Origin of the sequence: Plantibacter sp. MCCC 1A11337 (assembly GCF_013349365.1) — a bacterium.
GTDB classification, from domain to species: Bacteria; Actinomycetota; Actinomycetes; order Actinomycetales; family Microbacteriaceae; genus Plantibacter; species Plantibacter flavus_A.
In genome coordinates this window covers 513,001-570,671 of sequence record NZ_JABJWX010000003.1, presented here as the reverse complement: position 1 = coordinate 570,671, position 57,671 = coordinate 513,001, and the positions used below count along the sequence as shown (strand labels likewise).

Here is a 57,671-nt window from a genome sequence, read left to right as displayed (position 1 = left end):
TCGCTGCTCGGGCCGGCGTGTCCGGGTTCATGGCGGCGTACAACGACATCGACGGTGTCCCGTGCAGTGCCAACGCGGACCTCCTCACCGGGGTCCTCCGCGAGGACTGGGGATGGGAGGGCATCGTCATGGCCGACGGCACGGCGGTGGACCGGTTGCGCGACAGTACGCCCGATCCGGCGAGCGCCGCGGCACTCGCCATCACAGCGGGGGTCGATCTGAGCCTGTGGGACGAGGCCTTCACGCACGTGGAGGAGGCGATCGAACGCGGACTCCTCGATCAGGCGCTCGTGACCCGCGCCGCCGACCGGGTCCTCGCGCTGAAGCGGCGTGTCGGCCTGCTCGAGGAAGCGCAGCCGGAACACGCCGTCGCAGGTCCGGCCGAAGGTCGCCCTCCGAGGGAGTTCCTCGATCTCGCGCACCGCGCGGCGGCGCAGTCCTGCGTCCTCGTGCAGGACGATGGCGTCCTCCCGCTCTCCGCATCCGCGGTCGTCGCCGTGATCGGCCCGAACGCCGACGATCTCGAAGCCCAGCTCGGTGACTACACGCCGCCGCGGCCGGACGACGACCCGCAGGCCTCCACCGTGCGATCCGCACTCGAGGCACGGCACGGTACGGGCCACGTGCGATACGCGCAGGGCGCCTCGCACCGTTCCCGCCTTCCCGGTGACGCCGCGGAACAGGTGGACGCGGCGCTGTCCGGGGCGGACGCCGCGGTCGTCGTGTTGGGTGGGACGAGTCGACGACGCTACGACGACGAGTTCGCCGACAACGGCGCCGTCGACGGCCCCGCTCCCGACACCACCAACGGCGAGGGTGTCGACCTCGCGCGCCTCGCCCTACCCGAGTCGCAACTCGACCTCCTCCGAGCCGCTCGGGCAGCCGTCCCCGTCGTGATCGCCGTGCTGATCGACGGCCGCCCGCGCCCGCTCGAGCCACTCGTCGCGCTGGCCGACGCACTGATCGTCGCCCCGTTCCCCGGCCCGAACGGTGGTGCGGCGATCGTCGACGTCCTCGCGACCGGGGTCGGTGGCGGGTTGCTCCCGGCGACCTTCCCCTCGGCCGACGGCGTGTGGCCCGTCGCGCACGACGAGCGTCGAGAGACGGCCCGCGGCTACGTCGACGCCCGCCATCCCGTGGGCGGACTGTTCGGCAGTGGCGCCTGCGCCGTGTCGGTCCGGCTGCGTCCCGTCGAAGCGACGCTCACCGCGGAGGCGCTGCGCGAGGGAGGCACGGTCACGCTGACCGCCGACCTCGTCAACGACACCGATCGGACGGTCTCCCTGCCGGTGCCGCTCTACGGCCGCCGCCATGAGCTCGGCCTCCGTCCGCGCCGGCGCAGTGTGCTCGCGGTCGAACGGGTCGAGGTCGCTGCCCGGTCGACGGCCGCGGTCGCGTTCACCCTCGGTCTCGATGGACTCGGCTCCTGGGCGGATGGTCGTCCGGTACCCGCTCCCGCGGAGGTGGTCGCCTGGACGGCCCCGAGCCACGACCCTCCGTCCGACGCCCTCGTCGTGCGGATCACCGATGAGGAAGGAGACACCGGATGGGGACACTGACCCCCTTCACCCCGGACGCCCGCACCCGTGAGCTCCTCGCTGACGCCGCCGAGGAGGTGGGACGGGTCACCGACGGCCGCATCGGCGACCTGGTCGGCCGGGCGCTGCTCGCCACGCTCACCGAGACCGTCGGCGTCGATCCGGCGGGACGGGTGTTCGTCATCACGGGCGACATCCCGGCGATGTGGCTCCGCGACTCGACGACCCAGCTCACCCCGTATCTGCGGTTCGTCGAGCAGAGCGGGCAATTGGCCGACCTCGTGGAGCAGGTGATCCGACGGCAGTTCGGGTTCATCGCCCACGACCCGTACGCGAACGCGTTCAACGACGGACCGACCGGCGCCCACTACGACCCCGAGGACGTGTGCGAGGATCCGGCGGTCTGGGAGCAGAAGTACGAGGTCGACAGTCTCGCCTACCCGGTCACCCTCGCTCACGCGCTGTGGCGCAAGACGGGACGGACCGGATTCCTCCTCGACGCCCCGGCACCCGAGGTCCTGCGGACGGTCGTCGATCAGCTTCGCGCCGAGCAGCAGCACGACACCTCCCCGTACCGGTTCGAGCGGACGACCACCATCCCCACGGAGACGCTGTCCCGTGGTGGCCGCGGTTCCCCCGTCGCGGAGACCGGCATGACCTGGAGTGCCTTCCGCCCGTCCGACGACGCCTGCACCTACGGGTACAACATCCCGGCCAACCTGTTCGCCGCGGAAGCACTGCTCGCGCTCGCCGAGATCGCGGCCGAGGTGCTCGACGATGCCACCCTGGCCGACGACGCCCGCGCCCTCTCCGCCGAGCTCGTCGCGGGCGTCCACGCGCACGGGGTCGTGCCCGGTCCGGGTGGCGTCCCGATCTACGCGTACGAGGTCGACGGGCTCGGGGGCAGCCTCATCATGGACGACGCGAACACGCCGTCGTTGCTCTCGCTCCCCCTGATCGCACCGACCGTCCTCGATCCGGCCGTCTGGGCGGCCACGCGCGACGTCGTACTGAGTCCGGCGAACCCGTACTGGTTCGAGGGCTCGGTGTTGCGCGGCGTCGGCAGTCCGCACACCCGTGATCGGCGGGTCTGGCCCATCGCACTCGCCGTCGAAGGACTGGTGGGCACCCCGGCCGACCGTCGCCGTCTGCTGCGAATGATCGCCGACACGGATGCCGGAACGGGCCGCGTGCACGAGAGCATCGACGTCGATGATCCCGCCGTCTTCTCACGCCCCTGGTTCTCCTGGGCCGAGTCGATGTTCTGCGAACTCGCCCTCACCGTCGTGGACGACGAGCGATCGCGCCCGACGCGGTTCGACCGACGCGGTTCGCCTGACGACTCGGCGGCGCTCCGGGTCGGTGATTAAGAGCGGGTTGTCCGTTGCAAGACGCTCCAGCACCTCGTCCGTCGTCGACCGCTTCGCTTCCTCGACATCGGTGTCGGTCAGCGCGACGGCCTGCCAGAAGGCGACCCGGCCGTTCGGCGTCTCGATGGGTTCGACCACCGGGTCGAGTCTGACGGCGAGCGTCGTGAGGGCGCCGTCGGGGTCGTCGGTCACGCCGTTCGCGAGTCGGATGCGATCCCCCAACCACAGCTCCTGCGGTCCGCTGCGCACGTACTGCGCCAGCACGACGAGCGCACGGTACGGCCATTCAGGCGGGGTCTCGTCGGTCGGTGACCGGCGCACGCGCATCGTGAGCTCGTAGCCGAAGCCACTGGTCGTCGGATCGTCGGAGTCCTTGCCCCACAGCTCCGTGAGCCCGTAGGTGACGTAGAACCAGTGGTCTGGCCCGGGGAGTGCCGAACACCCTTGCAGGGCGGACCCGAAGTGCAGGCCGGGCGAGTAGGCGACGTGGAACTCACGGGCCCCGGGGTAGTGCTGCGAGACCGCCTGCGTGACGGCGTCCCATCCCCGCTCGTCGAGGTCGTCGAGATCGGCTGGGACGGCCGCCGCGGGATCGGGCGCGGCGGGCGGCGTCGGTGGCTGCTGGCGTTTGCGTCGGAAGAAGCCCATGCGGACGAGTGTAGGCGGGTGTGCGTCTAGCGACCGGAGTCGGGCCGCACGATGAGGCAGGTGCTCGACGCGGTCGCGAGGACCCGTCCGTCGGCGTCACGGAGGTCGGCCTCCACGAAGGCGGCGTTGCGACCGCCCTTCGTCACCCAGCCGTGCGCCGTCACGGTGCCGGTCTCGGCCGTCACCGGTCGCAGGAAGGACACCTTCAACTCCAGCGTCGTGTAGCCGACGCCCGCTGGGAGCGTGGAGTGCACCGCACAACCGCAGACGGAGTCGAGGACGGTGGCGAAGAAGCCGCCGTGCACTGAGCCGATGGGGTTGTAGTGCGACTCGTCCGGCTCCGCCGTCATGACGACGTCGCCCTCCTCGACGCTCGCCACCCGGAGTCCGACATGACTGCTGATCGGCGGGTCGGCGGCCTCCCCCGCTGCCATGGCCCGCAGCTGCTCGATCCCGGAGCGCGAGAACACCGCCTTCGCGTCCCGTTCGGGCGCGCGGTACTCGAGTGTCTTCGAGCGGACCTCGGACACCGGTCCGGTTGTACGTTCAGTCATCGTGGCTCCCTCGACGCGATCGGTGAGCTGATCGTATCGCTCCGGCACCGCGGCACAGCCGTTCCAGGACCGCCCGATCGGAGGTGGCTGGACATGTCGGCCTCGGTCGAACCCCTCGCACGAACCCGTGTCATCGTCCTCATCGACGGCCTGCACATCCGCGTCGTCCACCGCCGCTCGGATGAGATGGATCGAGGGCGCCGCCCATCGGTCGCGACGGCGATACAGTGAATTGGCCCGACACCGGGCGGAACACCTGGGAGGCCCGATGCCACGTTGGATCGAAGGCACGGAGCGCCACCCGCGGCTCGGCCTGCTGAGCCGGAGTCAGGGGCCGCTGGCGCTGGGGGTCGGGATCGTCACGGCGATCGTCGGCATCACCAGTCCAACCGTCCTCCGGATCACCGAGCTCCAACTGGCCTGGGCCGTCATGGGACTCGCGCTCGTCGCGACGCTCATCCTTCCGTGGGAACGGATCGCGCGCCCGTGGGCGCTCACCCTGGTCAGCGCAGACCTCGCCGTCGTCGGACTCGTGAACCACGCGGTGTCCCCCGTCCTCGGCGCCTCGATCGTACTGCTCGCCTTCCCCGTGCTCTGGCTGTCCTACAGCTTCGGACGCCTCGGCGTCGTCCTCGCTCTCGTCGGGAGCGTGCTCGTCATCTGGCTGCCCAGCCTGCTGTACGGCGAGGGGCCCGTGAGCACGCAGGACCTGAGCGAGCTCATCGCGCTCACCACGTTGCTGGTGCTGGTCATCCTCGCCGTCGGCCTGCAGTCGCAACGGTTCGAACGCGCTCAGGCGAGCGTGCGGGCCGAGGGCCAGGCGAAAGTCGAAGCCCTGGAGCAGCAGAACCGGCTGGCCGTGATGCTCCGCTCCGTGGCCGACGAGGTCAACGTCGGACTGGTCTTCTTCGACGAACACGGCGACGAGATCCTCAACAACCGACTCGCGGTGGAACTCGCGACGCTGTCCGGCTACGACGCGTCGACCGGAGGCGCCCGTCTCATCTGGGCGGCGGACGGTGTCACCCCATTGGCGGTGGAGGCCCAACCGGTCCTGCGCGTCCTCGATGGACAGGACGTCCGAGACTTCCTCTACTGGGTGGGGCCTCCCGGCAAGCAACGAGCCCTCGTCGCGAACGGTCGAACGGTCAGCGACGCGGACGGCAGGCCGAACGGGACGCTCCTGGTCGCGCAGGACGTGACCGAGCTCACCGAGGCCGTCCGGATGCGCACCGAGTCACTGACGAGCCTGAGCCACGAACTCCGGACACCGCTCACGAGCATCCTCGGGTACCTCGACATGCTCGACGACGACGCGGACGTCGCACCCCGGGTGCAGGCCCAGCTCGCCGTCATCCGCCGGAGCGCCGATCATCTCGGGCGTCTGGCTGAACAGTTCCTCGCAGCGAGCGCACCCCACCTGGAGATCACCGACGAACCCGTCGACCTCAGCGCGATCGTGCTGGAGGCGGCCGACGAGCGACGACGGCTCGGCCTGCCCGACGGCGTGGAGCTGCGCACCGCTGCCGTGCCGACGCTGCAGTTCGTCGGCGATCGAGCACGTCTCCGGGAGTTGCTCGCGATCATGCTCGACAACGCGGTGACCTACACCCGCGCCGGCGAGATCTTCCTGAGCGTGCGCTCGGACGGCGTGGATGCGATCATCCGCGTCACCGACACGGGGATCGGCATCCCGGCGGACGAACTCACCCGGGTCTTCGAACGGTTCCACCGAGCCGGCAACGTGCGCGAGGAGACGATCCGCGGCTCGGGCCTCGGGCTCACCATCGCCAGATCCATCGCGCACGCGCACCGCGGCACGATCGAGGCCTTCGCCACCGGAGACCCCGGAACGACCTTCATCGTCCGCCTCCCGCTGGCCCGCCGGAACCGCTCGGCCGGCTGACACCGCCGACGAGGTGTCTCAATCGACCAGACGGGATCAGTCGAGGTAACCATCAGTGCCGGGCATGCGGCCGGGATCGATGCCCAGGCGTTCCTCGCTCCGCTCCACGTCGGCGAACCGCTGCCCCTCGACGACGAGCAGCACCTTCTTGGGAACCGTCTTCAGCCAGATCCTGCCGCCGTTCGCCAGTTCCCAGTACGGGTCGCCGGCCTGGGCGCCGGAGGACTGACCGAGGTGCGCGCTCAGCGCCGACTGCAACTCCTGAGCGGCACTCCGCAGCGCGCCGGGGTCGTCGCTCTTGTCGGAGACCGCGATCACGACCTGGGCAATCGCTTCATCTGCGACGAGCGAGCGAACGGTCGGCAGGTTGACGGGGTACCCGGAACGGTGCTGCACACCGCTCGACGTCTCCAGTTTGAGCTGCCACCCGAGACGCTCCGCGAGCGCCTTGAAATCGTCGCGACCCAGCGGCCATGACACCAACGCGAAGGCTTCGCTGACGGCATCGATCTGTGCGTTCGTGGCTCTGGCGAGTGCACCCATCAGCTCATCCTACGGCTGTCTCCGCACCGGATTCGGCGGCGGACGAGGAGCCTCCCGAAAACCAGAACAGCCGCTGACCTGGGGTATCCAGGGCAACGGCCGGGTGATGCTGATGGAGCCGCCCAAGGGAATCGAACCCTTGACCTTCTCATTACGAGTGAGGGCGATGGGGTCCGTGGCGATCCGCGGTAGCCCGCCGATCAGGGAATTTTCATACCTGAGTTCGCTGAACTCTGTCAGGTTGCCCCCGCGTTGCTGTCACCTTCTACTTGGGAAGCTCGCCATCGTGGCCAACACCCGCCGTCGCAACCGCAGCGCCGCAAAAGCTACTGCGCTCGTCGGGAGAGCGCTGCGGATATAGGCGGGCTCGTGGTGATTCGAAGTAGTTCTACGCCTGGATCGGATAGAGGTTTGCAGCCGGGAGCCATGTCACAGTTCGGCATTAGTGTGTGGGCATGGAACACGCGGAAGTCTGGCGACCTTGGGACGCCAGTGACGAGGAATACGCAACACGTTTGACAGCGCGCGAAATGCTGCCTGATCATGTTCGACCTGCGATCCAAAGTTGGCTCGAAACCCAACTGAATACTGGGTATCAACAGACTTCTAGCCCACTTCGCAGCTACATCGAGACGTCGCTGCAGGCAAGGTTCTCGTTCGAACCGGGCTCAGTTCATACCGAGCTCCTCGTGAACGCCATCTTCGAGCGAGGCGACCGCTTCGTCGTTCAAGTGATCGATCTTCTAGTGAGCGACCACGAGCGAGACACGATGTACCGTGCGCCAGCGCAGATCGCGCAGGTAGCCGATTACCTCGATCTGGCAGCATCGAGTGTTGCAGTCGTGAATGATGAGCGCTCATTCCGCATTGGTCGTCGACTTCCCGACGGGGTAGAGGAGATCGCATCCGAAGCGGCCGCAAGCGCCGGGGAGACCGCAGGTCATCACCTGACCGCCGCTTGGGCGACAGCGACCGCACTCGATCCCGATCCAAGTAAGGCTATGACGGAGGCCATTCGGGCCGTCGAGGCCGCCGCAGGTGCCGTTGTAACTCCGAAGGACCGCCGCCCGCGTCTCAGTAAGATCGTCAGCGCCATCAAGGACGCCTCGTCGTGGACGTTGGTTTTCGAGACTCGCGATGACGGGCACCCTGACCATCGGCTCGTTCTGATTGGCATGCTTGAGACCCTGGTGTTCGCGCAACGCGACCGACACGGCGGCCCTGCCCCCGATCCCGCAGTGGCCTTGGGGCACGTCCAACTCGCTTCAACGCTCGTCAGCTGGTTCGCTACGGGAATTGTTCAGCGCGCAACGGACTGACCCGCCAAAGCGCTGATCGTTGTGTCACTGCGGCGTCAGGGACGCTCAGCGTTGGTCCACATCGTCGCCTCGCTGGTGATTTTGTCCGCACGGGGCCCAAACTTCGCGATCGACTCGCGCCTCACGGCCTTAAAGATCCCATCGCCTGAGACCTCATCGCTACGACCTGGAAACGTCGTGGTCAATTGGCGGACCATCGGGGCGACAGATCCTTCGTACGCCGTGAGCTGAGATACGAGTTCGCGGTCGACCTCGTCGAACTGTCACTCTTCGTCATCACCAGGCCGCGCGGCAGGTGGAACGCGCTGTGTCTTCTACTGCGCCAAGAAGATCCAACCCGGCGAGCCATCTCTGCCTCACCAGACCGCAGCCCTCGCGAGCAGCCGGCTAAGAGCGACGGCCGTCGGCTCCATGTAGCTGAACACCGCATCACCGACTGCGAGCTCGTCGAGCGCACTGAAAGACCGCTCGACCCCGCCAGCCGCGTTCGCCTGCGGCGCCCCCACCACACCGAGTTCACGCTCCGCCGCGAAGAACGCGCCTTGATTCGCCCGACAATACGCCACACCGTGCCCTCCCCGTTGTACCCCTTTCAGATCGGCTGCTCGATCTTGCGCTCACACACCGGGCGCCAGGAGGCGACCGCTCTGATCAAGGAGATAGATCAGCAAGTTGGCCATGCGCCCCATCACGTAATCCTGAGCGCTGGGCGGGATCGGTGACTTCCCAGTTTCGTGGTGGCGAATCTGGAAACTGTTGCCGAGCTTCGTGAGGTCCTGCATCTCCGCCTCAATGACTGCTCGGAACGGTAGGTCAACTATATGAGCAAGTAGCACTTGCACACTGGTCTTCTTGTCGCCTGGGACGTCGATCGTTTTCAGACGCTCGAACCCGTCCCACAGCTTCTCGATCGCTGTCGCGCGGTCGGCAGAATGGCGGGACAGATATTTCGTCCGGCCCTCCTCAATCAGCGAGTCGAGGGTGGTGTCGCCGGTATTTGGTCTCAGTGCTCGCAGCGCTGTGTGCGTTTCCGGTGACCCCACCCGCTGCACGATCATTTGCGAGGTCAGCTCAAACACTGTGCCACCTCGAGAAAGGAGCAGGTTGATGGCGGATCGATACTCCGCTTGGCCAGCTTTTTTGTCAAAGCTGAGCTCGAAGTGTTTCATGTATTCGTGCCAACCGCCCTCGATGGGTTTAGAAACGCGTCGGCCAACGTACTCGATGACATCGAACAGAGTGTCCTCGCTAGGGGTCTCCTGCCAGAGCGGCCATTCAACCCCCGCGAAGAGTCCCGCCAGTTCCGCTGCAAGGGCATATTGGTTCGTGTCCACGACAGCGTTACCGTCGGGACAGTGCGACGGGAACTCCTGCGCAAGCCAATTGGACTGCAGCCGCTGACGAACGAGCGATTGGAGCGCGTTCGATGTCGCCTCCGGTAGCTCCTTGTGCGATCTGGCCCTGGGCCCGTTTTTGCGATCGCTATAGAAGCGCTCAGTTGGTGTCATCAGGAAACTCCATTCATGGGGGGGGTGTTGTCTTGCCAGGTCTCCCTGGGCAAGTGTCGACGCGTAGGACCGCAGGACGCAAGCATGTTCGGGCGTCAGCGAGGACGAAAAGGTATGGCCACGAGAGTTGGATGTAGCTGGTATCCCAGGTGTTCCAACGCCCGTTCGAGCCCAAACAGCGCAGTGGTGGAGTCCGTATCGCCTGGGCCGAGTTTCACGGCGTTGATGAAAGACATCTCCTCAAGAGAATCGCGACGCTCCCGTGAAACCGCCTCCACCGTCACGTAGGGGGTGATTCCATACTTTCCAGGACGGAGGGCTACGACTCTGCTACCGATCGGCACACTGGCGAGAACCCTGACTTCGTGCTCGCTTTCGAATGCAGGGTGCTTCAGGAAGGCAGCACACGCGACGAACTGAGTTGCAGCGATCATTCGCGCTGCATCCGCCAGCGAGCTCCTCCTGCCGAATTCCTGTTCGCGTTCCAAATCCGAACAGGTTGCAGCGACGACCGAATCGATGACCCTGTCGATCAACTCTCGCGCTTTAATATCGCCATAGACGACCGGCCGCCATTCTGAAACAAAAACGCCTCGGGTGAAATATGGGTCTGGTCTCGTCCGATCGTGGTCGACGTTCTGCTCTGGGACACAGAGCTGCAGCTTTACCTCAGCGTTGATTCCGAGAATGTACTCACCGTAGCCGCGGATCTGGCTGAGAGATTCAGGCTCGATCGAGGCACAGCCGACGTAGAGGTGCTGCACATAGCCGTTTCGAGCGAAACGGTAGATGGACTCGACTTCGGCTTCAACGGCAGGACACCGGGCAACGATCTCCGGTTTGCGTTGCTGAAGGCGGTTACCGAGCAAGGTGAGACCGTAGTCGAGTTCGCCTTCGTCGTTCATCATTTGCACCGGGCCAAGTCGCAACGAGCGGTGCTCGAGGATTCCGAGGGCACCTCTGGCTGCCGTGTAGTGCCACAGCTGCCCGTTGACTAACTTGTCCGGCAGTGCATCGTTGAACGGTGGTGAGGATCTCAACGGCATTTCACTGGCAGAGATCCCAGGTAACGCTGCAGCATTCAGACCACCGGGGCTGCCGCCATCGTCCGAGTGGATCACGTCGTCCTCCGAAGATCCGCTCCGCGACGCCCACGGGTATATCTGGCATCGAGCGCCGGCCCGACGCTCCCCCTCGGCGTCCTGCGCCGACGCAATTGAATCACCACGAGCTAATACCAGTGGTTCCGTACATGCTGAAGGAGTGCAGCATCGCAGTCGCGTGGCCAGCGGCGAGAAGCGGTGAACAGCAATGGGTTCAACCAAGCGTTGGCCCGGAGGGGTTGCGCCAGGGCCAATGAAGGGTTTCTCGATCCCGTTGAACTGATGTGCGGTCGTGTCGATCGAGAAGACAGAGTCACCGTCTTCCGCCCGGCATTCGAGCCAGACATGCAAACGCTCCCCGTCGTCTTGGGTGTCAACCCACCAATCACCCTAACCCTCCTCCATGAACATAGCGCGCCGGTGGCGTAGGCCATCGAATCGCATGACCCGCTGGGGAAGCTGCGTAAGAAAACGAGCATCGATCGGTGAGGCGCCCTGGGATCGATAGTGCCAAGTCGAGCACGCGGCGAGCAACGTCGGTTGCAGCCTCGAAGTCGATCATGTGTCGAAGCCTATGGCAGGAATCTACTCGTCCGGTTCCTCATTTAGTTCCTCTCCGTCGAGCTCCTGCGCAGCCGCAAGGCCCAGACGCAGTCGCTCAGGTGGCACGGACGAGCCGGCAGATGCTGCACATGCTCCTGTCCCTGGATGAGTACCACCGCGAGCCCGCTCCCTGAAGCCAGAGTTTGAGGAGCGAGGTGGCCGCAAGCGCATCGTCGGGCATACTGAACAGGCGCACTTTCACGCGAGGATCCAGGGGGATGGTATGACGCGGATCATTCTTGATGAACAGGGCAAGCCGTGGTTTGCAGTAGAGGTCGAGCCCAGCGAGGCCAGCCCGCTGCGTGGAGTCACAGATACGGCGGAGAACGTTGCACGCAGCCTCGCCGATGTCGGTGGCGTCATAGCTAAGGCGAGCCGGGATGTGCTCGAGTCGATGCAAGCTGGTCTCGGCGCCCTGGCCCCTGATGAAGTCGAGTTGGAGTTCGGCGTGTCATTGTCCGGCGAGGTGGGCCTCCCGATGGTCACTAAGGCTTCGGGTGAGGCCACGTTCACCGTCCGCGTGTGCTGGAAGCCCGCTGGTCAGGCTGGTAACTAATCCTCCCATCTTGGCAGCTGCGTTACCAAGCCACGCAGGCGGCCTGGATTTTCGCCCTACTCGCCTGGTAACCTCCGAGCGTGAAAGATCGACAACTGGGTGAGATCGAACAGGCGCTCGTCGACGTGGTCCGTGTCGCGCTAACCGGCGATACCGATGGGGTGCGTCAGCTGAGTCGCCGGTTGGCGCGTCGTCCCCCGATTGATGCCGCGCACTCGGACGCATTGAAGGAGGAGCTGTTCGCATTGATGGCGACCGCTCCTCCCGGGGAGGCCTCGCTATTGAGGGGCCAGCTAGTGACGGACGAGGCGAGCTGGGTGCAGTATCCGGCGGGGGTAGCGGCACCCATTCTCGACCCCGCAGTGCAAGGCGCGGTGAATCTTGTTGTGGCGGAGCATTCGTTACCGGAACGTCTCCACGAGTTCGGACTAGCGCCAACACGGGCGGTACTGTTCACGGGTCCACCCGGTGTAGGCAAGACACTGACGGCGAGCTATATCGCGGCCGAGTTGTCGTTGCCGCTAATCACTTTGAATCTGGCCTCGCTGATGTCAAGCCTTATGGGGCAGACGGGTAAGAACCTGCAAGAAGTACTAGCGCGTGCGGCAGAGGAACCATGCGTTTTATTCTTGGACGAGTTCGACGCGCTGGCGAAGAGCCGTGTCGATGTGTCAGACGTTGGCGAGGTGAAGCGACTGCTGAACGTTGTCCTGCAGCAACTCGACCAGTGGCCACTTGGTGGGTTGCTTGTGGCTGCGACGAATCATCCGCAACTTCTGGACCCGGCGGTGCATCGACGATTCGACACGACGATTGAGTTCGCGCTGCCCGCATTCGAGGAACGGCTGCGATTCCTGCGCACCAGCAGTATCGCCCCGCTGCGGGAAAGTGACAACGCCGCACAGAGGATTGTGGCGTTGATCAGTGATGGTTGGTCATTGGCGGACTTGGAGAGCTGGGCGAACCGCGCGGCACGGGGGGCAGTGATGGCGACTGACGGGGGCCCGGTCGATATTGTCGAGGCGATTCTGCAGGCAGCGCAGAAGCGGGCGCGGTCGTGGGCTTCACAATCGGTGCAGACGCGTGCGGAACTCTCGCGGTTGGCCGCGGATAATCTAGGGTGGACGCACCGTAAGATCGCCGATTGGTTGGGCGTGAGTCATGTCACTATCGGGAAGGACATGAAGCGTTCCGGAGGGGGAATTGATGCCTGACAACGATGCGGGTGGACGGATACTGGTAAACGGAGAGGCGCTCTCTCAGAAAGCGGTGCGCGCAGGAGGCGGCGGAGAAAAGCACCACCCACAGACGCTCGCGCAGGCTCAGCAGCACCTAGCGCCACAGTTGTCGGTCGTGCGCGATGTGCTCGCTGCGATTCCAGAGAGATTGCGTGCGGAACGGGTAGTGATCGAAGCGGAGGTGTGGGCGAACTACCTCGCGAACTCCTACTTCCCCGAGGATCTCGTCAAGCAGTTGAAACTGCGCCCCCTGGGCTCGAAGATTGTCGAGCGCGGGATTCAGCATCTTCCGAGCACGGGGGAAACGGAAGCGGTCTCGAAGTCATTCCTGTTGTCAGCCGATGCAACCGCCGTGCAGGGGATGCAGGCGATTCTGGCTGGCGCTGGCGGCACGAAAGGTGCCGCGGATGACTTGCGTCAGTTCACGAAGATCTCGGTGTCGACTGCACACCGTTCGACGATCGAGGCGGATGCGAGAGAGTTGGTGTCCTTCGAAGCGGTCCTGCACCCCGACCCCGATGACTCTTCTGTCAATGAACGGGCGGCAGCATCCGCTCCCACGCTGACGAAGTTTGTTGCCTTGGTGGAATCCGTCGGTGGACGAGTGCACCTCGAGGACAACGATGTCGTGGATGGGTTGACGTTCGTTGCAGTGGAGCTCCCACCTGCCAAAGTGGATGAGGTTGCCTCGTTCAACCCTTTGCGGTCACTTACGCCGGCGCCCCGCGTGGTGCTCATGGAGGATGATCTCGTCGACGACAGTGACGAGGACCTCATCGCGGCACCGGCGGCAGTGCCGGGTGCGCCGGAGGTTCTCGTGTTCGATGGTGGCGTCGATGACACAGGAACGATGTTTGCGGGACACGTGACGAGCGTCGATCTGACTACCAACGGACATAACCCGCGGTCTGCGCTGCACGGCAGCGCCGTAACCGCCGCAATCCTCTACGGGGATATTGCGAATACCGGTGTGGTGCCGCAGCCAGCTGCGCGCGTCACTCACTACCAGATCACGCCGGGCCCGAAAGAGGACGCCTCGGAGTTCCCGTGGGTGCTGCGTCAGATTCGTCAGGTAGTGGAAACCACTGAAGCGCGCATCGTCAACCTCAGTGTCGGGCCGCAGGCGCCGGTCGAGGATCGTGAGCCGCACCGCTGGACGGCGGTTCTGGACAAAATTGCATATAACCGGCAGATCCTTTTCGTGACCGCCGCCGGAAACAATGGCGAATCGGATGCGGCCACCGGTCTGAACCGAGTACAGTCCCCGGCGGATATGGTGAATGGACTGTGCGTTGGCGCGTCTGACACGCCTGCGTCGGAGACCGATTGGAACGCAGCGACTTACTCGGGACGCGGCCCAGGGCGTCCTGGCGCCCGCACACAGCCTGCGGTGATGGCGTTTGGTGGGACGAAGACACGCAGGTTCGGCCGAGTGCGACCGAACGGTCAGGTCGTTCACGACCACGAAGGCACCAGTTACGCGGCGCCGTTGGTCACCAACGTGCTGTCCAAGATCGCCGCGCAGCTCGCGGGGCGATCGGATGCGAATACTCTGCGTGCGTTGGCGGTGCACTTCGCCGAAAATACGGAGGGGCACCCCGTGTTCGAAGTGGGGCACGGTCGGCTTGCGCATGACGTGGATGGGCTCTTGACCTGCCCACCGCATGAGGTCACGGTCATCTATCAGGGCGTGCTCAAACGAGACGAGGTGCGGGCATATCCGCTGCCAGTGCCAAGCACCCTCACGAAGGGGATGGTGGACGTGCGGTGGAGCCTCGCGCTGAGCACCGCCACAGACAGTGCGGAAGCCGGGGAGTACTCGAAAGCGGGTCTCGAGGTGAAGTTCCGCCCGCATGACCAGGTCTACTCGATGCGCCGGACGAAACCAGGCACGAATAAGGATGAGACGAAGATCGTACGCATCACCGACGCGGCTCATGTCGCGCAGATGCTCGCTACGGGATGGAAGATCAGTCAGAATCCCGTCACCCGCCAGCCGAAGCGCAGTTCCCGCAGTGAGGCGGCGAAACGCGAGCAGGGCAAATGGGAGTCCCTGTGGCGGGCGGACTCGTCCATGAGGGCATCGAGTCTGCGCCAGCCGCGGATCGACATCAACCATCTCACTCGCGAGGGCGGTCGTATCACCACGGGGACGGATGACGTAGAGTTCAGCCTTGTTGTAACGATCTCGTCAAGAGCCGGCGTCCCCATATATGCAGACGTTCAAAATGAGTTCTCCGTCCTCACAGCGCTTCCAGTCCTAGCACCCGTAAGAGTGAACGTCGCGGACGTCGACACCAATATCACCGTGTAGGCCGCGTCGCTAGCAGACACCACAGAGCGGGATTCCGGCGATGCGTCGGTGGCTGCGTTGGACTTGGCCACACCGCGTGCATCTGGATGGGGCTCGAAAGACTGCTTTCCGGACGTCAAGAACCCCGCACATGACCTCCGAGTGTTAGCCGTCCTGCTGTCGTGACTGCGACGACGCCCCGAACCGCCACCGCGCAGATGGCCAGGGCACCGACAAACGCTCCGATGACCGCTAGGTTCATCATCCGTCCTCAAGCTCAGCGAGCGCTGCCATGCACGACTGCGCTGCCTCAACCGTCGATTGCTCGTCTGTCGTGAGGATCGCGTTGGCGTCCTTCGCGAGCAGCACGTCCTCGATCTCGATGAGTTGGCGATGCAGCAGCATCTCGGGGTCGTCGTGGTCGAATCCTTCACGCTCACGTGTTTCGGCAGGGACGACTCTTCTCCAGATCGCGTCTACATCGCGGGCCAACCCGCCAATCTGAGCTGAACGCCGACGAGCTGCGAGGCGTCGAGCGATGGGGAGCAGCATAAATCCCGCGCAGAGTAGAAGCACGGCTGCCGCCAGGAGCAGGTCGTATAGGCGACTTCCCGCGTACATGGCCTGAAGGGCGTCGAGGATATGCGCCACGTCCATGAAGATTGCCGTTAGTCCAAAACCCACGGCACTGCAGGCGCCAAGCAGCAGACAGAACAGGCTCGCCCGAAACCAGCGGTCGCCGATCACCAGCAGGGCGCGAGCGAGGTGCCAGCCGGATATGCCGGTGACGACAGCAATGAACCCCATTTGCACAGCGTTGAAGACGGCAGCGGCCGGTTGGTCGCCGTAGGTGATCATGAACGAACCGCTTGCTGCGGGTGCCTTGATGAATGCGAAAGACACGATCATGACTGCTCCCGCTACGGCCGAGCCCCCATACATCCAGACACGCGTTCTCCGCGGCGGCACGCCCGTGGACGCGATGATCGCCGTCACGAGAACGGCGACGCCGACGACTCGAACAAGATCCCCGAGGAGCATCGCGAGGTTCGCGACCGGCAGCAACGCGTCGACGGCAAGGTAGACCGCATCGATGTTGATCGTCTGCGCGACAGCCATGAGCACTGTCGCGACGAGTACTCTTTGGCTGGTGCGCCAGCGTGCGGTGATCGCGAGTACGAGCACGAGCGTCCACATGGTGCCGGTGATGATGAGGGCTGTCATCCGAAGTACTCCTCGAGGCCGGTTTGTTGGTGTGGTCTCCGGCGGATGCCGGCTGCCAGGAGATCGGCGAGGAGCTCGGCGTCGACTTCATCCCGATCGAGCAAGTTGTCCCGGCCGAAGATGCGGTCGCCGGCTTCGAGCTCAATACCCGGCAGAAACCGTTCGAGGCGATGCGCTGACCGTCCGTGTCGGTCGTGCTCAAGGAGCAGGTGACCGAGCTCATGGAGAATGCACTGCAGACGATGCAGGGGCGAGGAAGCCACCGCGTGGAAGATGACACACCTCGAAGCTCCGACGAGCAGCAGCCCGCACACCGACGTCCGGTCCAGCACTTTGAGCGGCTGGGTGTCGATGCTCACGCCGCGGACGCGCTCGACGTGGTCGATCGCCGATGCGAGCGAACGCACCGTCGCGCATTCCTGCTCTAGAAACACAAGCTGCGCACGTTGGCGCGCCCCCACATTTGTTCTTGCTTCCCTCACGAAATCCCCGTCGTGTCAGATGAGCTGGGCTACGGCGACCGCTCACGGCCGAGTTGGGCTGCGATCGCTCGCAGCGTTGATGGAGCCACATCGGCGACCGTCCGAGCAGCAAGAGACTCAAACCCCGCCGCGTGCGACGCGCGCGTGAACTCGAGCTGGGCATCAATAGCATCGACCCGCGGGTCAGACGAGGGCTCAGTCAGATAGATGCGATCAACGCCGAGCACATCCGCTATCTCCGTGAGCGCAGGGCTCGGCAGCGTCTCGGCCTCGCCATCGAGGAGACGAACCCAATGCCTCGGGCTCAGTAGAACTCCTTTGCGTTTCAGGGCCGGCGAGATCTCGTCATAGCCGCGACTCGATGACCTCCCCCTCGACTGAGCGTCAACAAGCAAGGTCAGCCGCCGACCGACCTCGGCTGCGTCCAGTCGAGGCCCCGGCTCGTTGTCGCTCGGGAGCTCCGCTGGTTGCGCAGGGTGCGACGCTTCGGCCTGAGACAGGATCTCGTGGGGAGCGACGTCTAGCGCCCTCGCGAGGCTGAAAAGCGCCGGAACCGGAATCTCGCGGCCTCCGTTGAGGTAGCGCAGCACGGTCCGTCGGACCATGCCGGCGCGGCTACTGAGCTCGTCGAACGTGAGTCCTCGATCAGTCCGTGCCTGCCGCAACGCAGCGGCCACGGCAGCGTTGAAGTCAGATCCGGTGTCCACATAGTCACCGTAACAAAAGATATCCACAGACCAAAATATTAGATTTGACATGGTGACCATGTGGTTCCTAGGGTGACCGAATGGACACCACTCCCCTCACAGAACGGATCGCTGCGGCGGTCCGACAGGCCCTGACCGATCACGAACGGTCCGAGTCCGAGACAGCGCACTCGACGTCGATGCACCCCGAAACCCTGCGCGCCAAGCTCGCAGGCGAACTCGACTTCACCATCGGAGAGCTCAGCCTCATCGCCGGCACCATGGGCCTTCGCGGGGCCGATCTGCTCCCGCTGACGACATCATCTACGCCGGGCGCGACCGATGTCTGAACCCGTCGACCAACACGCAGGTGACGAATCCAACGCACGGTACCCGCTGGCAGAGGCAGAGTTCATCCGGCCGGAGTTCGACTTCGAGAGCGAGTTCGCCCAATTTCGGAACTGGTGGGCGCGTGATCCACGCATCGTCGGGAACGCGTTCTCCCTGATGCTCTACCTCGTCACCCATCGACGCACGTACCGGATCACGCAGTCCCGGGCCCAGCGGGATCTCGGCCTGGGGAAGGACGCTTTCAGGGCAGCCCGACGCAAGCTCGAGGCCGCCGGTTTTCTCCGCGTCGAGGAGCACCGCCATCCAGCGGGGACTGTCGATGCCGCCGGACAATCGATCGCTGGCCATCGCCGCGTGCTGCTGATTCTTCTCGATCCCCCGCAGCCGGAATCCGGAACCGAGAGTGGCACTGCCGACGCCTTGGCGGGTTTCCCTCCCCCGCTCTTCGACGGCTGGGACGAATCCGACTCTCCATTCCTGCGCTGCTCAGCGCCGGAAGCCGTCTCCGCTGCCGGCCACGTCGGGTCTTCCTCCCAGGCCGAACCGTCGACGGTTCTCCCGCCACTTAAAGAACATCAATCCCCAGAACACCAATCTTCTTCGACGTCTCCCGGTATAGAGCTGGCAGCACAGGCACTGCACCCTCGACTCAGCCTCGCCGCCGTTGAACGGTGGCTGGCGAAGCATGCACCGTCGGTGGACGTGGCCGCGGTCGATATCTTGGCGGCGAGCGTCGATGCGATCCATGGTTCGTCACGCCCGGTCGGCGATCCAGTCGCCTACGTCGGTCGATCAATTGCCAGAGAACCACATCGCTGGCCCACGAATGCCGGAGAGTCGGACGACGGAGATCTCGCCCCTCCGGGCCCCAGACGCATCGGCAATCGACCGCCGACGGTTGCTGAATGCAGCGCGGCCGGACATCGGTTCATTGGAACCTTCCGAGAGGTGTGTGGCACCTGCGGCGAAGAGCGTCCGGGCTGGAGAAAGGACCGTGACCGTGAATCAGCCTGACCTTGCACAGGCGGCGCCCGCTTCGGCAGCTGTGGTCGATGCATCGCTGCTCACAGCATCGTCCGACGCGATCGACCGCATCGGGCTGGACGTCTTCCTCGCCGCCATCGAGTCCACACGTGGCTACGTGACTCGCGTGCTCAACCAGCACGCTCTCCACGGCGAGATCGACGCCGCGATGCAGGAGATCCGCGTCGTCGCGTGGCGACGAGCGGAGAGCTTCGACCCGACCCGGGGATCCTTCGGTCACTATGCCCAAGGCATCGCAGCCAAGGTCGTGCTCGCGACGCGGCGCGAAGTTGCAATCCAGTGCGAACGGTTCACGGCGGAGTTCGATACGGACCAGCCGGCAGCAGGCGGCGACCCGTTGGACCTTCTGGTGCACCGATTCGAGCAGCGCCGGCGTATCGCGTGGGTGCGGGAGACGGTGTCAGAACGGGACTGGACGATCGCCATCGAACTGATGCTCACCGACGAGGCCCGCGCCGACGTCGCGGAACGCATCGGCGTCTCGCCCCGCACGATCCGCACCGCGCGGGAGAACATCGCCGCCGCCGCCTGGACCGCGAACGCTGCCCTCCGCCTCGCTGACCGTGGGTACCCGAACACGCGGCAGTCCGCGATCGAGTGCATCCCCGAGACAGACGGCCTGCGAGCGATCGCGCTCTTCCAGCCCGCCATGATGCGCGACGCTGCCGCTGTCGCTCGGATCACCGGCCTGAGCAAGCACCGGGTCCACAGCCGGATCGCTCACGTGCGCAAGCTGTTGACACTCGCCGCACGCATCTTGGATGGAGAGTCCATCTGATGGCGGCGCCGATGCTCGCGGTCAAGGTCGTCCTGGCGATCGGCCCGAAGAAGCTCCTGGGCGGGGCGCTCGCGCTTCTGCTGGGCGGGCTCGTCGGAGCTGCAGCGCTACCCGCGATCGCCATCACACTGTTCATTCCGACAGGGAGTGCGCTGCGGCAAGCGCACTGCGCGGTGCCCGGGTCAGTTCCGGCGGAACAGCCGACTGGCCCGCTGGTCGCCGAACAGCTCCTCGTGTCGGCGATCGTCGACGCGGCGGCGGCGATCACTCCGGAGCCGAAGGCCAAGCTGGCAGCACTCACCGCGGCGTACGCAGCGTCGAACATGACTGCCTCGACGTTCGACACGATCACCGATGACACACCACTCGGCGTGTACCGGCGCACCGTCCGCGGTGGGTGGGGAACAGCCGAGCAGCTGCAAGACACCGCCACTGCCACCGGACTCGTCCTGACCGGGGCCGGCGAGAACCGACCGGGGATCATGAGCGATCCCGCCTGGATCGACGAACCCGCGGGGTGGTGGCTTTCGACCATCGGCATCCACGCGGAAGCACCGACCATCGCCACCGCCGAAGCATCGGCCCGGAATGCGCTCGCCGTCGTCGAACCTGAGCTCACGGACGAACAACTGACGGTGGGCGCAGCCTGCAACTACCTGCCGCTCGACGGCGACAACCGTGAACTCGCTCTCCGTCTGGTCGGAGCGATGGACGAAGGGCGCCTGGTAGGGAGCGATTACCTCCAGCAGCTCCGCAACGTTGCGAACGGAACCGCGCTCGCCGACTGCGGCATCGACTCCCGCATCATGCAGATCCTGCTCGTCGCACTGAACGCGTTCGAGCAGGTCGCGGTGTCTGACCTCAACCGACGCTGCACCGGCTCGCTCGAGGGAGCCGGCGAGAGCTCCTCGCACTACCGCGACGGCGGCGGCATGGCCGTCGACATCTACGCACTCAACGGCAGTTCCGTGACAGGCGGTGATGGCCTCTCACTGCAGTTGTTGGCCCTCCTGGACTCCGTTGTACCGCCCGGATCACGAACCGGGCAGTCCAACTGTCGAAACAGCCCCGGATTCACTCACTTCGACGAATTCGAGGACACGTGCAATCACGTGCACATCGACGTCGCCTATGCGAATCCGGGGCTGTAGTCCGCAGAATGCGGATGTTCAGGCGACCTACTACTTGGCAGCCTCACGGAACTTCTCGAGGAGTGAAGCGGGGATGCGTCCCCGATCGGAGACGTCGTGCCCGTTGGCGCGCAGCCAGCTGCGCGCAGCCGCGAGCTCTTCCTTGTTGCTCCGGCTCGAACCTGCAGAGCTGGCCGTCTTCGACCGCGACACGGTCCGCGCCGCTTTGAGGTAGGGCTCAAGCGCAGCGCGCAGGGCCTTCTCGTTCTTCTCGGAAAGGTCGATCTCGTACGTCGAGCCTTCCAATCCGAGCGTGATGGTCTTACCCTCGCCCTGCTTCAGCTCGGATCCGTCGAGGTCGTCGACGAGGGTGGTGATGACTTTCTGCGCCATGGGGATTCTCCTTCTTTGTACGAACGCGTTCGGGCCGCAACCGACGATTGTCGTATGCGTATGGCCCGGCGGGGGAATTTACGTTCAGGGCGCTGACGACGATATCGAAGAACCGGGCACGCCGTTGGGAACGCCATGTCGATCGCCGCGCCGAAAGCACTGGCACCCGGCCGGACGAAACCGAAAGCTACGCCTTACACGCCGCAAAGCGACAATCTCGACAACATAGGAAAAGCGGTGCAACCGCTGGAGCAGGCAGTCCTCGCAGGCCAAGTGGTCGCCCACACCGACATTACATTCCGCAGCGATGGCGATCCTGACTGCCGGGTCCGGGCTGTCACGGGTAGCGCGAACCGGAGTCTTCGGTTCAGCGCAGTAGACCATGAGCCGCTGCTGATAGGTAGCACGGACTCAAACGCAGACCAAAACGGGGCGACGGCCGACCGCATCACGACCGGACACCCCACACTGCATGAGGCATGCTGTAGACGTGACTAGCGCGAAGCCAACGATACCTTCAAACACCCTGGTGGGTGTCAGTGTGGGGCTAACCACCGGCGCCTACGTCTTGTTTCTGCTCATGTACTTGGCGGTCTGGCTTCCAGGGCTCATCGGTGGCTACCCGGGCGAAGCGGCCTACTGGTACCCCCTTGTGTACTTACTTCTGCCGGTGCTCTTTGCGATGTTGATCGCGGCCATCGTCGTTGCGGTGGCCAGCATTGCCAGCGCCAGGAGTAGCCAGCTGACGACGGTGTGCCTAGCATTCTCTGTGGGGCTGGTATTTGCCTCTCTACCCCTGCTCTGGTTCGGGTTGCCGATTAGCCTCTTAGATTCAGTGACCGGGTAAAGCCGGTCACTGACCGCATGCCCAGTCACGACCGAGCTAGTGCTACGTTTTTGTTGCTGCGGTGCAGCCACAGATATGCACGGCGTGATGGTCGTCGAATAAGCACAGCGGGTCTTGTTTCACATTCCCGAACGCAATGAAGGCTGCTGCCTCGAAGTCGCGCACCCCAACCGGTGGGCTGGCATCCAGTCGAACGCTGCACTGGGCTTGGGGGTTTCGCAAGCCTCAATGCGCAGGACCAAGGATCTGAACGCTGTCAGCCATCAGTGAGACAAGGACCGCATCGGAACCTTGCGATGCCGGTGTGGCACGGAGGACGTCTAACTCTCCTCGAACAACGACCTCACTTCCGGACATCAGCGCGCCTGCCGCCGCAGCTGTGTTAGCGGATTGGCAGATGACCTGACACCAGGCAACCCAAGCTCGGACGATGAGTCCATCGTCGCTCAAGGCTCGCTGTTCGTCCGCCAGCACAAAGGAAACGACCGGACGCTCCGCCGGGCCGGTGAGGAGGACCTCCCCATCAACGACGCCGGTCACTTCAGCTGTTGTAGTCACACACCCTCAATTCATTCGAAGCTGGTTTAACCATCTGCAAATCATGGACCAGTCCGAGACCGTGCACAATGACCCCATGCCCCGCGTCGCTCGCCCCAAGCTCTCCGACGATGCGCGGAGTGCGCTCGCGTCCCTCGGTGAACCGGTGAACTTCGCGATCTTGTCGAGGCTGCTCGCGGAGGGCCCGCTCACGCGAGGACGTATAGCCGAGCTCGTCGAGGTGAACCGCGTTACGGTGCAGGATCACCTGGAAACACTGCGTGAGCTGGGAGTTATCGAGGCACACCCGATCCAGGAGCCTGACGGCAAACGGCATCGGTACGAGTACGTCGTCCTCGAGCAGGTCGTATCCGAGCGTTACCGGGATCTCGGCGTAGAGCTTGGTCTGAGCCGGAACCGACCAGCGTCCAAGTAGTCGGGAAGTTATCCACAGACGCCCGTCCTCGCCCGAAGTAGGGGTGCTCCGCCGCCTAGCGTCGACTGCATGACCCGGGCGAACCGATGAAGCTGCGCGGCTGGATGTTTCTGCTCCCACTCCCGTTTCTGGCGATCGTGCTCGTTGTGTTGATCCTGAGCCGTTGGGGCGGCTGGGTCATCAGCCAGATCGTCGTCTCGTTGTTCGGAACCGCGGTTCTGCTTGACGACGTACATCAGGATCCCGCTACACGCGCGTTGGTTCTCGCCATCATGTGGGCTGCTGCTGCCGCGAACGCAACGCTCTACATCAGACACGTCGCTCGACGGCAACGCATTGTTCAGGCGACATCGGGTACGTCGTTCGACCTCACTCCCTATCGCCGCCGGAACTGAGTCCGCAGGTCTGCCCGCATCACGCCAAGAGCGATCGAGGACGCACACGTCCTCGCGAACTGTGGGGAGGATCGATGCGGCGACCGCTGCTAGTAGGACTGCTTGTCATCGGGGCAATCACTCTGACCGGGTGTGTCGAGGCCGACACTGCGCCCCAGTCCACAGCCTCATCCACAGGCCGAACAGACCTCTCCCCCGCCGTTCCGGATCAGGAGCCAGTCGCCCGCGCGGCCACCTCAGACCTCGGCATCGCCGTCTACGAACTCGGCAGCTACGTGACGACCCAGGACTCTGGCCTCCTGCGTCCGCCCGGCGGAACCGATCGTTTTCCGGCCGGCAGCTTCGTGATCGTCATCCAGGTTTCGCTCGACGGGTTCGTCCCCTTCGGCGAACTCGACCTCAGCGGCCTCACCGTCCGGGAGACGAGCTGGGCCGGGCTCGGCGATACGGCCGAACTGGACATCAATGAGGGACCGGACTTCGTCGCCGGCGCAGGCGTCCCATGGGGACCGGCCGGCGCGCAGGGGCGAGGTCGTGACTGGTCTCTGCCGAACCACCTGAGCACGAGCTTCGCACTCGCGTACTACGTGCCGTTCGGTGTATCGACGCTGGATCTCGTCGTCGATGTGCCTTCCCAGCGCGCCCCACTGACCCTCTCTGTCCCCCTCCACGCGGAATGAACACTGTGGGCGAACGCATCATCACGTCCATCTGGACCACGAGCCTCGGCGGGTTGGCTTTGAAGACCATCCCCGACATCACGCCGAAGGCTGGTCCTGGATCGAAAGCGATCCAGGACCTGGCCGGCAACATCCTGTTCGTCGTCCTCATACTCTGCGGCATCGGGGTGCTTCTCGCTGCCGCCTGCATCGCTCTCGGTTGGCTTATCAAGAACGGAGCGCTGAAGTCCGCCGGGATCGCGGGGGTCCTCTGCTCAGTGGCCGCCGCAGCAATCGCCGCCGGCACCACCGCACTCATCAACTTCGGCGTCGGGTTGCAGATCGTATGAGCGGCTTCCGCACTGACGACTTCGGCGTGCCCCAGTTCGGCTGCGGGCCCGCCGACATCCCCTGCCTGGCGCAGGAGTCTGCGGCACGCTTCATCGGCGGCGGCATCATCGGCCTCGGCGACTTCATGACCGACATGCTCGCAAATGCCTTCGTCGGCAGCCGTCCCGGCGATTCCAGCTGGACCATCGCGGACGGCCAGTTCTGGTTCTGGGTCGCGACGATGGGACTCGTCATCTCGATCGTGGCCTGCTTCCAGCTCGCGCCGGCGGCGATCATGCGAGACGGCCGGCGGATCGCGCAGGTCGCCGTCGGCCTGGTCGTCGCGGTGCCGTCCAGCGTCGCCGCTGTGTACGTGATGAGGCAGTTCGTGACGTACGGCGGCGAGACGACCGATGCGCTCGTCGCAACCGTCCAGGACCAGAGTCTCGGCAACGCGCTGCTGCGCATGTTTGGATACCGCGTGGTCGCTGACGTCCCCATCCCGACTGACGATGGCGCGATCGCCCAGGCCATGACCACCGCCAAGCTCGCCCCAAACGCGGTCATCGGCCAGTACACGGTGGTCTTCCTCATCCTCGCCATCATGGCGCTGGCCGCGCTCTTCCTCTACGTCTCGATGTCGATCCGTTCCTTCTCGCTCATCGCCCTCGCCGCGACGGCACCGATCGGCCTCATGATGATCGGTCAGCCAAAGTTCGCCGTCTGGGCGACGAGGTGGGCGAACCTGACCATCGGCCTCGTCATCGCCGAACCGTTGGCGGCGGCAATCCTCGTCCTCTCGATACAGCTGGTCACGGATTCCACTGACCTCGGCGTCGTGATCGTCGCCGCTGGGGTTGTCTTCGCAGCAGCCTTCGCCCCCCTGTGGGCGGTCCGCCTGGTGTCGTTTGCCGGCGACGAGGTCCGCAACTCCCTGCAGCCCCGACCGCATGTCTCAGGCAAGGCCCAGAACGCCATGCGCGTCCTCGGGCGGATTCTCGCGAAATGACCAGCTCGTCGGCATTGCCCCGCGTCCGCTTCGCACAGCGCGAGCGGCGCGGCGCGTTCCTCGGTCTGAGCTGGCCCCAGCTCACCGTCATCTGCGCCACGGCCTCGGCCTCCGTCGTGTGGCTCCTGATCGACTGGGGCGTCTACTGGCGCATCGGGATCTGGCCGGCAGCGCTCTCGATCGCCGTCGGCAGCTGGACCTGGCATCGCGAGTCCGGTCTCGCGCTCATCTGGCGTGTGCTCACGTACGCCTCTCGGCGGCATCGCCTCCAGACGAGCTTCAGGCGCGACGTGTGGGACTCACGAAAGGACGAACCCTTGAACATCGGAACGAAGCGGCGCGGAGCTGAAGGCCCACGCGAGATCCATCGCCATCGCCTCCCCGGCGCGCACGGATCGCTGCGCTTCGTCCAAGTCCCGGGTCGGGGCGGATTCATCCTCGACCCGAAACGATCGCTCGTCTCGTTCTCGGTCGACGTCCTGAGCTCCGCCTGGCCGCTGCTCGACGAAGGCGTCCAGCAGGCGGCTTACGACGGCTTCGTCGGATGGATGAGCGGGCTCGAAGCGGTCCCTGGGCTGGTCGATGCAACGGCGCGTATCCGCGTCGACGCCAAACCCGCCGACGAGCTCGCACGCTACGCAGCGGAACGCGATCGAACCGATCCGTCGACCGTCAGCCCAGCGGTCCGAGCGGAGTACAACACGCTGATCACCGCGGGTGCCGATCGATCGATGCAGTTCACCAACACGGTGACCGTCTCCTGCGACCTGCGCTCGCTCCGGTCGGCGATCAAGCACTCTGGCGGTGGCCTTGTCGGCATCGCTGCCATCGTGACCGACCTCGTCGAGCAGATGCGTGACTCGCTCGAAGCCATCGGTGTCGAGCTCCGGAACTGGCTCGACACAGAAGCGATCGACGAGATGCTCGCACTCGCCATGAACCCGACGAGCTTTGCAGCAGAGTCGCGGAGTGACGGCCCGAACCGATTCGCTCCGGTGATGGGCATCGAGGAGCGCTGGGATCACATGCAGATCGATGGTTCGGTCCACCGCACGTACTGGATCGCCGAGTGGCCTCGCTCCGAAATCAGCGTGGGGTTCCTAGACAAGTTGCTCTATTCAGGCGACGCGACGCGGGTGCTCACCCTCAGCGTGCGGCCGGTACCGACCCACAAGGCTCTGAGTCAGGTGGGGCGAGCGAAGGTCGACCTCGAGGTCGCACGAGGCTTGCGTCAGCGACGCGGGATGATCACCACCCGTGAGCAGGATCGCGAATACGAGGATCTCGGCGAACGCGAGGATGACATCGTCGACGGGTTCACCGACATGGAGTTCCGCGGGTTCGTGACCGTCTCGGCCGCCGACGTCGACGGCCTCACCCGCGCATCGGCCTCCATCCTGCAGGCAGCGCAGCCGGCCCGGGTCACGCTCGCTGCGATGTACTTCCAACAGGCCGCGGCGTTCATGTCGACCGCACTCCCGACTCCGGTGGGCAAGCGATGAGCCGGCGTCGGTCCGGATCTGTGTCGCGTCTGAGCGCGTGGCGCGATGCAGTCGCCGAAGACGCGCTTCCGGCGAGTTCGATGTCTGCCGGCGGCTGGAAAGCACCGCACAACCTCCGGGCGCGGCCCGGGGCCGTCGCGCCGGTCCACCGCGCCTCGTCACGCACCCTCGGCGCCGCGCTGCCCTTCCTGGCCGAGAGCGGCGAACCGATGGCCGGCGCATACATCGGCCCGAACCTGCTGTCTCGGTCCACGTTCTGCTTCGACCCGTGGGAGGCCTACGCGGCGGGTGTCGTCCGCTCGCACTCGATGGCGATCTTCGGGGTGAAGGGCAGCGGCAAGTCCGTGCTCGCGAAGGCACTCAGCACGCGTCTGTGTCGGCTGGGCAGGAAGGTCGCGGTGCCGCACGATCCGAACGGCGAGTGGACGCGCGTCGCCGCCTACGTGGGTGGTGTGACGATGCGCCTGGGCCCCGGCCAGACCGCCCGGATCAACCCGCTCGATCCGGGACCCCGCCGCGCCGACGTCAGCGATGCCGACTGGACGCAGGAAGTCCTGCAGTTCCAGCGTGCCAAGGTCCGCGCCATGGTCGCCATCCTCCGGAACACGACGGAGCTCAACGAGGTCGAGCACACGGCTATCGATCTCGCGCTCGAGCAGGTGCACCGGTCGAACTCGACCGCGCTCGTGCCGATGGTGTGGGAAGCGCTCCGTCACCCTGATCCCCACATCGCCGAAGAGATCGGCGCGGGCGGTCAGATGCTCGCCCACACCCTTCGTCGCGTCACGGTCGGCGATCTCGCCGACCTCATGGACCGCCCATCGACAGTTGCCTTCGACGCGAGCACACCGATGCTGACCGTCGACACCTCAGAGCTCCTGCGCGCGAGTGCGGAGACAAAAGCGCTTCTGCGCCTGGCGACGACCGACTGGATCGAGCGAGGTACGCCTGCCGATCCTGGCCAGGCGCGGCTGATCGTGCACGAGGAGGCAGCCGTCGCGCTGCTCAACGAGGTCGCGGGCGGTGGCAATCTCGTCGGACGGGTGAGCGAGGAGAAGACCGCTCGTCACAAGAGGCGGTCGAACTGCTACCTCATCCACCGCATCAACGACTTCGACGCGCTTGGCGATCGCGGGTCCGCCTTGCACGCTCAAGCTCTAGGCCTCCTGGCGGACTGTGACACCCGCGTCAACTACGCGCAGCACACGGGAGAGCTCGAGCGCAGTTCGCAGGTCCTGGGATGGAACCGGACGCAGACCGAGCTTGTCCGCAAACTCCGCCGTGGCGAAGGCTTCTGGCAGATCGGGCCGGAGCGGGTAGCCAAGGTGCGCAACGACTGCACACCTGGCGAACTGGCTGTCTTCCGCACCGACGGACCCGGAGCGGCACCCCGATGACCGACCGACTCGTGCTCGTTCTCCTGGGCGTCATCGCCATCGCGGCGACTGCAATTGGCATCGCGGGCGCCGTGGTGATGGTCTTCGTGCTGCTGACCTGCGGAGAGGTGCCGGCTGGACTCGGGCCGTTCGCCGCAGCTGGGCTGCTGGTCGCCAGCGGTTCGGTTCCTGCAACACCCGGTGGGGGTTGCATCGTCGCCACGGACGGCGCCCGTTGGGCGGTCATCGGCATAGTGGTCTTGCTCACGATCGTCGCCGCGCTGTGTCTTGCCGGATGGTTGTCGTTCCGTGAATCCGACCGCTGGTTCCGGTCACAGCTCCTGCGGCGCGACGGATTGGCCGGACGCAGCGAGGTGCGGCGACAGGTCTCCGAGCGGGCGCTCCTTCGAAGGGCGGGAACCCTTCGTCCGACGCTCGCGGATCCCACCGCCGATGATGTCGGCTGGCGGATCGGCACCTCGCGTGGCCTCGACGTCTACGTCTCGATCGAAGACTCTCTCCTCCTCGATGGCCCGCCCCGGTCCGGCAAGGGCTGGCGAGTCATCATCTCGGCGATCCTCGATTGGAACGGCCCGCTGGTCACGACCTCCACCCGCAACGACAACCTCGCCGCGACGATGGCTCACCGCGCGCAACGCGGAACCGTCACGGTCTTCGACCCGCAGCAGCTCTCAGGCGTCCGCTCCGCCCTCCGGATCTCACCGGTGACCGGCTGCGCTGACCCACTGGTAGCCGAGCAACGAGCCCGGACGATCATCGCCGGCAGTGCACTCGGACGCTCCTCCACCAACCAGGAGTGGGCCGGCGCATCGGGGACGCTCCTCGCCGCTCTGCTGCACGCGGCAGCGCTCAGCGGCGGTGGCACAACAGCCCTTCGGGACTGGGGCATGAGCCCGGTGTTGGCGGGGCGTGCCGTGGATGTACTCGCGGACTCTGGTGCACCTGGATGGGCGATGGGTCTCGCGGATGTGATCGAGGGTGATGCGAAGCTGCTGGGATCGAAGTGGTTCGGCGTCGCCGAGGCACTGCGCCCGCTCGCAATCCCGTCCGTCTTCGACGCGATGAACCCTGGACACGACGAGGCGCTCGATGCCGATGAGTTTCTCGCGGGCTCGAACACGATCTACCTCATCGGCACAGGAACCGGCGCGGGGGCGGTCGGCGGGTTTCTCGGCGCGGTACTGGACGACATCGTCGAGACCGCTCGCCGGAAGGCGCTGGCCTCGCCCGGGAATCGTCTCGATCCTCCGCTCGGGCTGATCCTCGACGAGATCGCGAACATGTTCGCCTGGCCGCAGCTGCCGACGATCCTCTCGGATGGTGGCGGTATCGGTATCTCGACGATGGTCGTACTCCAGTCGCTGTCCCAGGCGAAGTCCCGGTGGTCGGAGAGCGAGGCTGACACGATCTGGAACTCCGCCATCGCCAAGCTCATGCTCGGCGGGTCGTCCAACATCAAGCACCTGCAGGACGTGTCGAGCATGCTCGGCCAACGGCAGGTGACCCGTGGATCCGTCAGCCGCAGCGAGACGGGCACGACCCGCTCCGAACAGCGACAGCTGGAGCCGGTGCTGACGGTCGACGAACTCCGACGACTCCCTGAAGGCATGGGTCTGCTGAGCTACCGAAACCGACGAGGTGTCCTCCTCGACGTCGAGGGATGGACCACACGACGCGACGCTCGCGAGATCGTCGCGGGCAAGCGAGCGACGGAGACTGCCCAGCGGCAGGTCTTCACCGAGCAGTCCGAAGCCCGGCGGAAGACGCATGGCTGAGACCGGCGGATGGCGGCAGGCAGCGGAGCGTGAGTTCCGGGCTCCGTTCGCGTTGGACGACGCGGACGAGGCCGGCGATGGATTCGACACCTGGCCGGCACTGCCGGAGCCCGAGTACTTCGGCGTCATCAACTGGCGGGCCTTGCCGGACGAACGCGAGCCTGAGGTCTGGCGGCTGCTCGCGGAGTGGGTCTCCTGGCTCTGCACCCGGTACACGATCCCGGCCCGGCTCATCCCGGACTGCTGGTATCTCCACGACGGCATCGTGGAGGAACTCTCCGCGCTCTTCAGCAGCTGGGAGGTGTCGTTCGACGAAGCCGACAGCGGCGGACACGGTCCCCTCGGCTGGCACGAGCGATTCGAGTACTTCCGCTCCCGCCTTCGCCACTACAAGCCCGAGGGCTGCGCCAACGGACATCTCGAAACGGCGAGCCGGACCATGCCGGAAGGACCTGAGCTCCGCGCGCGCATTGTCGGTGCCGACCGAGACGGCAAGGTGCCCTGATGCTCGTCGCGGCTCCCAAGACCCTCGACTACCAGGCCGAGGCGAAGGCGTTCTTCAACGGGCTGAAGAAGGCAAGCCCCGAGCGTCTGCAAGCACTGCTGAACGAAGGCGCATACGACGCCAAGCTCAGCTTCGTGCTGTGGGAGTCTCGCGACTGGATCGCCCGCGAGCACATCCGCGAAGCGCGCGGCCTCGGGTACGGGAGGGAGAAGGCCTTCGCGAAACAGCGCACCCAGTCGCTGCTCGGCCTCTACCGCGAGGACGCAAAGCGGAACTACGTGCCACTGCCGACGCGGGTGCTACTCCCGCCACCCCGACTACGCGAGACAACGCCTGCAGAACAACGACTCGCGGAGCAGCGCGCCAAGAGCTTCTTCTCCGCGTTGAGTCGGGCAAGCCCTGCTCGGCTGGAGGCGCTCTACCAGGAGCGACGTGGTGGCGAACAACTGTGGAGGCTGCTCCATCCGGAGCCAGGCCGCCCGACGGCCGAGGAGCGGAAGAAGATCTTCGAGTCCCGCTCACGGATCGATCCCGCAATGCGACCCACGCCGACGACCGGACCCTACAAGCGTGGGAAGGTCACCCCCGTCGGAATGACCCGCGCACGCGCACTCCATCTGGCCGTTGAAGCTGAGAAGCGCCGCGAGGCCGAGCAACTCGCTCGCCGGGCCAGCCGGGGTCGGAACGGTCCGGCGATGAGTTGACGCGGTCCACATGGGTCTCAGCGCAGAAGTTATCCACAGTTCGACACTTGTCATCCCGCGGCCGGTGTCGCCGTCCCTACGTTCGAAGCAACGACGGACAGGACACCGAATGACTCGCTTCACCCGCATGATGCTCACCACCTTCGACGACACCGGACTGCCATCCGAGGCAGCGGCCGAGTGGCAGTGGATCAATCTCGATCACGTCGAGCGGATTCACGAGCACGTCCACGAGGAGCCCGAGCGCCAGGCTCCCGTTCGCCCTGACCAGCCTCGATATCTCGCGTTCCTCGTGCTCACGTTCTGCAGTGGCACGCTCCTCGCACTCCCGGCAGGCAGATACGACTCAGACGACGCCGCTCTCGACGGCTTGGTCCACGTCCGGCAAACGCAGCTCGGCGCCGGCTGACGCGTTCGCAGCCTTGAGAGCGGCGGCTCATCCGGTCAATCCGTCATGACGTATTGAACGACGGCCGCCCATCACACCATCCACCCGTCCGACAAACCATACGAATGGACGTCAACACATGCCTCACAAAGAAGCCATCGGCTCCCGCAAGGGCGGTGTCGGCAAGACAACGGTCGTCCTTGGTCGAGCAGACGCCCTCGCCCAAGAGGGGCGGAAGATCCTCGTCATCGACCTCGATCCGCAGTCCGATGCGACAACCGTTCTCGGGAGACACGGTGAGTACACCGCCTTCGATGTCCTCTACGCGGGCGACGCTGGAACGCTCGGCGCAGCAGCGGCTCCGACCGATTGGAAGAACGTCGACCTCATCGCCGGGTCCCCGGATCTCGCGCGGATTGAGTCGGAGTCGCTCCTGACGCCTGAGTTGCGGCTCAAGACATCTGCCTGGGGAAGCGCACAGCTCGACGCCTACGACGACATCCTGATCGACACTCCGCCAGCGCTCGGACGACTGACGCTCAACGCGCTGCTCTGGGCGGATAGCACCATCGTCGTCACCGACCCAACCGCTTTCGGCCTCACCGGCGTCGGACAGTACCTCGAGACAGTGGCGAAGGTTCGGGCGCTCCCCCACCTGAACCCCTCCCTGCGGTTCGCCGGCATCGTCGTCAACCGAGTCACACCCCGATTAACCTCAGAACACCGATACCGATTGGAGGAGCTCGAGGCCACTTACGGCGAAGTTCTGCTCCGCCCGTTCCTGCCAGAACGCACGGCGATGCAAGATGCGGAGAGCCGCCGCCGGCCGCTCAGCTCGTTGACGACTCCAGGTGCGCTGGTCCTGACCGAACGATTCGCTGCACTCACTGAGGTGCTGCACGGAGTGGCAGCATGAGCGCGGCCGACCGTCACCCCGCGCTCAGGAAAGCGCCGGCGGTCGACGACCTCACCGCGCTGACTTCGCAGGCGGGTCGCTCAGGCGGTGTGGGGCAGTCCGGTGACCTCGCATCCCGTCGGCCAGGACCGGGCCGACCACGCGGTCGCCGTCGGATGGAGCCGTTCTCATCGAAGATCGAGATCTCCCTCCGGGATGATCTCGACCGCTACCTCGCAATCCACGACCTCAGCATCGTCGACTTCCTCGACGAGGCGATTCGCGACCGCCTCAACCGCAATCCGTCATGACAGACGGAAAGACGCACAGACCGGCAGACGGCTATCTCGCTGACTGTCCTGATCGACAGACAGACCGCACATGCTGATCGCGTACCTCGATGAGTCCTACACACGCGACTACTACTACATTGCTGCCGTGGTCATCGACGCGGAGCACGAGGACCGGCTCCGAGAGGCGATCGTGCGCGCGGCGGGCATTGCCGAGGCGTTCGGTCTCCCCCGTGACGTCGAACTGCACGCACACGAGATGACGGCAGGCAAAGGCGCCTGGTCGCCTCTCCGCGGTCGCCACCGAGCGGTCGCGACCATCTACCGTCGAGCACTCGAACTGCTCGTTGACGTTCCTGTCGAGGTCTTCGTCCGGGGACTCGACGTTGCGAGGTTGCACGCGCGGTACCGGTATCCGCGCAGGCCGCATGAGGTCGTCCTGCAGCACATCCTGGAAGAGCTCAGCGAGCACGCTGTTGCCCGCGGCACATGGCTGACCGTCATCGCCGATGAGCTGCCCGACCAGGCCGCCCTGCACGCACTGGTGCGCCGATTCCGCGACATCGGGACGCCGGGCTATGCCTCATCGACGCTCACCGGCATCGAACTGCCGCTGAGCTTCCGAGCGTCGCGAGGCACTCCTGGCATCCAGGCAGCAGACCTCATCGTCTACCTGTACCACCGGCTGGATGGACACCCTGATGGAGATGCACGCGCACGCCGGTCCGCGGAGCGGCTGTGGGCAGCGATCGAGCCGGCGGTCGTCCACGTCTGGGTCTGGCGTCCTTAAGCACGAAAGCCCCGCGAGGCGGGGCATCCGGCGAACAACGTTCTGGTGACCAGCCCGTCGTGACTTCAGGATACAGCAAGCGACCTACAGCTGCCCATGCAATCTCGGCTCGATCCGTTCACTTCGACAGAGAGAGGGCTGAACAACGCGCATGTAGAGCGAGTACTACTTGCGAGAAAATTGCGCATCCCGCATCTCGCCGCATTCAAGCTTGCAAACCCTCGGTGACGGGCCGAAACCGGCGAGGTACCCCACGTAGACCCTTCCCCGTACAATATCGACGTGAGGAACAATCGAACAAAATCCATCGAGGATTCCAGCCGCAAAAACCGCCCGCGGTTTCTCAGCCCAGTGCGGATACTTCTAGGGCTGTGTGTCTTTCTCGCGCTGGCGATTTTTGCGCTCCTACTGGTGCCGCGATTTCTGTTAGATAGCTGGCTAGCGGATCTTCCAGCTCTTGACGCCTCGACTCTGAGGCTTGCCATCGGAAATGCAGCGCAGGTGGTGCTCTTCGGACTAGGTGGCATCATCGCACTGGTCGGTGTTGGACTCAGTCTCTCGCGTCACAGTCTGGAGCTCATGAATGCCGAGGACGAACAAGCCAAAGAGCTCCGCCGAATAGCTGAACTCGAGCAACAGCGACGTGCGGACAATGAACGAGAGTTGAGAGCACGTTTCGTGCAAGCAGTTGGCCTTCTCAGTAATGAGGACAAAGGAACGACAAGACAGGCAGGGGTCTACGCCCTGGGTGCCCTCGCTGATGATTGGATGAATCATGGGCGGGCCGATGAACGGCGCGTGTGCATCGATGTCCTCTGTGGCTATTTGCGATCAAGATGGGATCCCGCCGCGGAGGCTGCGGACGACGAACGTCGTGTCCGATCAGCCGGCTTTGGGCTCATCGCGCAGCACCTGAGAGGTTCCGCCGACCCGCATTCGTGGCAAGGGGAGTCATTTAACCTTGTTGGATCAATCGTCGATTTCGATGTCAACTTCTCCGAGATATGTCTCGAGTCCGGGTCAATCGACCTGAGCGGTGCCAACTTGTCAGGCGGTGAATTGCGATTCGACTCAGCGCACCTAGCTGGCGGTAGTCTAAAATTCAATAGAGCTTCATTATCAGGCGCCAACCTACGGTTTAGTCGCACGGCTTTCTCAGGCACCATCGTAAGCGCTCGCTATATGACGTTCACTGGCGGAATTTTTGCGCTCCTATCACCTCAGTTTACCGGCGGCAGCATAAACTTCACTGGCTCCAAATTCTCTGGGGGTTCTTTCAGATTGTCTCAACCGGTGCTCGAAGCAAATTCGATTAGTTTCCAGGGGGCGAGCTTCAGTGGAGGTAGAGTCCGATTTGTCGCCCTCGATCGCCCGCCCCAGCGATCGATAAGTTTCGCATACGCCGAGATAGAAGGAAGTGACTTCAAATTTGATCGCGGTGAAATAATCGAGGATAGTCTCGACCTAACAGACACTGTCCTAGCAAGCGGGCGCATGAATTTTGCGCGCGTAAAGTTGGAGGCCGACTATGAGTACTGGTTGACTCAGGCCCTGATATTCGCGGGCGGCGCGCTCGTCGTCGACGACAAGGTCTACAAGACGAGACTGAGCGAGGAATAATACTCCCTGGTCCACGTGCCAGGACGGCTGACGTTTCGTCTGCCCAGTCGGCTACAGGCCTGCCTGGTAGCGGAGGATTGGCACCTCATCGCCAAAAGCAGCGAGTCGCTCGCGATCCTTCCACACGGCCAGGAGATCCCATGCTGCCGAACCCGTAACGGAGACTCCACGCTCGCCAGATCGTCGGGTCACACCGCGAACAAGCATGTAGTGAGTCTGGAAGACAGCCGAGCCGATCCGCTCCTGGATATCGTGGAAGAACACGACGTTGGAGACCGGGCCCGTACCGTCGTCGAGGGATACGAAGACGACGCGCTTGCCGCCGCGCATTGGTGGGGTGTTGGTAGCTCGGCGCACACCTGCGATGAGAACTTCGGTGCCTCCGGGAATGTCCACGAGGTCGCGTGCCGGCGTCACTCCGAGTTCGCGGAAGAGCGGGTAGAACCGTTCCATCTGGTGGCGGTTCACTGCCAGACGCATCTCTTGCAGTTCAAGGTCGGTCTGGGTCCTGCCGCGTAGCTCGAGCGAGGTGATCGTGCTGCGCTCTGGGACGGGCAGGTCGAGCTCGAACGCGAGCTGTTCATCTGCGACGAGCTGGGCGCTCGTAGTAACTCCCGCGAGATGGGCGAGGAGCTCGTGGCGTCGTCTCGGGATGTAGTCGATGAACGCGTCCAGAGCACCCACACGGGCGAGCGCCTCGAAGGTGCGGCGGCGCGGACGGACTCGGTCACGGAAGTCTTGAAGCGAGGAGAACGGCTGGTGCCTCGCGATGCGGGCCCGTTCCTTCTCGGCGCTTCCCTTCATCTCGACCAGCGACATTCGCACGCCCAGCCGGCCGTCGGGCGCGATCTCGACGACGTACTCAAGCCCTGAGCGCTGAACATCGATCGGCAGGACTGGCACGTCGAGGTGGCGCGCTTCCGCGAGGATGAGATCCTTCGGCCACATGCCCGGGTCGTGCGTGAGGAGGCCGGCCATGAACTCGGCCGGGTGATGCCGCTTCAACCAGGCCGACTGAAACGTCGGCAACGCGAAGGCCGCTCCATGCGCCTTCGCGAACCCGAACGACCCGAAACCGGCGAGGATCGTCCAGGCCTTATCGATGACGGCGGGCCGGAACCCGCGCGCCGTCGCACGGTCCCGCACGAACGTCTCGATGCCCGCGAGGCGTCCGCGGTCCGCAAGCTGTCGGCGAATGACGTCGGCGGGTCCGAGACCGCAGCCGGTGAGTTCGTCGATGATCCGCATGACCTGCTCGTGGAACACGACCACGCCGCGCGTCTCTCGGAGGATCGGCCGAAGTCTCGGATCGATGTAGTCGGGCATCGTCTCGCCGTGCCGAACCTGGAGGTACTGCAGCGGCATGTTGTTCTGCATCGGACCCGGACGGAACAGTGAGATCTCCACGGTCAGGTCGTTGAAGACCTCCGGCTGCAGCTTGCCGACCAGTTCCATCTGCCCGGGAGACTCGAGCTGGAAGACACCGAGCGTGCGTGTGGAACGGAGCAGTTCATACGTGGGTTCATCGTTCAGCGGCAGGGCATCGAGTTCGATGGTCTCGCCGGTCAATCGTTCGTGCTCACTGACGGCGTGAGCCATGGCCGACTGCATCCGTACGCCGAGGATGTCGAGCTTGATGAGGCCCATGTTATCCATGTCGTGTTTGTCGTACTGCGACATCGGAAGGTCCATGCCCGACAACTGCGTCGGCGTGCGATTCAGCAAGGAGGTGTCGGACAGGATGACACCGCAGGGGTGGACGCTGATGTGGCGCGGCAGACGATCGAGACGCTCGGTGACGTCCACGAGGAGGTCGAGCTCGCGGGACTCGCGAACCGCGTCAGCGAGGTCGGCCAGCTCTGGCTTGTCGCGGAGGGCGTCGCGGAACTCGCGGGCGTTGAATCGCCACATCTGCTTGGCGATCATGTCGATCATCGACTCGTCCATGCCGAGAGCGAGGCCAGCGTCCCGGACGGCTCCGCGCGAGCGGTAGGCGTTGGTCATCGACATGAGCGTGACGCGGTCGGAGCCGAAGCGGGTGAAGACCTCGCGGTAGACGTCGTGTCGGCGGGCTGACTCGACGTCGAGGTCGATGTCGGGCAGGTTGGTACGTTCGGGCGAGAGGAAGCGTTCGAAGATGAGCCCGTTGCTGATGGGCTCGACCGACGACGTGTGGAGGGCGTAGTTGAGGACGGACCCGACGCCCGAGCCACGCGCTTGAATGCGGATCCCCATCTCGCGGATGATGTCGGCGACCTTGGCGACCGTCAGGAAGTAGGCCGGCATGCCGAGCTGCTCAACGATCCGCATCTCGTGTTCGAGGGCCCGGTGCGCGTCTTCCAGTGAAGGCATCCCCGGCCGCGTGTACCGTTCATCGACGCCAGCACGCGCCCGCTCCCAGAGCGCTTGATGAGGATCTCCGCTGATGCCAATCACCGAGGCCTCCGGCATGCGCGGCTGCTTCCAGCCGACGTCGGACACGGGGTCGAGGGCGCACTGTTCGGCGAGGCGCTCAGTCTCGGTCAGTAGTCGTTGCACCGCCCCGTCATCGTGTGTACCGGCGCCGACGATCATCCTGGCGATCTGACGCATCTGCTTTGCGGGCTTCAACCAGGCCTGTCCGTTCACCTGCAGCTCGTTCAGGTCGTCGAGCTCTGCCAGCGGACGCAAGAATCTCGCGGCGTCCGCCAAGTCTGCGGTGGCGGCCTCGTCCGGAAGCCCGTATCGAACGGCGTTGGTGAGCACCGCAGGGATGCCGGCGGACTCCGCGAGGCTGAGCATCCGAGTCGCGGCCGCGACATTGCCCCGCACCCCGTGGTCGGTGAGATGACAGACGACCTCGATCACAAGATGACGCGCTGGTAGCCGTTCCCGCCACCGATCGAGAGCCGCACCGGCGCCGGCGTGATCCCGGTGCTCGATCGCTTGCCCGACATCCGACTCAGGGCCGAGCATTACCGTCAGCGCGGGATCGTCGGCGAGGATCGCGGCGAGTTCATCGCGAAGGATCGCCGGTTTCTCGCGGCGACCATGCGCCGCGCTGACCGTCCGACACAGTTGAGCGAACCCAGCTCCACGATTCTGACCATGCGCGAGCAGGACGATTCGGCCGATCGGTTCCAGATGTTCATCGAGGACGGCGAGGTCGGCCCCAAGCCCCGGCGAGATCCCCGCAGCCAGGCACGCTCCGACGTGTTTCGGTCCTCCGTAGAGCCCGTCGCGGTCGGTCAGGGCGAGGAACGATGCCCGGTCTTCCGCTGCAAGACCGGCCAACGCGGCGCTCGACGTGACGCCATAGTGTGCGGAGAGATGGGAGGCGACGTGGAGGTGGGAGAAGCTCACGTCCAGGCGACCGCGAGGGTCCATCTGCCGGTGGTGTCACGGCGGAGGTCGTAGCGGGTGGGCTCCTCGTCGCCTCGCGCCGCGTCGACCCGCCACGTCTCGATATCGATGCGGGCTGGCGACGAGTCGCCTGTCCACCACGCTTGGCGGGAGAACAGCGCTTGCGGCTGGCCGATGACCCGGTGTTCGAACCGTTTCCACACGAACGCCAGCGGATCACCGTCCGCCGCGAGATCAACATCTACTGCTTCGTCAACGATCGTCGCCATGCCGCACCTCCGAGATTCGAACACGTGTTCGATGAAGCGAGTGTACGTCGTGTCGGCGACATGAGCCGCATTCGGATCTCGTACTTGGGCACTCGCGCCTCTCGATCAGCGGACGCATCGCCGGACAGAGTTGAGACGGGAGGCGGGTCTCAGGCCCTGGGTTTCCCGCGAGGCTTCCGACAGCGGCGCGCCGCCCCACGTCGAGTCGCTTCGCCAGAAATGTCCGGCCGCGCCGATATCCTGCATACGTGACTCCCCGTCCGCGGGTGGACGTGGTGCGTGATCAAGGGTGCGTGATGGTTGATGAAGCGGCGATCGTCGAACAGTTCCTCGAGCTGGCTCGGGGCACAAGCAACTCACTGATCGACTTCCTGCCAGCCTTTGAGGAGGCCATCGCAGTTCCGGGGACGTCGACTCTCGTGAGGACGCACTTTCTTGCGCACGATGCCAACGGGAATCCAGCGGTCGAACACCTCGCCGGGGCAATGGCGTCCGCGACCATGGACTTCTGCATACCGCGTTCGAAGATCGAACGAGCGCTCGCGGAGTACGAGGAGACTCGGTCGACGGCGGCCATCGTGAGCTTGGAAGAGCAGGCCCGCAACCTGTTCGTGAAGTCGGAGAGTTCGGGGGAAGGCGGCGAGCTCCTCCTGTTCTTGCTCATGGAGCGAGTGCTGCAGCGACCGCAGTTGATCTCAAAGATGGCCCTCAAGACGAACACCGAGGTGCACGTCCACGGCTCTGACGGCATCCACGCCAGCTTGGCCGACGATGGGGTCCTGGACATCTACTGGGGCGAATCGAAGCTCTACAAGTCGAGCTCGGACGCATTCCGAGACTGCTTCGAAAGCATCGCCCCGTACCTGCGATCCGACGGAGACTCGCGCCGGAAGCAGGACCTGCTCCTTGTGCGCGATCACCTTAACGTCACTCAGATCGAACTGGCGGCCCATCTGCTCGAGTACTTCGACGAGACGAATCCGAAGACGCTGAGGGTGCGGTGGAACGGTGTCTGCCTGGTCGGCTTCGACCACGGCAACTACCCGAACATCGCCGTCCTCGACGAGACCCAGCGGCAGGCGGTGTCGAAGGCAGTCGGGCGGTGGCACAGGACGGTCGGAAGCCGGCTTAAGGAGTTCGAGATCGTCGGCGTGAACATCGACCTCTTCTGCATCCCGATGCCCGATGTCGCCGATCTGCGCGCTCGGGTCCTCAAGCGGATGGGGGCGAAGTGACTACCAGCACAGCCCTTGAGGACATCGTCTTCGCCTCCCACAAATTCAGAGACGTGCTCGAGTCCGCTCGCAAGCTGACGGTCCGTTCGGAGTTCGCGACGGTGGTGTGGGATGAGAAGGCCCCCTCGATCGACTGGGGGTTCGCCCTTCTCTACGCCAGCGCGATCACGTCGGCACTATCCGAGCGCGCCCAGTCCGCGGTCCTCCGTATCGCCACGGCATGCATCCTCTCCTCAGATGCGGAGGACACGCACAAGGCGGCCGCTGCCGCACTGCTCGAACGCAGCGGCAACCACATGGCCGTCGAACTGGCGGAGTCCCGGGATCGGCTGTCTGCCGACACCTGGCGGCGCCTGCCCGGTGCGCTCCGGATGGAGGTCGTCCGGAGCCGTATCGAATACTCAGTCCACCTGTCCGACGGCCGTGTACTGCCGGTCAATCCATTCCAGGGGAAGTTCTGGGAAGCGGTAGAAACGAACGACTGGCTGAGCGTGTCCGCTCCCACCTCCGCCGGGAAGTCCCGTATCATCCGAGAGCACTTCTTGGAGGTCACTCGCCAGCCCGGGCCGCTAACGCTCGTCTATCTGGTTCCCACGCGCGCCCTAATCGAGGAAGTGTCCCGTGATCTGCGGCGGGAAGTGCCTTCGGACGTCGGCGTCTTCACCATGCCCTGGGATCCCGACCTCGCGGAGTCGTCACGGACTGTCCTGGTCGTCACGCAGGAGAGGCTCCATCTCGTGCTGGAGCTCCTTCCCTCGCTCAGGGTGGACCTGCTCTTCGTCGATGAGGCGCAGTCGCTCGCCGGTGACGCGCGAGGAGTTCTTCTCCAGCATGCGATCGAGCGCACCATTCGGCGCAGCCCGGAGGCACAAGTGCTGTTCGCCAGCCCCTTGAGCTCCAACCCGGAGCTGCTGGTCGAAGACGCGCCGCCCGACCGGCGTTCCGACTCCTTCGTCTCCGAGACGGTCACCGTCAATCAGAACCTCATCTGGGTCGAGCACATCAACCGGAAGCCTCAGCGCAGATCCGTATCCGTGATAGCGGACGGGAACAGTCACAGAGTTGGCGAGCTCATGCTCGCGCAACGCGCAACGACTGTGCCCATGCGCATCGCACTGGTTGCCCATGCGATGTCCGGTAACACGCCTGGGAACGTCATCTACGTCAACGGCCCGAGCGAAGCTGAGAAGGTCGCGAAGGCCGTGTTCGAGCAGCTCCCTTCCTTGGCGGAACCTGACACGGAGATCGACGATCTGCGAGACCTGATCAAGACTGCGGTGCACAGCAAGTACTTGCTCGCCGATGTGCTGGCTCGGCGGGTGGCCTTCCACTATGGAAACATGCCGCTGGTGGTGCGAACGGAGATCGAGCGCCTCTTCGGAGAAGGCAAGATCCACTACCTGGTCTGCACGTCAACGCTACTGGAGGGCGTGAATCTCCCGTGCCGGACGATCTTCATGCGGAACCCCCAGAAGGGGTCCGGCAATCCGCTCCGTGAAGGCGACTTCTGGAACCTGGCGGGACGCGCGGGGCGCTGGGGCAAGGAGTTCGAAGGCAACGTGGTGTGCATTGACACCGACGATGAAAGCCTCTGGCCCAACCTGCCGCGAGTGCGGAAGCGGTCACAGATCACCCGAGCAGTCAGCACGGGGCTCGACGATGCGTCGGGGCTGCTGGCCTTCGTCCGTTCTGTCGACGAAGTGCACGACGACAGCGCCGCTGAGGGCCTGTTCGCATACTTGTGCTCGCGGTACCTTGCGGGCGAGCCCATTCAGGCGCTCCTCGATCGTGTTCCACTCGAGTCGGAACGGAGCGAGGTCGAATCCGCGGTCACACGCGCCGCGACCGATTTGAGGATCCCCGTCGAGATCGTGACTCGGCATACCGGCATCGCGCCCGTCTCGATGGAGCGGCTGCTCGACAGCTTCCGCCGGTCCGGGAAGACACCGGCCGACCTCGAGCTGCCGCTCCCCGAAGAGCCTGACGCGAGGGCCCGATTTCAAGACGCGCTGGTGCGGATCGGTGCGACCATGACGAACGTCTTCGGCGCGCCCCGGTCAGGCGATGATCGCCGCAAATGGCAGCTCGCCAATCTCATCGTCAACTGGATGAAGGGCATGCCCTTGGCACGTCTGATCGATCAGCGGCTCTCGTTCAACAAGTCGCTCACGTCTGCGGCCGCGATCCGAGAAGTCATGCGAGACATCGAATCGATCGCACGGTTCCATGCGCCCAAGTACCTCGCTTGCTACGCCGACGTGCTCGGAGTCTACTCAGCCGAGCTCGGGTTGGAGGCCGTGGCTCGACCTGATTACGCGATGATGCTCGAGCTCGGCGTCTCCCGCACGAGCGAAGTCGTGCTGATGTCGCTGGGCCTGTCCCGAACAGCCACCGTCGCGCTCGCCGACTTCATCGGAGTCGACGAGTGGTCACGAGCTGAAGCCGTGGAATGGCTCACGGCTCAGAACCTGGATGGGCTCGGCGTCCCTGTACTTCTTCAGCGCGAGATCGGCGACGTGCTCGAGGTGGCGACGCGGCGCGCCGAGACCGGCTAATCGTTTGGGTCGAGAGGCATCCAGTCGAAATCGCTCGTCTGACTACGTCGGGAGGCTTCGGACGCGGTCGCGAGGCCCAGGTTGGCGTGGCGCGCGTAGAACATCAGCCACCGGCCTGCCTGGGCCCGATCAGCAAGCCGTGATCCCACGGCCGCGATCCCGCTCGAGGCGGGGGCCACGGCTAGTTCGCCCCAGCCGCCCTCGCTCTCCGCGAATCGATAGGTGAGCTGTCCCCAGGTCGGGCTCATGTAGACGACCTGGGCATCGCGAAGGCTGTCGATGCGCTCTCCAGAGAGGTCGCTCCGAACCTCCGCGCGCGACGCGAAACGCGACTCGCGGTACTCTTGCCGCCGTTCGTCCACTTCTGTACGAAGCGCTTCTTTGGCGTCGGACATAACCGAGTGCTGACGAATCGCCGTGAGGTAACTGAAATCGACCTCTTTGCCGTCGACACGGCGAATCCAGATGCCGATCGCATTGGCTCCGACGAAGACGCCGCTCGCATCACGAGTTCGGCCGATGAAGAACTCCTTGACGCCTGGGCCAGTCTTGTCCACGTGGTCCGGGTGGCGTTCGAGGAGTTCGATGAGCATCCGGTGATGGACCGGGTCCGAGACAGCATCGCCGACCGAGTAGCCGGAGTCCCGCAGGATCCTGCGGAACGCTGCCTCAGCCGCCGAGCGCGTCGTCCAGCTGAACGTCTCGAGAAGAACCGGGATGCTTGCCATATATAGAACCCTAGGGCGGCAACAGCCCCTCGCGCCTTATCGTGACCACACACCGTCACAACGCACATCGGCAGTTTCCTGTCGAGGCCCGCACACTCGGGCACGAATCCTCATTCCTCCCAATCGAGAACAGGATCCGGAACGGGATTGGTCGACCAGCAGCCCACACAAAAGCGCGCCGAGCGGCGGTCACAGTGAAACCTCGAGCGACTCGATCCGCGCGGCGGCCCGCGCGAGGTCCAGCCGAGCAGCCTTCGTTCCGAGGTCCACGGTCGGTTCCGCAGCACCGAGCGCGAGCAACTCGGCGATATGCTCGCGGAGGTCGAAGACCCTCGCCGGGAGCACCAGTGTGTTTTGGAGCTTTCCGCGAGTGAGACCGACGTAGACGGCCGCGCCGTTCACTGCACCCGACGTGTAGCTGACGTCAGCGGTCTCACCCTGGGCACCGTGCGCGGTGGATGCGTAGGCCAGGTGAACGTGCTCAGCGATGTAGTTCGCGGGCACGTTTCGAACACGGCTTGGGTCCGAAACGGATTCGAGCGAGGCGTGCTCACCGGCGATGCTGCGGACTCGCCAGAGCTGACGGTTACTCACGCCCAGGTTCTTCTCGTTGGCTCGACTCTGAACGAGATCGCCCTCGTAGATGGGCTGCGAGTCCTGCGCGAAGAGCACGAAACCTGGCTGAAGCTCGCTTCGCGAGAGTCGTAACCGCTGGATCGTGTCATTGATGCACTGCGCCTCCTCGTTCGTCGCTGTCACCAACGCAACACGTAGCCCAGCCGCGGTGTCTGCGAGATACCGTTCAGCGAGGTAGGCCATCGGGTCCTCGCCAGGCTCCAACTCGACGACATGCCCGCCAGCGATGAGACGATCTGCCACGGCAAGCCGATCATCTTCATTCCGTGCATCGCGCAGGGCAATCGTAAGCTGCGCATACTCGCGGTCGACCGCTCCGTCCGGCTTGCGGAAGCGGTGTACGTCCTCGAGATCGACGCGGGCTGTCGCAGCTTCGGTCGCCAACAGCATCGCTCCCGAGTGTCCGACTGGGCGCAACTGCATCGGGTCCCCGACGAAGGCCAGATCAATGCCGGTTTGCTCTGCGGTGATGCAGAGCGCGCGTGCGGCCTCGAGGTCGAGCATGCCGGCCTCGTCGACAACTACCCGATCCTTGCGTCGGAGTCGGTAGCGGCGAGCGATCGGGTTAGTTGGACGTTCCCAGGTCCAGACATCGCGGCCGGCGTCATCTGTCTTCCAGGTCCAGCCATGCGCTCGGAGCATCTCGTGCACGCTCGTGGCATCTGCGCCCGTCTCGGCACCGACGACTTGAGCGGCCTTTCGCGTTGGTGCGAGCAAGAGCGGGCGACGGCCGTTGCGGCGGAGCAGGTCGCAGGCAACGCTCAACATGGTCGTCTTGCCCGTTCCGGCGGGGCCGGTCACGGTGACGAGCCGATCGTTGCCCGCCAGCGCTGCGGCGGCGGCTCGTTGCCCTTCATCGAGCGAGCGACCGGCTGGAAGGGACGCGCGCTCGGCGCGGAGGACCGCCTCTTCGGTCAGAGATCGTCCGGGGGACGAGAGTTCGATCATGCGGCGCTCGACGTCCCGTTTGAGCGTCGCTGTGTGATTCGAGAGGTAGCCCTTCACCTGTGGCGGCACTTCGTCGGCGCCGAGCAAGTCCGCGCAGCCCTCGTCGACGGCGCGCTGAATAACCTGCTCGATCAGTGGCTCGAGCAGGGATCGCTCAGCGACGACACCTGTTGTGGCGAGTGCCCGGAGCACCCCGGAGCGGACATCGAATCGGCTGAATCGTCCTCCACTCGGGGTCGACCGTTGGTCAGCATCGGCGACCGCCCGCCTCGCAAGCAGATCGATATCGAGATCATCGAGGTTGCTCACTCTCGGTGCCGCTGGCGCTCGCTTCTCGGCAAGTTTCGGGTCGAGTTCGATGATCTCGTCCCGGACCAGATTCACCCAGTCCGCTTCGTCGATTGCGGGAGGCTTCGCGGGGCGCTTGTGCGCGTAGGCCCACTGATCGATGGCGGTCAGATCCTGCGGAGCAGGTTCAACGCCAGGGTGTTCGAGCCGCCACTCGTCGAGTCGATTGGCTCGGTTCCGCTCGATCTGACGAGACCGCTTCGACAACGGTCGCACGATGTGGGCGAGCTGCTCGATCTCGCCGTCGTCGCCGATGCTGAAACCCCTTCTGGCGAGGGCGGCGATCCACTCTGGGTCCGTCCTCGCCGCGAGGTCGCCCTCCGCGTTGATGACGGTCTGGAAGCGGAGTGCTACGCGGGAATCGATGTTGCTCCAGCGCCCGTCCTCTCCGAGCACCTTAATGTTGAGCCACAGATGACGGTGCTGGTGGGGATCAAGTGCGCGCGACCGGGCGTGGCGGAGCTCCACGATCTCGATACGCGTCAGCGGCATGCGGCGGTGGCCGGCTTTCCCCCGACGGGCATTGAGCTCACGCTGCCAGGCCAGAATGATGCGTTCGCGGAGGCGATCCTGGAGTGCGTCGTAGGCTGCCGCGACCTCCGGATCGAGGATCGCCGCGACAGAGAACGACTTCGACGCATTGATGGTGGCGTCAAGGAGCAGATCTGCTCGAGGTGAGGGGTTCCGGATGCCGCGCATGACCTCGGTGTCGGGATCACGGCCGGCGACCCAGGCGGCGAGTTTCTGTCGGTCGAGCTGGTCAGAGGTGACCTGTTCGTTCTCGACGATGAAGCGGGTGACGGTCTCGGGTGCGTAACCGAGCGCGCGGGCGATGCCAGCGGGGGTGCCGACAGTTGCATCGCAGGATCCACCGAGCGCGTAGTCGACGGCCTGCCGGAGTCCTTGCGAAACGATGCCCCGCTTCCACCTGACCATGCCGCCGCGCACGAGTGCCTCCCTGCCAAAGGCGGTCGTTCCGCCTCGCTAGCTCTTGCCGCTGGTGGACAGCCGGCGCGGACGTGGCCACCCCGGTGCCTGCGTGCATCCCTGACTCGGCACCCCTGTCCGTGTCGCCTCCGGCCCCGGGTCGGGGGCATGTCCCCTCGCCCCTCCTTCATTGGCGGCCCCGTCATGGATGCCCGTCGCTGGTCAATTGGTGCCAACACTCTGAGCTATGTCGGACGCTCAAAGGCAAGGCGAGCGGAGCGAGGCGCGGCAGCCCGAATGCGGGACCGGAGATGTGCCCGCGCGCCGCCGGCCTCGACAGCGTTGGGGTGGGGATGGGCCGACGCCGAACAGAGCGCCGAAGTCGCAGGAGGCGTCCGCCTGATCATCGGGCCCTCCACAAGAGCAGGAGGTGACGCACCAGCGATCACCTCAACTCGCGCAAGCGACGGAAGGACACCATGACACTGCCCCTCTCGCTGCAACTCGCAGCGACCGCGTTGAGTGCGACCGCGCTCGGTACAACCGGTCCAGCGATCCCACTCGACGCGCCAGCACCCGCAGCCGTTGTTACCGCCTCGGGTTCCGCGAGCCCCTCCCAAGCGGAAGTGGGCGACTGCGTCGGCTTCGCGCTCGACGTCTCGGGCACCCAAGACGGCATCGCGATCGAACCGATCACCGCGGCGCTCACAGGGCCGTACGACGGCTGGCCTCCGGTCGGCTCGATCGCCGACGCAGCGACGGTCGGCTCGTTCTCCGCGACCTGGACCGGCTCCGAGTGGAGCTACGACGGCGACTGCGTCAACGTCTCGGCCGCCGGCGGGTACGCCTGGACCCTCGACAACCCGAACGATCCGGAGGGTCTCGACCTGATCATCCATGAGTCGTCAGTCGTCGATGTCGCCGAACCGGCCGTCGTCGACCCGGAGGACGGCGATGAGACGGAGCCCCCCTTCGACGACGAGGGAGAAGGCGACGGGACCGCCATCGACGTCGTTGCAGATCGCTCTGGCGGAAGCGTCGGGACCAGGCGTCCGCAGCTCGCCGTCACCGGCGCCAACGAAGATCTCTTCGTAGCCGGCGCGGCGGGAGGTCTGCTCGCAATCGCGGCGGGTGTGGCGCTCGCTGTGCGGAGCCGACGAAGCCGAGCTCGGGTGGAGGAGGCGGCATGAGCCGCAGCATCCTGAGCGCGGCCGGCGCGTCGATTCTGCTTGCCACCACTTTGAGCTTGCCTGCCCTTTCGGCGAGCGCTTCGGTTCCCGCCGCGGAGGACACGTCAGCCACTGCGGCCAGTGCCACTCCGTCCCCTCGAGCCACTACCGCATACGGCTGGGGCCAGCTCGTGAACTACGTCACCCCGGACGGTTCCCTCGCGTACTGCCTTGATGTCCAAGCCGACTGGCCAGCTGGTGCCACCGGCGGCGGAACGCTCGTCGGCGGCATCGGCGCAACAGCCGGGACGCGCGACGTCGGCGGCACGGAACTCGCAATGCTCAACGCCGGCCTGTCCCAGTTCGGGCAGACCACCGACAACGACACCGCAGCAGCCGTCGCCGCGTTCGTCTACGCCTTCACCTCGCAGAACCACCCCGGCTATGACGGCGCTATCCACTACATCAGCCAGAAGGCCGACGGTCACGATGCCGCCGTGACCGCAGCGTTCAACAGCATCTGGGCATGGGTCAGTGAGAACTGGGCTGCCGCGGCCGGCTCGAACACGGCGACCACAACCATCTCCATGACCGACAGCACCACCGGCTACATCGATGTGACCGTCGACCCCGCCGCGGCGACCGGCACACTCACCCTCACCGGCGCGCACGAGACCAGCACCGGTGCGGCATCGGTGGCCGTGGGCAACAGATCTCGCATCGACATCACCGGCGACCCCGCCGACGGCATCGCGGACTACGACATCCGCGCCGACGGCTCCTGGAGCACGCCCGGCGACTACGCCTCCGAGGCATGGATGTACGAGACGCCGGGCCAGCAGCGTCTCGCTCGCGGTAGTGACAACCGCTCCCCCGTCCCGTTTACCTCCGAAGCCAGCACCACCACCTCGACGACCTTCCAACCGATCGTGACAAGCGAGATGCAGCAGACCCTCGTCCCCGTCGGCGGCACCATCATCGACCACGCAACCTGCGACCTCTCCCCCGACAGCACCAGCTCCACCTGGCGGCGCAACCGAGACGGCGAAGGCGTCGAAGTCACCTGGGACATCGCAATCTACGCCAAGCTCCCCGGCGAAGACAGCCTCCCCAACGTCCCAGAAGGCCGCCCCGCGCTCGGCACGGCCACCGCCACCTGTGACGAGGTCGGCGACGTCATGGAGGCCAGCTTCCCCCGACCTGACGAAGCCGACGGCCCAATCACCGCAGTCTGGTCACTCGACCTCGACAAGCAATCCGACACGACCAAGTCCGTCCTGCAGGGACCGTGGCACGACGCGTTCGGGCTGCCCGACGAGACCACGGTCATCCCCCGTGTCACAACGAAGGCCGTGCCGTCGGTGATGGAGGGCGAGCAGTACGGCGACACCGCCCACCACGAAGACGTCGCCCTCTACCCCGACACCGCCGTACAGACCTTCACCGCCTACCGCATCACCGACGGCCAGCCCGCCTGCGATGCCACAACCGAATATCTGCCGGAGTCGGCGCCGATCCTGGTCAGCGGCCGCACGGATGTGCCCGGTCCGACATTCACTGCCACCCGCGACATGGGCGCCGGCGTCAACTGGATCGAGCGCACGTATGCCGATGACACGAAGCAGGTGCTCCTCAGCGAAGGTGTCTGTGGGCAGGATGGTGAGCAGACGCTCTTCATCGACCGCCCCGGACAGAAGCTCGCGAGCACCGGCTTTGACGGTGCCACTCTCGCCGCCGGCGCTGCCGCGACGATGCTCCTCGGCGCCTCACCATTCGTCGTTCGTGGTGTCGTGCGGCGTCGAGTCAGCCTGACCGACTCGAGCGAGGGACTCGCAGGATGAGCGTAGAACAGACGAGCCCCTCATCGGACTTGAGCCAGGATCAGCATGGGTGGGTGAGGGCCTATCGCTATGGAACGCGACTGGGAGATCTCCGTCCGTTCTATCTGGACGCCCACAGCGACCCACGTCAGGCTGAGGAGGATATTCAACGCAGAATCGTCAAGGCACAGCTGGATCTGCTTCTCCGGTTCACCGGGGCGTCCTACTTCGACGTCGACCCCGACCCCGATTCCTGGCTCGACACGTTCTACGTCCTGGCAGGAAAATGGAATGGTCGAGATGCCGGGATCGAGGAACAATTGGAGAGCATCGACCAGGTTCTCTCGCAGACCGGTGGGCCGCTCTGGCGTCCGGACTTGTACCTACCCTTGGATGACGTTCGCGAATCAGCTTTGGGCACTGTGCTAGCGGCCCCAGAAACCGCACCCTCGATTGCCGCTTCGAGCTGGCGAGAGCCGCCTCGTCTGGCCGATTGGACTCCGGATGAGGACCCGGCTTCGGAATACCTTCAGAAGCTACGCGCCAGTCGCAAAGCGGCACGGGAATCGGGCGTGCCCGAGCATTCCGAAGACGCGCTGCCACTGGATTCAAGGAATCGGCTTGCCGAGCTAGCTCAGAAGCTCTCAAGAAGCGTCCTCAGACCGCGCTCAGGCGATACCCACCGCGACGCTCATCCACCGCGCCAGCCCAGGTCCAGCGGGGGTCTGGAGCTCTAGAGCGATCCGCTCTGTGCGATGGGCAAGATCGACACTCCTCAGGATTCGACACTCGGTCAACCACTCGTGACTCAGGTCAATCAGGCGTCGAGAACCTGCCGGAAGTATCGCCCGGGGCCATGCGTTCTAACGGGTGAAACACGCATTCGGTCGAGCAGTGTTCGGCTCGATCTGGACAGTTCGCCAGCCCCACATCCGCCTGGTCGAGGCGGGTGCGCAGCTCGTCGAGGCGGGCGCGTTTCTCGTCGATCTGGCGCACCCGTTCCGCAAGGAGTGGGCGGAGCTGGTCGCGAACGTCGGTGCAGGAGTCGTCCTCCAGCGACCGGAGATGCCGACCGATGTCAGCGAGTGGCAGACCGAGTTCTTTGCTCGCTTCGATCAGATCGAGCCGCCCGAGCACGGCGGGGTCATAGTCCCGGTAACCGTTGCGGGTGCGGCCGGGGGTGATGAGGCCGATGCTCTCGTAGTAGCGCAGTGCGGTCGGTGCGACGCCGGTGCGTTTGCTGACCTCTGAGATGCGCATGCGCCGATCCTACGGCCGGGAACCGGGCTTGACCTTCCAGTGGCTCGAACGTTTACGGTTGAGCCTCGTGCCCCTCAACGCTCGGTCCCAGCTCGTGACGGCGATCGTGCCGTGGCTGGAACGTCACCAGATCGTCCTCTACCTCGCGGCGATCGCTGCTGGCGGCGTCCTCGGACTGCTGCCGCCTGGCGCGCATCATCTGGAAGTGGCGATCGAGCCGGTCCTCGCGCTACTGCTGTTCGCGACGTTCCTCGGGGTGCCGTTCGCCGCGATCGGCCGCTCGCTCCGCGACGTCCGGTTCCTCGCCGCGGTCGGGGTGGTGAACTTCGTCATCGTCCCGGTGGTCGCCTACGGGCTGTCGCGGTTCGTCGCGGATCAACCGGCGCTGCTGTTCGGGGTGCTGTTGGTGCTGCTGACGCCGTGCATCGACTACGTGATCGTGTTCGCCGGCCTCGCCGGAGGAGCCGCGGAGCGCCTGCTCGCGGCGGCTCCGCTGCTGATGCTCGCGCAGATCCTCTTGCTGCCGCTCTACCTGCTGCTGTTCATCGGTCCCAGCGGTGTCGCGGCCGTCGAGCTCGGCCCGTTCGTGCGCGCGTTCCTGCTGCTCATCGTGCTGCCGCTGACCGCGGCCGCCGTGACGCAGCGGCTTGCCAAGCGGCACCGGATCGGACGTGGGATCGAACGCACCATGCTGACGCTCATGGTGCCACTGATGGTAGCCACGCTGTTCACCGTCGTGGCCTCGCAAGCAGGGGCGGTGAGCACCGCGGCCCTGCAGTTACTCGTGCTCGTGCCGCTCTATGCGGCGTTCCTCATCGTCATGGCGTTCGTCGGCACGGGTGCCGGGCGCCTGTTCCGCCTCGACGTCCCGGCAACCCGTGCCATGGTGTTCAGCGGTGCCACCCGCAACAGCCTCGTCGTCCTCCCACTCGCGCTCGCGCTACCCGCGTCGCTGGCGCTCGCGCCGGTGGTGATCGTCACGCAGACGCTCGTCGAGTTGGTCGGCATGGTCGTGTTCGTGCGGCTCCTTCCACGGCTGGTTCAGGACCGAAAATCGGTCCGCTGATCCGACCGTCACCTGTGAGTAACTCAGGCGCCGAGAGCGCTGATACTTGCGCAATCCGCTGGGGTCACCCGTATGCAGCACAAGCCGCTGGGAGCAGTCACACGACAGCCGAATCAGTGCCCACGGAAAAGGAACCGGCGGCCAGTTACTTCCCGTCCGTTCAGGTATGGGAATCGCCGGTTTGGTTCTGGTTGTCACTGTCGGTCTCCTTCGAAGCCGTCGGCGTCGAACCCGTCGTCGGGTCACACCACGCATGATGGTCGATGCGCGGTGAGCGGATCGACGAGTTACGGCCCGCGCAGAATCTACGTCGCGATACAACCCGTTCCGTCGAGCAACGGCTCCGCGACTTGGAGGTCTAGCGCCCAGTGCAAGCGGTGGCGCCGACCTCCGGGTCGGCGCCATGTTGTGTTTCTCCTGACACGCCTCGTCTGGGAGGGTGGCGCCCAGTGCCAAGGGCTACGTCGCTGTGGCACGGATGAGGAAACCGTTGAGGGACTCGTTCTGGTAGTCGACCTCGAACGAGGCTCGGGCGAGGTCGCGAGTCACTGCTCGAGCCGAACCGCCCGATTGCGGGCTGAGGGCCAGCACTAGCGAGGCAGGAGCGCCGTCGATGACGCGTCGGATCTGTTGGAGCGCAGCAGGTCGATCCGCCCAAAAGTGGACGTTGTCTATGGCCAGGACAGCATTGAAACGTCCCGTGGCGAAGGGCATCTGGTTCGCCTCACCGACAACCAGTTCGAGACGCCCGTTGCGAACAGCGTCATCATTCCTGGATCGCGCGCGACGGTGCATCAGCAGCGAAGGATCGAGACCGGTGACCTGTCCTCTGGGCACGAGAGCGAGCAGCGCCTCCAAACCCATTCCTGGCCCGAATCCGATCTCCAGCACGTGCGCCGCATCGCGAACATCCAGTGCCGCCGTCGCGAGCTCGCGCAGCGCGGATCCGGTCTTCTCCATAAGATCAGCGCCCCGCTCTCCATCCGCGCCCCTCGGGACGACGAATGTATCGAAGATGTTCATTCCCATCCCTGAGGTCGCTCTAACTCGCCTACTTGGCTCAGCCCATTAGCGCACACGACAGGCCCGTTACGTCAAGTGCACTGTCGGCCCCAAATGTGTCCGCCACAACCGAGTTCCGACCTACCGCCTTCGGAAGCGTTCCCGAGCACCCCTTGCGTGACGAGGCAGAAACGTTCGTTTGCGGCGCGCACTCGCCGCAGGGCTGAGAGGTCTCACGTTTACAGCGACCGGCCCCACCTCTGCATCATCACCCTGGATATGCAACGGCTTGCAGGATTCAGTCCTCTCCGGACCAGGCTGTCATGGTTGCCTTTCGCTATCGGCATCGTCGTGGGCGCAGGTATAGCGCCGAAGCTACTGCTGAGGAGCGCCCCCGCTACGTCGCCGCCCTCGATGCAGTCTTGCGCGATCGGCGTGTTCGGGTTCTCGACGATTGCCGTCGCAGGCGGCTCCTGGACGCTGAAGGCTTCCGCGATACTTCTCGTAGCGCTCGGCGTCGGGCTGGGAACGACCTCGCTCATGCAGGCTGCCGTCTACGGAGTCGCACCTGATCGAGCTGGCATGGCGTCAGCGCTACTGAACACCGCCCAATAGATCGGTATGGCCTTCGGCCTCGCAATCCTCGCCGGCGTCGCCGACAGCATCACGTCGGTTAGCGGTGGCACAGGCGCATAGGTGCTCGTAGACGGGAACAGGACCGCCCTAATCGTCGGCGCAGGCATTCTACTCGGAGCCGCGGTCCTAGCTTTGTTCACCCCCAACAACGTGGGTGTCGGGGGTGCCCTGAACTTGCAGTTCATTGCACCGGTGCGGTCCCTCGAGCATCTCGCATACATCGAGAGTGGCCTACGGCTGTCGAGCAAGTGCAGCAATGGGCTTACAGCGGGAGTCGTGCGCGGCGGCAAGCGCAGGTGGGGGCAGTTGAACGATCGGCGTCATCTCTCTTGAGCGTCATGGCCCGCCATCCACGCGTTCAATCGGCTGGGTTCTGGTGGAGGCGCACGGGGTTCACTGGTGCTGGAGTACCTCCGCGACGTGGGCGTTGAGAATCCGGGGCAAGTCGGACGCGCTATCGAACCCGGTTTCAAGTATCGACTGGTACTGCAGGCCGTCCCACAGTGCGATCAGCCGTGTCGCTTCGAACCGTGCATCCAGGTTCAGACTCTGGTCCGAGGCCGCGCGAGCAAAGAGGTTCTCGAAGTAAGCGATCGTACGGACAAATCGTTCCCGGAAGTACCCATGGACGGGATGTTCGAGCGACACGGCCTCTGTGGACAAGACGGCATAGAGACCGATCAGCCCGCTTTCCGCTCCTGCATCTCGCGCGGCCTCCACCCCGACGGCGAGTAGTTCCTCCGTCGGATCGAGTACCGCACCCGCTCGCCTCGTGACCATGTCGTTGTCGCGTTGTCGCATGACTTCGGCGAACAGGTCGGTCTTGCTGGGGAAGTGGTGTCGCAAGGTGGAGGGCGCGACGTTCACCCGCTCGGAGATCTCTCTCATGGTGGTGGCCCCGAATCCGTTTTCGGCGAACACTGTCGTGGCATCGGCCACGATCCGCGCCCGGCGCCTATGCCCCGGCTCGTATCCGCTGCGTTCAGTCAAGACGGTGTCGATCGCCAGGGGCCGCGGGCGAAGGGCGGGTACAGAACCGCCTCCATCCCCGCTCGCTGTGTCACGTGCAAACAGCCCGGGAGGATTCAGCTCCGGGAGATACCGGCTGATGACGAGCAGCCCCTCCCACACTGCCACCCGAGTGCGCACCCCGTCAGATATGGGCTTGGACTCATCCGTCAGCAGTCGTCGGTGATGGGAATGCGAGGCGGCCTGATCGCTACCCCCGGTCATGGCACGCGAGAGGAGGATCGCTGACAGAGCGGCGTATCCGTCCACGCTGCGTGATAGCCGGGCCGCCACCTCAACCGTGAGTGGGCTGGAGCCCATGACTTGACCGGTCTCGTCATCGAATTCCTGTGCGACGGCGTCGAGCAGCGCCTCTTTCGACGCGAAGTGCTTCAGGAGACCGGGACGCGAGATTCCGACCCGGTCTGCGATGTCCTGAACCGTCACTGCCAGCAGATCGTCCTCCGCGAAGGCGCGGCGTGATTCGCGCACGATGCTCTGTCGTGTTCGCCAAGCAGCATCGGCTCGGGACACCTGCGTACTACTCACATGCACCAGTTTGTCATGAGGTCGAAACCCAAAAGTTACACTCGGGGCTATTTTGAGTTACATAAGCAACGAGATTCAGTTACATTGAGAGCCAGAACTTTCATCTGGCCATCCTGAGGAGCCCGTCGTGACAGAGAAGTCCACTCCATCCCCTACCCGATCCACACCCGTCGGCCCGACATCCGCCGCCTACTTACCCACGCTGGGTCTGGCGAACTTCGGCATCTACCTGGCTGTTCTTACGCCGGTGTTCGTCTCGCTGGCGTTCAAGCTGGAGCACATCACGTCGAGTCGCGAGGAGTCTCTCGGCGCGCTCAGTCTGGTGATGGGCGTCGGGAGCCTGTTCGCGATCATCTTCAACCCGCTGGTTGGGCGGCTTTCAGATCGCACCATGTCCCGGTTCGGGATGCGCCGTCCATGGTTGATTGGTGGAACCGCAATCGGGTTCGGTGCTCTCGTCGTAATCGGTCTCGCGCCCAACGTGTGGGTGGTGCTTGCCGGATGGTGCCTTGTTCAGGCGTCCCTCAACGGTGCGCTTTCCGCACTCAATGCCACCATCGCTGACAAGGTCCCTGTCTGGCGGCGCGGGCTCGCATCCGGGATCATCGGCATCACGACATCGCTCGGGATTCTCGGTGGAACGTTCGCGGTCAACTTCCTCGATTCCGATCTCACTCGCTTCGCCGTGCCCGGCGCGGTCGGACTGCTCTTCACGATCCTCTTCGCCCTACTGCTGCAGGACAGCGTGCGTCTCGTTCGTCCCGCCGAGCGGTACGGCTTCAAGGAGTTCATCGGCTCCTTCGCGTTCAACCCACGCAAGAACCCAGACTTCGGCTGGACATGGCTTACCACCTTCCTCGTGATGTTCGGATACGCCGGCGTCGCGACATTCCTACCGCTCTACCTGACCGACAAGTTCGGCCAGACCGAGAACGAAGCGATCACGGTCATCCTCATCGCCAACCTCGCCGCAGTCGGAGCGCAGGCGATCTCTGGTCCGCTCGCGGGCTACCTGTCGGACCGGTTCAACCGCCGGAAACCGTTCGTCCTCGCCGCCGGCCTCATCATGGTCGGGGGGCTCGTGGTTCTCGCCTTCGCACCCGATGTGAGCATCGTCATCCTGGGGCAGGGCCTGATCGGATTCGGCATCGGCTCGTTCCTGTCAGTCTCCCTCGCGTTGGCCACCCAGGTGCTGCCCGATGTCGAGGACACGGCAAAGGATCTCGGCGTGATCAACATCGCCAACGCACTGCCGCAGTCCATTGCGCCGGCCATTGCCCCGGCGGTCATCGCACTGGGCGCCTCCACCGCGATCGGCGGGTACTCGCTGTTCTACCTGGTGGGTGCCGCAGCGGCACTCGCTGGCGCACTCGTCGTCTACCGCGTGAAAGGAACCAAGTGATGCAGGAACCTACCAGCCAAGAGGGGACCGAAGTCGACAAGAGCTACTTCGACACCGGCCGGAGCGTCTCGGAGCGCGTCGAGATCCTCCTGAGACAGATGACGCTCGAGGAGAAGGCTGGACTGTTCTTCCACACGATGATCACGATGGGTCCTGACGGGGAGCTCTCGACGGGCGACAGGGAGTTCGATCTCCCTTCCAACAGCGAGTACGTGGTCGGTCGCCACATGAACCACTTCAACCTCCTCACGGGCGGCACCCCGGAGGCGATGGCGACCTGGAACAACAACATCCAACGATTGGCGGCAGGAACCCGGTTGGGCATCCCGGTGACCATTTCCACCGACCCGCGGAACTCGTACAGCGACAACCCCCTGGCGGGCCTCCTCGCTGGATCGTTCTCGGTCTGGCCGGAGGCACTCGGTCTGGCCGCGACGCAGGACGAGGACCTCGTTGAGCAATTCGCCGACACCGCCCGCCAGGAGTACACGGCCGTCGGCATCCGCGTCGCCTTGCATCCGCAGGTCGACCTGGCGACGGAACCGAGATGGGCACGGCAACTGGACACGTTCGGTGAAGATGCCGAGCTGACCAGCAGGCTCGTGACCGCGTACATCCGCGGGTTCCAGGGAGCGGAGCTCGGGCCCACCTCCGTTGCCACGATGACCAAGCACTTCCCCGGCGGCGGGCCGCAGAAGGACGGTGAGGATCCCCACTTCGCTTACGGCCGTGAGCAGGTCTACCCCGGGGGCATGTTCGATCACCATCTCAAGCCGTTCATCGCCGCAATCGCAGCGGGAACCACGCAGATGATGCCGTACTACGGCATGCCGGTGGGGACCGAGTTCGAGGAAGTCGGCTTCGGCTTCAACAAGTCGGTCATCACAACGCTCCTGCGCGAGCAGCTCGGGTTCGATGGCATCGTCTGCACCGACTGGGGACTGCTCACCGATGCCGTCGTCGACGGCGAGCCGTTCCCTGCTCGGGCGTGGGGTGTCGAGCATCTGACACCGCGCGAGCGGATGCGGAAGGCCATCGATGCCGGCGTCGACCAGCTTGGCGGCGAAGCCGCTCCCGACGGGCTCGTGTACCTGGTCGAACAGGGCGAGATTACCGAGGAACGACTCGACGAATCGGCCCGCCGACTGCTGCGCGAGAAGTTCACCCTCGGACTATTCGACAACCCGTACGTGGACGAGACTCGCGCAGCCCGCATCGTCGGAGCACCCGAGTTCCGGGAAGCAGGCCTCCGGGCACAACGCGCATCGTTGACACTGCTCACCAACCGCGAGTCGGCCGGCGACGGGATCCTTCCCCTGGCGCCCGGACTCCGGCTGTACGTGGAAGGAATCAACGCGGCTGTAGCGTCCCAGTACGGGACCGTGGTCGATGACCCCTCCGCAGCAGACGTCGCTATCCTGCGCA

General features: G+C 64.9%; 49 protein-coding genes and 1 pseudogene (2 of these 50 only partly in view). 34 read left to right on the top strand and 16 right to left on the bottom strand.

What is annotated here, in order from left to right:
• A protein-coding gene (locus HOW07_RS14325; protein ID WP_175117573.1) for a glycoside hydrolase family 3 N-terminal domain-containing protein crosses the window boundary here: on the top strand, positions 1-1,559 show its 3' portion. Its footprint begins 715 nt before the window's first position; the window shows 1,559 of its 2,274 coding nt (coding positions 716-2,274); the start codon falls outside the window, past its left edge; the stop codon is at positions 1,557-1,559.
• Positions 1,547-2,908, top strand: coding sequence for a glycoside hydrolase family 125 protein (locus HOW07_RS14320; protein WP_175117572.1), 1,362 nt, complete (start codon positions 1,547-1,549; stop codon positions 2,906-2,908). The genes HOW07_RS14325 and HOW07_RS14320 overlap by 13 nt, the downstream gene beginning before the upstream one ends.
• 36 nt (positions 2,909-2,944) lie before the next feature.
• Here HOW07_RS14320 and HOW07_RS19520 read toward each other — a convergent pair.
• Positions 2,945-3,556: pseudogene (locus HOW07_RS19520) on the bottom strand (suppressor of fused domain protein); the annotation flags it as partial.
• 26 nt (positions 3,557-3,582) lie between these two features.
• On the bottom strand, positions 3,583-4,110 hold the full coding sequence (locus HOW07_RS14315; protein ID WP_175117571.1) for a PaaI family thioesterase: 528 nt from the start codon (positions 4,108-4,110) through the stop codon (positions 3,583-3,585).
• Between the two features lie 268 nt (positions 4,111-4,378).
• Between HOW07_RS14315 and HOW07_RS14310 the strand changes: the two genes are divergently transcribed.
• Positions 4,379-6,016, top strand: coding sequence for an ATP-binding protein (locus tag HOW07_RS14310; protein WP_175117570.1), 1,638 nt, complete (start codon positions 4,379-4,381; stop codon positions 6,014-6,016).
• Between the two features lie 36 nt (positions 6,017-6,052).
• Here the strand turns inward: HOW07_RS14310 and HOW07_RS14305 are convergent, their stop codons facing one another.
• On the bottom strand, positions 6,053-6,559 hold the full coding sequence (locus HOW07_RS14305) for a DUF6301 family protein (protein WP_175117569.1): 507 nt from the start codon (positions 6,557-6,559) through the stop codon (positions 6,053-6,055).
• Positions 6,560-7,014: 455 nt separating this feature from the next.
• Here HOW07_RS14305 and HOW07_RS14300 point away from each other — a divergent pair, with 455 nt between their 5' ends.
• Positions 7,015-7,878, top strand: coding sequence for a hypothetical protein (locus HOW07_RS14300; protein WP_175117568.1), 864 nt, complete (start codon positions 7,015-7,017; stop codon positions 7,876-7,878).
• 617 nt (positions 7,879-8,495) lie between these two features.
• Here HOW07_RS14300 and HOW07_RS14295 read toward each other — a convergent pair.
• Together HOW07_RS14295 and HOW07_RS14290 are read right to left on the bottom strand one after the other, a co-directional pair.
• Positions 8,496-9,386: a hypothetical protein gene (locus HOW07_RS14295; protein WP_175117567.1), complete on the bottom strand. Its 891-nt coding sequence runs from the start codon at positions 9,384-9,386 to the stop codon at positions 8,496-8,498.
• 95 nt (positions 9,387-9,481) lie between these two features.
• Positions 9,482-10,507: a hypothetical protein gene (locus HOW07_RS14290; RefSeq protein ID WP_175117566.1), complete on the bottom strand. Its 1,026-nt coding sequence runs from the start codon at positions 10,505-10,507 to the stop codon at positions 9,482-9,484.
• 808 nt (positions 10,508-11,315) lie between these two features.
• On the opposite strand from HOW07_RS14290, the gene HOW07_RS14285 reads away from it, so the two are divergent.
• The 3 genes from HOW07_RS14285 (at position 11,316) to HOW07_RS14275 (ending at position 15,200) form a co-directional block, all read left to right on the top strand.
• Positions 11,316-11,648, top strand: a complete 333-nt coding sequence (locus HOW07_RS14285) for a CU044_2847 family protein (RefSeq protein ID WP_175117565.1) — start codon at positions 11,316-11,318, stop codon at positions 11,646-11,648.
• An 80-nt stretch (positions 11,649-11,728) separates the two neighbouring features.
• Complete coding sequence (locus tag HOW07_RS14280) at positions 11,729-12,862, top strand: AAA family ATPase (RefSeq protein ID WP_175117564.1); 1,134 nt, start codon at positions 11,729-11,731, stop codon at positions 12,860-12,862.
• Complete coding sequence (locus tag HOW07_RS14275) at positions 12,855-15,200, top strand: S8 family peptidase (protein WP_175117563.1); 2,346 nt, start codon at positions 12,855-12,857, stop codon at positions 15,198-15,200. Before HOW07_RS14280 ends, HOW07_RS14275 begins: the two co-directional genes overlap by 8 nt.
• A gap of 240 nt (positions 15,201-15,440) precedes the next feature.
• Here the strand turns inward: HOW07_RS14275 and HOW07_RS14270 are convergent, their stop codons facing one another.
• From HOW07_RS14270 to HOW07_RS14260, 3 genes are all read right to left on the bottom strand, one after another.
• A complete protein-coding gene (locus tag HOW07_RS14270; protein ID WP_175117562.1) occupies positions 15,441-16,403 on the bottom strand; it encodes a hypothetical protein in 963 nt (320 codons plus the stop codon).
• Positions 16,400-16,810, bottom strand: coding sequence for an ImmA/IrrE family metallo-endopeptidase (locus HOW07_RS14265; RefSeq protein WP_175117561.1), 411 nt, complete (start codon positions 16,808-16,810; stop codon positions 16,400-16,402). The genes HOW07_RS14270 and HOW07_RS14265 overlap by 4 nt, the downstream gene beginning before the upstream one ends.
• Positions 16,811-16,914: 104 nt before the next feature.
• On the bottom strand, positions 16,915-17,652 hold the full coding sequence (locus tag HOW07_RS14260) for a helix-turn-helix domain-containing protein (RefSeq protein WP_175117560.1): 738 nt from the start codon (positions 17,650-17,652) through the stop codon (positions 16,915-16,917).
• Between the two features lie 20 nt (positions 17,653-17,672).
• On the opposite strand from HOW07_RS14260, the gene HOW07_RS14255 reads away from it, so the two are divergent.
• The 4 genes from HOW07_RS14255 to HOW07_RS14240 are packed head-to-tail and all read left to right on the top strand — an operon-like array spanning position 17,673 to position 20,895.
• Complete coding sequence (locus HOW07_RS14255) at positions 17,673-17,921, top strand: hypothetical protein (protein ID WP_175117559.1); 249 nt, start codon at positions 17,673-17,675, stop codon at positions 17,919-17,921.
• Positions 17,914-18,936, top strand: a complete 1,023-nt coding sequence (locus tag HOW07_RS14250; protein ID WP_175117558.1) for a hypothetical protein — start codon at positions 17,914-17,916, stop codon at positions 18,934-18,936. Before HOW07_RS14255 ends, HOW07_RS14250 begins: the two co-directional genes overlap by 8 nt.
• Positions 18,923-19,744 (top strand): sigma-70 family RNA polymerase sigma factor, encoded by an 822-nt coding sequence (locus HOW07_RS14245; RefSeq protein WP_175117557.1) that lies wholly within the window; start codon positions 18,923-18,925, stop codon positions 19,742-19,744. The genes HOW07_RS14250 and HOW07_RS14245 overlap by 14 nt, the downstream gene beginning before the upstream one ends.
• Positions 19,744-20,895 (top strand): hypothetical protein, encoded by a 1,152-nt coding sequence (locus tag HOW07_RS14240; RefSeq protein ID WP_175117556.1) that lies wholly within the window; start codon positions 19,744-19,746, stop codon positions 20,893-20,895. The genes HOW07_RS14245 and HOW07_RS14240 overlap by 1 nt, the downstream gene beginning before the upstream one ends.
• A gap of 30 nt (positions 20,896-20,925) precedes the next feature.
• Here HOW07_RS14240 and HOW07_RS14235 read toward each other — a convergent pair whose 3' ends face one another.
• A complete protein-coding gene (locus tag HOW07_RS14235) occupies positions 20,926-21,267 on the bottom strand; it encodes an Lsr2 family protein (RefSeq protein ID WP_175117555.1) in 342 nt (113 codons plus the stop codon).
• Between the two features lie 490 nt (positions 21,268-21,757).
• Between HOW07_RS14235 and HOW07_RS14230 the strand changes: the two genes are divergently transcribed.
• The 16 genes from HOW07_RS14230 to HOW07_RS14155 all read left to right on the top strand — a co-directional run bounded on the left by HOW07_RS14230 (position 21,758) and on the right by HOW07_RS14155 (position 35,346).
• A complete protein-coding gene (locus HOW07_RS14230) occupies positions 21,758-22,114 on the top strand; it encodes a hypothetical protein (protein WP_175117554.1) in 357 nt (118 codons plus the stop codon).
• A gap of 634 nt (positions 22,115-22,748) precedes the next feature.
• A complete protein-coding gene (locus tag HOW07_RS14225) occupies positions 22,749-23,087 on the top strand; it encodes a helix-turn-helix domain-containing protein (protein ID WP_175117553.1) in 339 nt (112 codons plus the stop codon).
• An 86-nt stretch (positions 23,088-23,173) separates the two neighbouring features.
• Positions 23,174-23,482: a hypothetical protein gene (locus HOW07_RS14220; RefSeq protein WP_175117552.1), complete on the top strand. Its 309-nt coding sequence runs from the start codon at positions 23,174-23,176 to the stop codon at positions 23,480-23,482.
• A 74-nt stretch (positions 23,483-23,556) separates the two neighbouring features.
• Positions 23,557-24,162, top strand: a complete 606-nt coding sequence (locus HOW07_RS14215; RefSeq protein WP_175117551.1) for a hypothetical protein — start codon at positions 23,557-23,559, stop codon at positions 24,160-24,162.
• A gap of 5 nt (positions 24,163-24,167) precedes the next feature.
• On the top strand, positions 24,168-24,491 hold the full coding sequence (locus tag HOW07_RS14210; protein WP_175117550.1) for a hypothetical protein: 324 nt from the start codon (positions 24,168-24,170) through the stop codon (positions 24,489-24,491).
• Entirely contained in the window at positions 24,488-25,480 is a 993-nt protein-coding gene (locus tag HOW07_RS14205; RefSeq protein WP_175117549.1) for a hypothetical protein, read from the top strand. The genes HOW07_RS14210 and HOW07_RS14205 overlap by 4 nt, the downstream gene beginning before the upstream one ends.
• Complete coding sequence (locus HOW07_RS14200) at positions 25,477-26,982, top strand: SCO6880 family protein (RefSeq protein WP_175117548.1); 1,506 nt, start codon at positions 25,477-25,479, stop codon at positions 26,980-26,982. Before HOW07_RS14205 ends, HOW07_RS14200 begins: the two co-directional genes overlap by 4 nt.
• A gap of 80 nt (positions 26,983-27,062) precedes the next feature.
• Complete coding sequence (locus HOW07_RS14195; RefSeq protein WP_175117547.1) at positions 27,063-28,379, top strand: helicase HerA domain-containing protein; 1,317 nt, start codon at positions 27,063-27,065, stop codon at positions 28,377-28,379.
• Positions 28,376-30,154, top strand: coding sequence for a type IV secretory system conjugative DNA transfer family protein (locus HOW07_RS14190; RefSeq protein WP_254628359.1), 1,779 nt, complete (start codon positions 28,376-28,378; stop codon positions 30,152-30,154). The genes HOW07_RS14195 and HOW07_RS14190 overlap by 4 nt, the downstream gene beginning before the upstream one ends.
• Complete coding sequence (locus HOW07_RS14185) at positions 30,147-30,659, top strand: hypothetical protein (RefSeq protein ID WP_175117546.1); 513 nt, start codon at positions 30,147-30,149, stop codon at positions 30,657-30,659. Before HOW07_RS14190 ends, HOW07_RS14185 begins: the two co-directional genes overlap by 8 nt.
• Positions 30,659-31,363, top strand: coding sequence for a hypothetical protein (locus tag HOW07_RS14180; protein WP_175117545.1), 705 nt, complete (start codon positions 30,659-30,661; stop codon positions 31,361-31,363). The genes HOW07_RS14185 and HOW07_RS14180 overlap by 1 nt, the downstream gene beginning before the upstream one ends.
• Positions 31,364-31,472: 109 nt before the next feature.
• Positions 31,473-31,772 carry a hypothetical protein gene (locus HOW07_RS14175; RefSeq protein ID WP_175117544.1) on the top strand — a complete coding sequence of 100 codons (300 nt, stop codon included), beginning with the start codon at positions 31,473-31,475 and terminating at the stop codon, positions 31,770-31,772.
• Between the two features lie 118 nt (positions 31,773-31,890).
• Entirely contained in the window at positions 31,891-32,667 is a 777-nt protein-coding gene (locus HOW07_RS14170; RefSeq protein ID WP_175117543.1) for a ParA family protein, read from the top strand.
• Positions 32,664-32,957 carry a hypothetical protein gene (locus HOW07_RS14165; RefSeq protein WP_175117542.1) on the top strand — a complete coding sequence of 98 codons (294 nt, stop codon included), beginning with the start codon at positions 32,664-32,666 and terminating at the stop codon, positions 32,955-32,957. The genes HOW07_RS14170 and HOW07_RS14165 overlap by 4 nt, the downstream gene beginning before the upstream one ends.
• A 70-nt stretch (positions 32,958-33,027) precedes the next feature.
• Positions 33,028-33,726: a DUF3800 domain-containing protein gene (locus HOW07_RS14160; RefSeq protein ID WP_175117541.1), complete on the top strand. Its 699-nt coding sequence runs from the start codon at positions 33,028-33,030 to the stop codon at positions 33,724-33,726.
• Positions 33,727-34,008: 282 nt separating this feature from the next.
• Positions 34,009-35,346: a hypothetical protein gene (locus tag HOW07_RS14155; protein ID WP_175117540.1), complete on the top strand. Its 1,338-nt coding sequence runs from the start codon at positions 34,009-34,011 to the stop codon at positions 35,344-35,346.
• 51 nt (positions 35,347-35,397) lie between these two features.
• On the opposite strand, the gene dnaE is transcribed toward HOW07_RS14155, so the two are convergent.
• Together dnaE and HOW07_RS14145 are read right to left on the bottom strand one after the other, a co-directional pair.
• Positions 35,398-38,712 carry a DNA polymerase III subunit alpha gene (gene dnaE, locus HOW07_RS14150; protein ID WP_254628358.1) on the bottom strand — a complete coding sequence of 1,105 codons (3,315 nt, stop codon included), beginning with the start codon at positions 38,710-38,712 and terminating at the stop codon, positions 35,398-35,400.
• Positions 38,685-38,957, bottom strand: a complete 273-nt coding sequence (locus HOW07_RS14145) for a hypothetical protein (RefSeq protein WP_079003036.1) — start codon at positions 38,955-38,957, stop codon at positions 38,685-38,687. Before HOW07_RS14145 ends, dnaE begins: the two co-directional genes overlap by 28 nt.
• 296 nt (positions 38,958-39,253) lie before the next feature.
• Between HOW07_RS14145 and HOW07_RS14140 the strand changes: the two genes are divergently transcribed.
• Both HOW07_RS14140 and HOW07_RS14135 read left to right on the top strand, forming a co-directional pair.
• Entirely contained in the window at positions 39,254-40,192 is a 939-nt protein-coding gene (locus HOW07_RS14140; RefSeq protein ID WP_175117538.1) for a DUF1837 domain-containing protein, read from the top strand.
• Positions 40,189-42,747, top strand: coding sequence for a DEAD/DEAH box helicase (locus HOW07_RS14135; RefSeq protein ID WP_175117537.1), 2,559 nt, complete (start codon positions 40,189-40,191; stop codon positions 42,745-42,747). The genes HOW07_RS14140 and HOW07_RS14135 overlap by 4 nt, the downstream gene beginning before the upstream one ends.
• On the opposite strand, the gene HOW07_RS14130 is transcribed toward HOW07_RS14135, so the two are convergent.
• Both HOW07_RS14130 and HOW07_RS14125 read right to left on the bottom strand, forming a co-directional pair.
• Positions 42,744-43,475, bottom strand: coding sequence for a DUF3223 domain-containing protein (locus tag HOW07_RS14130; RefSeq protein WP_175117536.1), 732 nt, complete (start codon positions 43,473-43,475; stop codon positions 42,744-42,746). The genes HOW07_RS14135 and HOW07_RS14130 overlap by 4 nt on opposite strands.
• Positions 43,476-43,664: 189 nt before the next feature.
• Positions 43,665-46,355, bottom strand: coding sequence for an AAA family ATPase (locus tag HOW07_RS14125; protein ID WP_175117535.1), 2,691 nt, complete (start codon positions 46,353-46,355; stop codon positions 43,665-43,667).
• Between the two features lie 458 nt (positions 46,356-46,813).
• Here HOW07_RS14125 and HOW07_RS14120 point away from each other — a divergent pair, with 458 nt between their 5' ends.
• Positions 46,814-47,524 (top strand): hypothetical protein, encoded by a 711-nt coding sequence (locus HOW07_RS14120; protein ID WP_175117534.1) that lies wholly within the window; start codon positions 46,814-46,816, stop codon positions 47,522-47,524.
• Positions 47,525-47,694: 170 nt separating this feature from the next.
• Entirely contained in the window at positions 47,695-49,344 is a 1,650-nt protein-coding gene (locus HOW07_RS14115) for a hypothetical protein (protein WP_175117533.1), read from the top strand.
• Positions 49,345-50,136: 792 nt separating this feature from the next.
• On the opposite strand, the gene HOW07_RS14110 is transcribed toward HOW07_RS14115, so the two are convergent.
• Positions 50,137-50,583 carry a MerR family transcriptional regulator gene (locus tag HOW07_RS14110; RefSeq protein WP_175117532.1) on the bottom strand — a complete coding sequence of 149 codons (447 nt, stop codon included), beginning with the start codon at positions 50,581-50,583 and terminating at the stop codon, positions 50,137-50,139.
• Between the two features lie 67 nt (positions 50,584-50,650).
• Between HOW07_RS14110 and HOW07_RS14105 the strand changes: the two genes are divergently transcribed.
• Positions 50,651-51,649, top strand: a complete 999-nt coding sequence (locus tag HOW07_RS14105; protein ID WP_371743687.1) for an arsenic resistance protein — start codon at positions 50,651-50,653, stop codon at positions 51,647-51,649.
• A gap of 459 nt (positions 51,650-52,108) precedes the next feature.
• On the opposite strand, the gene HOW07_RS14100 is transcribed toward HOW07_RS14105, so the two are convergent.
• Together HOW07_RS14100 and HOW07_RS19515 are read right to left on the bottom strand one after the other, a co-directional pair.
• The gene (locus HOW07_RS14100; protein ID WP_175117530.1) at positions 52,109-52,672 is read right to left on the bottom strand and encodes a class I SAM-dependent methyltransferase; all 564 of its coding nucleotides are present in this window, start codon (positions 52,670-52,672) and stop codon (positions 52,109-52,111) included.
• Between the two features lie 1,008 nt (positions 52,673-53,680).
• Positions 53,681-54,787, bottom strand: a complete 1,107-nt coding sequence (locus HOW07_RS19515) for a TetR family transcriptional regulator (RefSeq protein ID WP_175117529.1) — start codon at positions 54,785-54,787, stop codon at positions 53,681-53,683.
• A 184-nt stretch (positions 54,788-54,971) separates the two neighbouring features.
• Between HOW07_RS19515 and HOW07_RS14090 the strand changes: the two genes are divergently transcribed.
• Together HOW07_RS14090 and HOW07_RS14085 are read left to right on the top strand one after the other, a co-directional pair.
• Complete coding sequence (locus HOW07_RS14090; protein WP_175117528.1) at positions 54,972-56,246, top strand: MFS transporter; 1,275 nt, start codon at positions 54,972-54,974, stop codon at positions 56,244-56,246.
• On the top strand, positions 56,246-57,671 hold the 5' portion of the coding sequence (locus HOW07_RS14085) for a glycoside hydrolase family 3 protein (RefSeq protein WP_175117527.1). The gene runs 392 nt beyond the window's last position; 1,426 of the gene's 1,818 nt are visible here — the first part of the coding sequence; the start codon lies at positions 56,246-56,248; its stop codon lies off the right edge, out of view. The genes HOW07_RS14090 and HOW07_RS14085 overlap by 1 nt, the downstream gene beginning before the upstream one ends.

Bases quoted from the DNA above. Each gene is read 5' to 3' on its own strand.
- HOW07_RS14320 (WP_175117572.1), top strand. From the start codon at position 1,547: ATGGGGACACTGACCCCCTTCACCCCGGACGCCCGCACCCGTGAGCTC.
- HOW07_RS14315 (WP_175117571.1), bottom strand. From the start codon at position 4,110: ATGACTGAACGTACAACCGGACCGGTGTCCGAGGTCCGCTCGAAGACA.
- HOW07_RS14310 (WP_175117570.1), top strand. From the start codon at position 4,379: ATGCCACGTTGGATCGAAGGCACGGAGCGCCACCCGCGGCTCGGCCTG.
- HOW07_RS14305 (WP_175117569.1), bottom strand. From the start codon at position 6,559: ATGGGTGCACTCGCCAGAGCCACGAACGCACAGATCGATGCCGTCAGC.
- HOW07_RS14300 (WP_175117568.1), top strand. From the start codon at position 7,015: ATGGAACACGCGGAAGTCTGGCGACCTTGGGACGCCAGTGACGAGGAA.
- HOW07_RS14295 (WP_175117567.1), bottom strand. From the start codon at position 9,386: ATGACACCAACTGAGCGCTTCTATAGCGATCGCAAAAACGGGCCCAGG.
- HOW07_RS14285 (WP_175117565.1), top strand. From the start codon at position 11,316: ATGACGCGGATCATTCTTGATGAACAGGGCAAGCCGTGGTTTGCAGTA.
- HOW07_RS14275 (WP_175117563.1), top strand. From the start codon at position 12,855: ATGCCTGACAACGATGCGGGTGGACGGATACTGGTAAACGGAGAGGCG.
- HOW07_RS14270 (WP_175117562.1), bottom strand. From the start codon at position 16,403: ATGACAGCCCTCATCATCACCGGCACCATGTGGACGCTCGTGCTCGTA.
- HOW07_RS14260 (WP_175117560.1), bottom strand. From the start codon at position 17,652: ATGGTCACCATGTCAAATCTAATATTTTGGTCTGTGGATATCTTTTGT.
- HOW07_RS14255 (WP_175117559.1), top strand. From the start codon at position 17,673: ATGGACACCACTCCCCTCACAGAACGGATCGCTGCGGCGGTCCGACAG.
- HOW07_RS14250 (WP_175117558.1), top strand. From the start codon at position 17,914: ATGTCTGAACCCGTCGACCAACACGCAGGTGACGAATCCAACGCACGG.
- HOW07_RS14240 (WP_175117556.1), top strand. From the start codon at position 19,744: ATGGCGGCGCCGATGCTCGCGGTCAAGGTCGTCCTGGCGATCGGCCCG.
- HOW07_RS14235 (WP_175117555.1), bottom strand. From the start codon at position 21,267: ATGGCGCAGAAAGTCATCACCACCCTCGTCGACGACCTCGACGGATCC.
- HOW07_RS14225 (WP_175117553.1), top strand. From the start codon at position 22,749: ATGCCCCGCGTCGCTCGCCCCAAGCTCTCCGACGATGCGCGGAGTGCG.
- HOW07_RS14220 (WP_175117552.1), top strand. From the start codon at position 23,174: ATGAAGCTGCGCGGCTGGATGTTTCTGCTCCCACTCCCGTTTCTGGCG.
- HOW07_RS14215 (WP_175117551.1), top strand. From the start codon at position 23,557: ATGCGGCGACCGCTGCTAGTAGGACTGCTTGTCATCGGGGCAATCACT.
- HOW07_RS14205 (WP_175117549.1), top strand. From the start codon at position 24,488: ATGAGCGGCTTCCGCACTGACGACTTCGGCGTGCCCCAGTTCGGCTGC.
- HOW07_RS14200 (WP_175117548.1), top strand. From the start codon at position 25,477: ATGACCAGCTCGTCGGCATTGCCCCGCGTCCGCTTCGCACAGCGCGAG.
- HOW07_RS14195 (WP_175117547.1), top strand. From the start codon at position 27,063: ATGTCTGCCGGCGGCTGGAAAGCACCGCACAACCTCCGGGCGCGGCCC.
- HOW07_RS14190 (WP_254628359.1), top strand. From the start codon at position 28,376: ATGACCGACCGACTCGTGCTCGTTCTCCTGGGCGTCATCGCCATCGCG.
- HOW07_RS14185 (WP_175117546.1), top strand. From the start codon at position 30,147: ATGGCTGAGACCGGCGGATGGCGGCAGGCAGCGGAGCGTGAGTTCCGG.
- HOW07_RS14180 (WP_175117545.1), top strand. From the start codon at position 30,659: ATGCTCGTCGCGGCTCCCAAGACCCTCGACTACCAGGCCGAGGCGAAG.
- HOW07_RS14175 (WP_175117544.1), top strand. From the start codon at position 31,473: ATGACTCGCTTCACCCGCATGATGCTCACCACCTTCGACGACACCGGA.
- HOW07_RS14170 (WP_175117543.1), top strand. From the start codon at position 31,891: ATGCCTCACAAAGAAGCCATCGGCTCCCGCAAGGGCGGTGTCGGCAAG.
- HOW07_RS14165 (WP_175117542.1), top strand. From the start codon at position 32,664: ATGAGCGCGGCCGACCGTCACCCCGCGCTCAGGAAAGCGCCGGCGGTC.
- HOW07_RS14160 (WP_175117541.1), top strand. From the start codon at position 33,028: ATGCTGATCGCGTACCTCGATGAGTCCTACACACGCGACTACTACTAC.
- dnaE (WP_254628358.1), bottom strand. From the start codon at position 38,712: ATGGACCCTCGCGGTCGCCTGGACGTGAGCTTCTCCCACCTCCACGTC.
- HOW07_RS14145 (WP_079003036.1), bottom strand. From the start codon at position 38,957: ATGGCGACGATCGTTGACGAAGCAGTAGATGTTGATCTCGCGGCGGAC.
- HOW07_RS14140 (WP_175117538.1), top strand. From the start codon at position 39,254: ATGGTTGATGAAGCGGCGATCGTCGAACAGTTCCTCGAGCTGGCTCGG.
- HOW07_RS14130 (WP_175117536.1), bottom strand. From the start codon at position 43,475: ATGGCAAGCATCCCGGTTCTTCTCGAGACGTTCAGCTGGACGACGCGC.
- HOW07_RS14120 (WP_175117534.1), top strand. From the start codon at position 46,814: ATGACACTGCCCCTCTCGCTGCAACTCGCAGCGACCGCGTTGAGTGCG.
- HOW07_RS14110 (WP_175117532.1), bottom strand. From the start codon at position 50,583: ATGCGCATCTCAGAGGTCAGCAAACGCACCGGCGTCGCACCGACCGCA.
- HOW07_RS14100 (WP_175117530.1), bottom strand. From the start codon at position 52,672: ATGAACATCTTCGATACATTCGTCGTCCCGAGGGGCGCGGATGGAGAG.